A 57,671-nucleotide genomic window follows, 5' to 3' on the forward strand; every position below is an offset into this window, starting at 1 on the left:
ACCGCAGCCTGTGGGAGAAGTCCGGGCACTGGGCCAACTACGCCGACAACATGTTCACCACTCAGTCGGAAAACCGCGACTATGCCATCAAGCCGATGAACTGCCCTTGCCACGTGCAAGTGTTCAATCAGGGCCTGAAAAGCTACCGCGAGTTGCCGATGCGCCTGGCCGAATTCGGTGCCTGCCACCGTAACGAGCCATCGGGTGCGCTGCACGGCATCATGCGCGTGCGTGCGTTCACTCAGGACGACGCCCACATCTTCTGCACCGAAGAGCAAATGCAGGCTGAATCCGCCGCGTTCATCAAGCTGACCATGGACGTCTACGCCGACTTCGGCTTCAAAGACGTCGAGATGAAGCTGTCCACTCGTCCGGAAAAACGCGTCGGTTCCGACGAATTGTGGGACCGCGCCGAAGCTGCATTGGCTGCAGCCCTTGATAGCGCTGGCTTGCCGTACGATCTGCAGCCGGGCGAGGGTGCGTTCTACGGTCCGAAAATCGAGTTCTCGCTGAAAGATTGCCTCGGCCGCGTCTGGCAGTGTGGTACTCTGCAGCTCGATTTTAACCTGCCTGTCCGTCTGGGAGCCGAATACGTCTCCGAAGACAACAGTCGCAAGCACCCGGTGATGTTGCACCGGGCGATCCTGGGTTCCTTCGAACGCTTCGTCGGAATTCTGATCGAGCACTACGAGGGTGCATTCCCTGCGTGGCTTGCACCGACTCAGGCAGTGATCATGAATATCACTGACAAACAGGCCGATTTTGCCGCCGAGGTTGAAAAAACCCTCAACGAAAGCGGATTTCGTGCCAAGTCTGACTTGAGAAATGAAAAGATCGGCTTTAAAATCCGCGAGCATACTTTGCTCAAGGTTCCCTATCTCTTGGTTATCGGAGATCGGGAAGTCGAGATGCAGACTGTCGCTGTGCGTACTCGTGAAGGTGCTGACCTGGGCTCGATGCCCGTCGCCCAGTTCGCTGAGTTTCTCGCGCAAGCGGTTTCCCGGCGTGGTCGCCCAGATTCGGAGTAATTATTATTAAGCGTGAAATGAGACAAGATAAACGAGCTGCACCGAAAGCCCCGATCAACGAGAATATCTCGGCACGCGAGGTTCGGTTAATTGGGGCTGAAGGTGAACAGCTTGGGATTGTGTCAATTGAAGACGCGCTTCTTAAGGCTGAAGAGGCCAAACTGGATCTGGTGGAAATTTCCGCCGATGCAGTACCCCCTGTTTGCAAACTGATGGACTACGGCAAATCGATCTTCGAGAAGAAGAAACAGGTTGCCGCGGCCAAGAAAAACCAGAAGCAGATTCAGGTTAAAGAAATCAAGTTTCGTCCAGGGACGGAGGAAGGGGATTACCAGGTAAAACTGCGCAACCTGGTACGTTTCCTGAGTGATGGGGACAGGGCCAAGGTATCCTTGCGATTCCGCGGCCGTGAGATGGCCCACCAGGAGCTGGGGATGGAACTCCTCAAGCGAGTTGAAGGTGACTTGCTCGAGTACGGTTCGGTCGAACAGCATCCTAAGATGGAAGGACGCCAGCTGATCATGGTCATCGCCCCGAAAAAGAAGAAGTAATCAACAGGGCACGGCAGGCCTTCTGATTATGTTTATCAACTGAATGCGGAGTATCCGAACATGCCAAAAATGAAAACGAAAAGTGGTGCTGCTAAGCGGTTTCTGAAAACTGCTAACGGTATCAAGCACAAGCACGCTTTCAAGAGCCACATCCTGACTAAAATGTCGACCAAGCGTAAGCGTCAACTGCGCGGTAGCAGCTTGCTGCATCCGTCTGACGTGGCAAAAGTCGAGCGCATGCTGCGCCTTCGTTAATTTTAGTCAAGAATAGAGGAAGTAACTCATGGCTCGTGTAAAGCGTGGCGTCATTGCCCGTAAACGTCACAAAAAAATTCTGAAACTTGCTAAAGGCTACTACGGCGCTCGCTCGCGCGTATTCCGTGTTGCCAAGCAAGCGGTAATCAAGGCAGGCCAATACGCCTACCGTGACCGTCGTCAGAAAAAACGTCAGTTCCGCGCTCTGTGGATCGCTCGTATCAACGCTGGTGCACGTATCAACGGTCTGTCCTACAGCCGTTTCATCGCCGGCCTGAAAAAAGCGTCCATCGAGATCGACCGTAAGGTTCTGGCTGATCTGGCAGTGAACGAAAAAGCGGCGTTTGCTGCGATTGTCGAGAAAGCTAAAGCCACCTTGGCTTAAGTACCCCCGACAGTCACCCGGCCTCACCTCTGTGGGGCCAGGTGTTAAACGTCATAAATAGGGGAAGAGCCTTCAAGCTCTTCCCCTATTTTGTATCTGGAGTCTGTACATGGAAAACCTGGATGCGCTCGTCTCTCAAGCACTAGAGGCTGTGCAAAGCGCTGAAGATATCAATGCCCTGGAGCAAATCCGGGTTCACTACCTTGGCAAAAAAGGTGAATTGACTCAGGTGATGAAGACCCTGGGGAATTTGCCGGCAGAAGAGCGTCCGCAAGTCGGCGCCCTGATCAACGTTGCCAAGGAGCGTGTCACAGAGGTTCTCAATGCCCGCAAGGCACTGTTTGAAGAGGCCGACCTGGCCGCCAAACTGTCTGCCGAGTCCATTGACGTGACCCTGCCTGGCCGCGGCCAGACCTCGGGTGGTTTGCATCCGGTTACTCGCACTCTGGAACGTATCGAACAGTTCTTCACCCACATCGGCTACGGCATTGCCGAAGGCCCTGAGGTCGAAGACGATTATCACAACTTCGAAGCGCTCAACATCCCAGGCCATCACCCGGCCCGGTCGATGCATGACACCTTCTATTTCAATGCCAACATGTTGCTGCGCACCCATACCTCGCCGGTACAGGTCCGCACCATGGAATCGAAACAGCCGCCGATCCGCATCGTCTGCCCGGGCCGTGTGTACCGTAGCGACTCCGATATCACCCACTCGCCGATGTTCCATCAGGTCGAAGGCCTGCTGGTCGACCGTGATATCAACTTCGCCGACCTGAAAGGCACCATCGAAGAGTTCCTGCGCGTGTTCTTCGAAAAAGAACTGGCCGTGCGTTTCCGTCCTTCGTACTTCCCGTTCACCGAGCCATCCGCTGAAGTCGACATGGAATGCGTGATGTGCAGCGGTAAAGGCTGCCGTGTCTGCAAACAGACTGGCTGGCTGGAAGTCATGGGCTGCGGCATGGTTCACCCGAACGTGCTGCGCATGTCCGGGATCGACCCGGAAGAATTTTCGGGCTTTGCCTTCGGCATGGGCGTGGAGCGTCTGGCCATGCTGCGTTACGGCGTGAACGACTTGCGTCTGTTCTTCGACAACGACTTGCGGTTCCTCGCGCAATTTCGCTAGTCGTAACGAATTCTTAGGAGAGCAGGATGAAATTCAGTGAACAATGGCTGCGTGGCTGGGTAAGCCCGCAGGTAAGTCGCGATGAGCTGGTTGCTCGTCTGTCGATGGCCGGTCTTGAGGTCGATAGCGTTACGCCGGCCGCCGGTGAATTCAGTGGTGTGGTGGTGGGTGAGGTGCTGAGCACCGAGCAGCACCCGGACGCCGACAAGCTCCGCGTTTGCCAGGTCAGCAATGGCTCGGAGACTTTCCAGGTCGTGTGCGGTGCGCCGAACGTGCGCCCGGGCCTGAAGATCCCGTTCGCCATGATCGGTGCCGAACTGCCGGGCGACTTCAAAATCAAGAAAGCCAAGCTGCGTGGCGTTGAGTCCAACGGCATGCTGTGCTCGCAAACCGAGCTGCAAGTCGGCGAAGGCAACGATGGCCTGATGGAATTGCCGGCCGATGCGCCGGTCGGTCAAGACATCCGTGAATACCTGAGCCTGGACGACGCCAGCATCGAGGTCGACCTGACCCCGAACCGCGGCGACTGCCTGTCCCTGGCCGGTCTGGCTCGTGAAGTGGGCGCGCTGTACGCCGCCGAAGTCACCCGCCCGGTCATCGCCTCCGTTCCAGCCGTGCACGACGAAGTGCGTTCGGTTGAAGTGTTGGCGCCAGCCGCTTGCCCGCGTTACCTGGGTCGTGTGATCCGTAACGTTGACTTGTCCAAGCCTACGCCGCTGTGGATGGTCGAGCGCTTGCGTCGTGCCGACGTGCGCAGCATTGACGCTGTCGTCGACATCACCAACTACGTGATGCTGGAGCTGGGTCAACCGCTGCACGCATTCGATCTCGCCGAAATCAATGGCGGCATCCGCGTGCGCATGGCCGAAGAAGGCGAGAAGCTGGTGCTGCTCGACGGTCAGGAAGTCACCCTGCGTAGCGATACGCTGGTGATCGCCGACCACACCCGCGCCCTGGCAATCGCCGGCGTCATGGGTGGCGAGCACAGCGGCGTCAACACCGCGACCACTCGCGGCATTTTCCTGGAAAGTGCGTTCTTCGATCAGATTGCCGTTGCTGGCAAGGCTCGTTCCTACGGCCTGCACACCGACGCCTCGCACCGCTACGAGCGTGGCGTGGACTGGCAACTGGCCCGTGAAGCCATGGAGCGCGCCACTGGCCTGCTGCTGGAAATCACTGGCGGCGAAGCCGGCCCGATCATCGAAACCGTCAGCGAACAGCACCTGCCTTCGATTGCGCCGGTTACTCTGCGCGCGCAACGCATCACTCAGATGCTGGGTATGGAAATGGATTCGGCCGAAGTCGAGCGACTGCTCAGCGGCCTGGGTCTGAAGATTTCTGCCGATGGGGCAGGGCAGTGGCGCGTTGAAGTGCCAAGCCATCGTTTCGACATCAGCCTTGAAGTTGATCTGATCGAAGAGCTGGCCCGCCTGTACGGTTACAACCGTCTGCCGGTTCGCTACCCGCAAGCCCGTCTGGCGCCGCAAGCCAAGGCTGAAGCGCGTAGCGATCTGCCTGAACTGCGTCGCCTGCTGGTGGCTCGTGGTTATCAGGAAGCGATCACCTACAGTTTCATCGACCCAAAACAGTTCGAGTTGTTTAATCCGGGTGTCGAGCCGCTGCTGTTGGCCAACCCGATCTCGAACGACATGGCGGCCATGCGCTCGTCCCTGTGGCCAGGTCTGGTCAAGGCGCTTCAGCACAACCTGAATCGTCAACAGGATCGCGTCCGTCTGTTCGAAAGCGGTCTGCGTTTCGTTGGTCAACTGGATGGCTTGAAGCAAGAGCCGATGCTGGCCGGCGTTGTTTGCGGTAGCCGTCTGCCGGAAGGCTGGGCGCAAGGTCGCGATGTCGTGGATTTCTTCGACGTCAAAGCTGACGTGGAAGCGGTTCTGGGCTTCGCCGGTGCGCTGGATTCGTTCACGTTCGTGCCGGGTAAACACCCTGCGCTGCACCCGGGTCAAACCGCGCGTATTGAACGTGAAGGTCGTCTGGTAGGTTTCGTCGGCGCGATTCACCCTGAATTGTCGAAAAACCTCGGTCTCGATCGTCCGGTCTTCGTTTTCGAGCTGGTTCTGGCCGAAGTGGCGTTGGGCAAAATGCCTAAATTCCAGGAGTTATCGCGCTTTCCTGAAGTGCGTCGTGACTTGGCACTGATAGCCGAGACCGGCGTTGCAGCCAGTGCCGTGCTGGACGTAATCCGTGAAAATGCAGGCGAATGGCTCACAGACCTCAGGCTATTTGACGTGTATCAGGGTAAAGGCATTGATCCTGATAGAAAAAGCCTTGCAGTTGGCTTGACCTGGCAGCATCCATCGCGCACTCTTAATGACGATGAGGTGAATACCACGACGCAAAACATCCTCACCTCGCTCGAACAAAGGTTGAACGCCACGTTAAGGAAGTGACGTATGGGGGCTCTGACGAAAGCTGAAATGGCGGAACGTCTGTATGAAGAGCTGGGCCTGAATAAACGGGAAGCCAAGGAATTGGTCGAACTGTTTTTTGAAGAAATCAGGCACGCTCTTGAAGACAACGAACAAGTCAAATTGTCCGGTTTCGGCAATTTCGACCTTCGGGACAAACGCCAGCGGCCTGGCCGCAATCCGAAAACGGGTGAAGAAATCCCGATCACGGCTCGCCGTGTGGTCACCTTTCGTCCAGGGCAGAAGTTGAAGGCCCGAGTTGAGGCTTATGCTGGAACCAAGTCATAACGACGAGCTACCCGTCATCCCAGGCAAACGCTACTTCACCATTGGTGAAGTCAGCGAGCTGTGTGCCGTAAAACCGCACGTGCTGCGCTATTGGGAGCAGGAGTTTCCTCAACTCAACCCCGTCAAACGGCGCGGAAACCGCCGGTATTATCAGCGACAAGATGTGCTGATGATCCGGCAGATCCGCGCGCTTCTTTACGATCAAGGGTTCACCATCGGCGGCGCGCGCTTGCGTTTGTCCGGCGATGAAGCCAAAGACGACACCACGCAATACAAACAGATGATTCGGCAGATGATTGCCGAATTGGAAGATGTGCTGGTGGTGCTCAAGAAATAAATTCATGCGTTTGAATACTTCCAGTTTTCAAAAGCTTGCGATATATTCTTGAGCGTTCTTCGAGATGAAGAACGAGTTTCACGCCTAGTCGGGGCGTAGCGCAGTCCGGTAGCGCACTAGCATGGGGTGCTAGGGGTCGAGTGTTCGAATCACTCCGTCCCGACCATATTTTTCAATGACTTAGCCCAGTCCGAAAAGATTGGGCTTTTTCATATCTGCGATTTAGGGTTTCTGGTAGTTAAATGGTAGTGAATTGAGACTTGCTGGCGCATTGCGTTGCTATGTCAGGTTGGTGGTTGCAGGACAGTTATCAGTGCTAATGCAAACTGACCCATCCTGCCGGTTCAAAACGGACCCACCTGGGCGGGCCGTGACTTTTTGCGATCGGTGCATGCTGCCCGAGGAGTACGGCGCCTGCCAGGGAAGGTGTCGCATGACCTGGTTTTAATCAGGTTCGGACTTAACTGTCGAAGTGATGGGCTTCTTCTTGTTCGCGAAGGAGATTCCCAAGGCTTTGAAGCTTATACCGCCGCCGAGTGGGCTTTGTGTGGCAGCATGAGTGCTCGGGGATGGTCCTCCTGTCTTGAGGTGGGCTGAGGCGCTTTCATTGGCTTGCGCCTCCAGGTCCTCGCTAACAGGATGGTAGATCACTGGATTGGAGCTATTGCTCATGAGTGCATTGCTGGGCTCTAGCTTTGCTTCTGGAGTCTGCTGGTCCTGAGGTGCTGGGTCAGCGACTGGGTTCTCATCAATTGTCATCTGGGCCTGGGTTGGCTGCGTCGGTGTACTGTCTTCACCCTCTTCCGCTGCGCGGTATGCAGAAACGTTTTTTTGTATGATCCGTTCAAAGAGTTCTTCGGGTGAGAGTCTAGTCCGGGCTGTTATCACATCCGTGATGTCGTTCATTCGTTGCTTATATAGCTTCTTCACTTTCCTCGACTGATCCTTGGGGCTGGATTCAGCCGAAAAGCGGGCGTCTTGTAGTTGGATCTCAAATTGACACAGCGTTTTTATGCTGTTCTTCAGTAAGTCCGCTAGGATCGCGCTGGTATCTTTTTGTTTTTTAATTTCCCCTCTTGAATCCCTCAGTTGAGCTTTGAGCTCTCCGTGCCGAGCTGCATCATTGTTCGGACCACCTAAAATCAACCTGCCAAGCATGTCGGCTGCGGGGATCTGGTTCATCTTGGCGAGTCGTGTCAGTTCATTCTTTACGTCGATTCTGAGCTTGAAGGCGGAGGTCTTCCGTTTCTTGTCCTTGTCCGAGGCGTTGCATTTTACCTGTCGCCATGCGTCTCTCATCCGCCCAAGGGTCAATACGCCATTTCTAGAGTTCTCCAAGCCTTCGCCGATCTGAATGAGCTGATCGCTCGTTAAGTATGGCTGTTGCTGGTTTATTACCCCTTTCCCTTGCAGGTACTTGTGAGCCCATTTCAGCTGCTCGTGATTTCGGCTATCAAGCCATGTAAGTCCAGTTAACTTCTGGCCCATAACTCCCCCTCAATGTTCAGCGTAATTTTGTGAACGTATACCCTTTTCTTCATCACGTGACTTTATCATGTTTGTCGTCACGTGATGAAGTCACGGACTTCATCTAAAAACAGCCTGTAATTATTGCGATATAATGACCTCCTGTGCCCTGGCTTTGTGGAGGTTCTGCGTGTTTGTAGCTGCATTGTTTTGTGAGGTAAAAGGACTTGAGCCAGAGGGGAAATATTTCCTGGTGCGGTTCATTCAGAACTTTGGTATAGCGGAGCCCGTCAGCCTTGGAGTGAAGGCTTTTGCGAATCAGTTTGGGCTCTCTGATCGCCAGGTGACTAAGTCGCTGAAAGAGCTGGTTGAGTGCGGTGTAATGACCGTTTCGTCCACTCCCGAGGGCAGGGGGCAACCGAAGAGGTGCTACCGACTCCAGGAGGATTTTCACAGAGACCTTGATAAGGCAGCGCGGCTGCCAACAATGCAGCATGCGGCAACCGTCGCCAGTCTGCTGAAGCACGAAGTTAAGAGGCCTGTCCAAGCAAGCGAAAAACCTGAAAAGCAAAAGGTCGATCTGGCTCCGTTAGCTGATATACGGAGGAAAATACGGCCCGGTCAGTTGAGTGTCGTGAATCGCCTGTTGCTGACTGTGTTGTTATGCCACGCCGACCGTTTTGGCGTGGTTAGCGACCTGGGCTCTTCAGCGCTGCGCAAGGCCACGGGGCTCAGTCAGGAACGCTTGAGGTACAGAGTGCGGGGACTGATAGATCAGGGGCTGATACGGGCTTATGTGCCGGGTGCAACCGGCACACTTCTTTCTGCCAAAACGAAAAGCATCTATTTCCTCAACCTGAACCACCCTGAGCTATCAGGCGAAGGAAGTGTCACGTCAGTTCTGGTTTGCGTAACAGGGGACCCATTCCCCGACCGTGAACCAGATGTGCTGCACGCATACAGGTTTTATAGCGAAACCGTCTTCTCCAAGGGGAGTTCCAAGGTTTATGGAAGGCGACCGTGCACGCCGCTTCTTGGTGCCTTTGAAGGGCAGTTCCGATCATTTTTTCGTGTATTACAGACGATGCTGGAAAAATATGCCGCTGGTTTTCTATCCAAGCATTGGTCTGATCTAGGTGTCCAGCCGTTTAACAGGTGGATCGACGCTCAAGAGTGGCGAGTGCTCATTGGCAAGGACTTTCTGCGACAGAAACCGCTGCCAGTTGCAGATACTGAGCAGATGAAAGAAATTGATGATCAGCACGTTTTGTTGGTGGAAGAGTTATGTCACTGGGCACACGATTTGGCGATCTGGATCAAAGATCTGCTTTGCCAAGCATCCGATGTTTCATTTGGTACGATGGATTTCGCCATCATTCCTCAGCCCATGGCCCTTGGTTATTATCGATTCGCGTTGCTTGCGCTTCCCCGTGAGTTAGATGATGGCTGGAGCTGTTTAGTCATCGAACCATCAGCAGAGCAGCAGTATTTTGGACGGGAGTCTGAGATCCCCCTTGTGGATCGATACCGCTATGGGCTGTTGACCCGGCCAGGCAGCGAGGGGGCGGCCACTTAGGTATTTACTTACAGGATCTCCCAATCCTCTGAACGGAATACAGAGGAGCCTGTTCATGAGGTTAATTCGCCTGAAGGATGTCAAACACGTCACTGGGCTAGGTCGGTCCACCATCTACAAGTACATCGAAGACGGAGTCTTCCCTAAGTCAGTGTCGCTGGGTGAAAGAGCGGTGGCCTGGGTTGAAAGTGAGGTCATGACCTGGGTCATGGCCAGGATCGAGGCTCGTGATCGACATGAGTCCCTCTCTACGGTGTCGCAGCTGAAGGCTGCATGATCCCCGTCGATGTGTTGAGCTGGCGCCCAGTCATTCGGTCGGCGTTCGTGCTGATCGGATGATTCCCAAAAGTGGTTTAGTTCCAGAGTATCTGAATCAGTGAAATCGTCCCATTCTTCCCGTGTTCCCTGGCATAGCCGCTCCCCACGCCCTTGCAGGCGTGGGGAGCTGGATCTCGGTATTAGTATTATTTATAGAGTTATATTTATAGAGTCATTCATAGAGTCGATATCCATAGCCAATATCTATACGAGATATCCATTGCTCATAGCGTCAGCCATCACAGTCAATTGCATCTGCCAAGCTTCAGAATTCAGAAACCTATCAGGCTTACCCCATGAAGGGTAAGCGCATTAGCTCAGTCATCCATCCCCGCGATGTCACTAGCAACAGGATCAGCGCCAAGCGCTGAGACGAGGTCAGTCCCCCAGTTGATCGTAAGTAAATACCCAGTCCGCTGAGTTTATGAATTCACTCAGCGGAACACCTTCCATGGCTCGTCAATCCAAGCGTCACGCCGGCAACAGCAATCTTCACCTGCATTACGATGACACCTTTTGCGGTCTACCCGTGATGGCGTCCCACGCCCCCTTCATCGCCGAATACCTGCAAAGTCTTCTTGAAACGACTCAGTCGGCACTGAGTGCCCACCGTCGGGTGTTTGCGGTACGTTTCGATCTGCGCTTCCCAGATGATTATTTGCCACCTACATCAAGCAACGCTGTGATCTCCAGGTTTGTCGCTTCGTTGTCCACAAAGATTGAAATTGCACGTGAGCGTGCCAAGCGTCTGAATGGCTCTGCCCATCAGACAAGCGTTCGCTGGTGCTGGGTTAGAGAGGTAGGGCGAGAGGGGCGCCCGCACTTTCACTTTGTCCTGCTGCTCAACAGGGATGCGTTCCACACGGTGGGATGCTTTCAATCTGAAAGAGAGAATCTCTACAGCCGCATTCAGTCCGCATGGGCCAGCGCGCTGAAAATATGCGTCGACGATACTGAGGGCTTGGTGCATATCCCGGCAAACGCCACATTCAACCTCTCTCAGGACGATCCAGCGCAGATGGATCGGTACTTCCACCGAGTGAGCTACCTCGCCAAGGCCGCGACCAAGGAGTTCGGCAGTCGATGCCGGGCGTTTGGTTGCAGCAGGCGCTGAGTGATGGCGTCACCGCCACAGCCTGAACTCCTTTTCCCGCAGCGACGTCATCTTTGATTCCAATCCAGATCGGCTTGTCATCGGGCGAGGATTCCCCCTGACTACCGAACGCCAACCTCACGCCTCCAGCCTCGCCCTGTGCTTGCATACGACTGCACGTTCCGTGTGGGGGCTGGCCATGCGTGAGCAATGGCGTTGTATAGCTAGGGACATGCTCTTGGGCATGAGCTATTTCGCTAATTCCATTCTCAGTCCATCAATTATTTAGCAGGAGCACTCAAGAGTTTTCCCATCAGTGATTCACGCATCGATCTATCCTGTTCTGGTACTTCAATCTTAATCAACCTGTGCTCGAGGCTGTCACTGGCACGGACGAGCCTGCCTGCCATGTCACCTTGAATGCTGTGGGGGATGAGCAGATCACGTCGAAATCGCTGACCAAGCTATTCCGCTGTGTGCCACAGATATGTGGGACATACGCGGAACGATGCGACGATGAGATTCAAGAGGTGTTCTGGATGGCGTACCGAGAGATAGGGTTTGAGCTCAGTCCGGTGGGGCAGGTCTGCCTGAATGAGATGAGACCGGCTGTTTGAGCAGTGTTCAATCGATGAACGCACTGGTAGAAACAATCCGCCTACAGTTCAGCTCTCGGGAGATGGACGCAATCGCATATTAAGGCGAGATGATTGACAGTCGGACTCAATGTCGGTCTATGCGCCAATAGATCTGCCCCCGGGAAACCTCGAAGATTGGAGAGATCAACAAGGCAAGCATGGCTTTCCAACTAATCCATGTCTACGGCGCAATCAAACAGGTTTACGATTTGCACGCCGCAAGTTTCGCAGAGCAATGGCTGGTGAGGCGGATAGGGTTTCCCGTCCAAAGTTTGGAAGTTTTCATGACTGATTGGGTTGCCACCATAGGAGGGCTCGAACAGTAGAGCTTTACCATGGCAATGCTGATCACCAGCAGAGTGCATCACGGTGATGCTAAAAGGTTTTGGAATAACCCAGGCCTTTCCGAGCTGTGGATGAAGTTGGAGTTGGTAATAACCGAAAGCTTCAAGAGCCTCACCCTCTAGCGCTGAAGGATGGGCTTCGGGTGGCGCTCCTGGGGACCTGTAACACGGTTGTCCGTGCAGAATAGTGATGCTCGTACCGTCAAACGGTCCCCCCACACATAGGTAAAACGTAACGTCATCCATTTGAATTTCCTGTACATGCCCGGAAGTGAGATTGTGACCGCCAGTTGCCAGTTGCCAGTTGCCAGTTGCCAGTTGCCAGTTGCCAGTTGCCAGTTGCCAGTTGCCGGGTGCAATGAGGGGCAAGGTAATCAGGTCACACGCCGTGACCTGGAACCAGAACGCCAAAAGACGCTCACCCTCGCTATATCGAGGCGTCGCTCCCTATTTCCAACCCATCAGAGAGATTTCGGAACGCTAATCTGCCTTCTGAGTAAGGCAACTTAATTAGTCACCTTCAGAGATTCGTCGATTCCTTGACCCTCAGAATCCAATGAGCAGGGAGTGCTCCAAGCGTCTGAATGGCTCTGCACATCAGACAGCGGTGAGCTGGTGCTAGGTCAGGGAGGTGGGGCAAGAACCAAATCAGCTGATCAGGTGGGAGCTGCTTAGCTCCCCGTTACTCAATCTGTTCTCCAGCAGGCACGATCATGCTTCTTCCTTACATCAACCCACGACTTCCGTTATCTGAATCACATGCTGCAATCGTCATCAGTCGCCTAGTCCAGGAGGGTGGTCGACCGGATTTCAACCTTCGAGCCCCGCAAATCCAGGTAGAAACGGCGGAGGCACTGCAGCACGCCCTGGTCAGCGAGCAGCAAGTCCACTGTCAGTACTAACCGTGCCTCATTTATTTAGCGCTACTGTTGCAACAGCTTGGCCTTGAAGATCTCCAGCCCCGACGCAGGCCGGACATCCAGATCAACGTGCTGGCATGAAGGGCAGGCTGAAAACCAGTCTTTGCCCTCACGCAGCGCATCGCTGGGCGGCACCGTCGTTTTATGCCAGTGGCATTGAGGGCAGGTGAATGTGAAGGGATGCGGTGGCCAAGGCATAGAGATAACCTGCTAGTCGTAGAAAAAATGGAGTAACCGACACCGCGCCGAGTCAGGCCGAATCACTGGTGCGCTTGTCCAGTTCCTGCTTCATCTCGTGGTATTCGCGGAAGAACTCGTAGCCCTTTTTTACGACGATGATGACGCCAATGACTGCGAACAGATTTTTCATGCGACGGCCCCTTGTGGTTGGCTGATTCCAAATGAGGCGAGCATGAGGGAGCAGCGCGACAAGACGCGTCGTGACTGGATGATCCGTCGGCGTGTTATTGACTGCTGCGCCCAGCGCGCACTACCCCTGCAAGAGCCCGTTCACCAATCGATAGGCCTCAGGCAACGGCAACTTCCCGCCTTCCACTGCCTCAATCAGCCGCAGGGCCTTATCGGCACTGATGACATCTTTCTCGATCACCTCGCGAAGTGACGAGATAAAGCCGGACTTGTCCAACAGCGTGACAGCACCCATGCGTTCCTTGGTCTCCATCTCCGCCAACCGCTCCTGATAGACCATCAACAACTCCTGCTTGCGCCCCTCTGCCATCGCACCGCCGCGAATCCAGCGCGAGACGCCGTAGGCCAGAACGCCACCGGCTGCCGCAGCGCCTAGTGCCCAGCCAAGTGGCGTCGCCGCCACGGCAGTAACACCGACCCAACCGGCGGCCGTCGTGAGGACTGGAATACTGGTCGCACCGGCGATACCTGCCACAGTACCGGCTGCGGCGGCGCCGAGGCCGATACCAAGCGTGCTGATGCCCACTTCCCCCAGGATGCCTACACGGTCCTGGGGTGTGCGTTCTAGCTCGTCGATAACCTTGAGGAGCTGCTTTTTGCTGACCTTTGGCTGCCGACTCATGAGGCCTTCACCGAAGTCAGTTCAGCCATGACGGCCTGGAGCGTTTCAATGAATAGATCGAAGTACGTCCGGGCGATTTCCATCAAATTCTGCGGAAGTGCCAGCAAGCTCACACCGTCCCCGCTCTCGGTTGGTTGCTTATCGCTTTGATGACCGGAAACCGCGATCGTCAGGCCCAGCAACGCACCCAGGGGCGCCAATATCGAACCGAGCAACGGTATCGCAGCAACCAGCGAAGCAATGGCCGCGCCCATTAGGGTGCCAATGGCCAGACCCTTGTGCGCCGTGATGAATTCGCGCAACTTCATCACGATCAGCTTGCCGATGGAGACAACCTTGTTACTGATACGTTGGGTCACGTTCACCAGCTCTTTGAGCCGTACGGCGATTTCCGGCGACAAACCGCATTCGCGCAACCAGATATAAAGATCGCTGCTGGCCATGGAATCACTTTCGGCTTGCATCAGTGCAAGCTCGAACTCGGCTTGAGCCTTTGAAATGAGTGCTGTCATCGCATGTCCTTTTTGAGCGTTCTGTCTAAGTTCCGGTTTAAGGCACAGGGCGCCGATCAAGACCGGTTTTACATCCCGGGTGACCGCCCATCCTGCAACACGAGAGGATATGTGGCCCTACAGATACGCACTGTATCGGCGCCAATCACGGGGACCTTGAATCAAGGCCCCGGACCTCACGCCTAGGGCAACAAAGCCTGCAGCATCTCAACCTTGCGCTGCAACTGCTCCACATGAGCCTTCTCTGCTCGCAGCGCCGATTTCAACTCGTGATTCTCCTCGGCATGCCAGCTCAGCCGCGTCTGCCGCTCTTTCTTCGTCGCATGCCAATGCTCAAGCAATCTCCAGGCTTTATTAGTCTGCAGAAACTGCACCAAAAGCATCAGTAGGATCATCAACAGCATCAGCATCGCTACCAACGCTATCCAATCCAAACCATCCATAAACATGTCCCTCATGTCGTCAACTCCAAAGTCACGATATGTAGTGTTAAACGACACGTCCAGAATGTAGACTTATACAGGTAAAGTATTCATTCACAAGGAGGCGATATGAAACGCGAGCAGTCCATCGAACAGGTCCGCTGGGATCTGGCACTTCGCTATCGTTTGATTGAGACCGTTTCCTGGTGGGAGGGCCGGTTGACCACGGGACACTTGATGCAGAGCTTCGGTATCAGCCGTCAGCAGGCGTCTAAGGACATCAATACCTACATCACCGAGCATGCGCCCAAAAAGCTTACATGTGATCGACAGATCAAGGGTTATGTGGAAGGCAAACAGTTCAAGCCCCTGTTCATCGACGACAGTTTCAGCGCCTAGAACGGCACCGCTAGAGCTCGATATGCAGTGTCTGGGCGGCATCTCTAAAATGCCGACTCGTCGCGATCAGGCGCGACTTGCATTTTCTAATGCATGGAAGATTAGGTAATCAAAATGAGTACCACCATGTTTGTAAAATACAAATATGGACATGCGCCTAAGGCGTACAATAATATCCGTTAAATAGTCAGATCACGTGCCGCTAATTCATATGACGCCCATAAACGCTCTTGCAGAACTCGCTCAGCCACAGCGTGACCGCCTAGCCTTTATCGAGCTGCGTGTGCGTTTCGTCGGGGAGATTCGGAGACAGGATCTGGTGGAGCGCTTTGCCATCCAGTCCGCTGCGGCGACCCGGGATCTTGCGCTGTATAGGGAGCTAGCCTCCGGTAATATCGACTATGACTCCAAGGCCAAGACCTATGTCCTTGGTGCTGACTTCCGTTCGCTGTTCGATTACCCGGCCGAAAGAGTTATGTCGTGGCTGACTCAGGCCTTCGGTGATGGCGAGCCGCTTAAGTTAAAAGCTTGGGTGCCTAGTGAAACTCCTTCTAGGCTGACGAACCCTGACTTGGACGTACTGGCGAGTGTGACGCGTGCCATCCATCAGTGCTGCCCCTTGGCCGTTGAGTACCACTCGATTTCCAGTGGCAAATCGAAACGCGAGATCGTGCCTTTTGCTTTGATCGATACGGGCTTGCGCTGGCATGTTCGCGCGTTCGATCGGAAGTCAAAGGAATTCCGCGACTTCGTCATTACTCGGATAAAGCGCCCCGTGGTGCTTAATGGCCAGTCCGTGGCTCCTCACGAGATGAGCGATCAAGACATTCAGTGGACTCGAATCGTCGAGTTAGAGTTGGTGCCGCATCCGAGCCAGCCGCGTCCAGAAATAACCGAAATGGATTATGGGATGGATGGAGGGGCACTGCACATGAAGCTGCGAGCCGCCACTGCCGGATACATCCTAAGGCAATGGAGCGTGGACTGCTCGCCAGGCCATAGTCTGCGTGGACATGAGTACCGACTTTGGCTGAAGGACCAGTTGGCGCTGTACGGTGTCAAAAATGCTGTTTTGGCTCCAGGCTACAAAGAACCCCGCCTGGACGAGGCGAAGACAAATTATTAACTGTGCTGCCAAACTGCTCGGCTGCCCAGCTGGAAAAAACGATTTAGGACTTTTGATGAATACCATCGCAAAAACAATCGCAGAGCTCCGGATACTGGTTGGTTACCTGGGGGAAAAGGGCCAGGCTAATTGGTGGGGCAGCGAGTTCTTTGGCGCTACAGCGGCTGCTTTTTTGGCTCCAATATTCAACCGATCTCTGTTTCTTGCCCAATACCAGGGGGCAACTGCGGCGGCAGCTAAAGTTCACGACGAGGTCATTGGTGTTGGCCGTATCTATCACCTATTTCGTTTGCCGATCGGGCTCGAGCAATCATCTGCTGATGCGCTCAATGACACCGCTTTCGTGCAAATCTTGCAAGGCAGATTGGCAAGTCGTGAGCTGGCGATGGTGCGCCTGGCTGAGTTGGCGGATAAACCAGAGTCCGCATCGCCAGGCCCTGTTTCGCTGGGCCAGATGAGTCAAGATATACAAGCCGAGCTACAACGTGCTGCGGGCTTTTATTGTGCAGCCCTGACCTCCGGAATTCAGACGTTCCCCTTCGTTCGGGAGGTTGAGTGAGTCAACAGCGCTACTACACCACTCAGCTACAAGCCGGACTGGGGCTCCTAGAAGAAACAAGGCAACTGCTCCAGGTTTATCAACCTGGCATGAGTGCGTCGCAGCTTTATGAAGCCGCGCTGGCATCGGGTCGTTTCCCATTGGTAACGGCAAGGCGCCTACGCAATATTGTTGTCGAGTGCTTTGCCCCACGCTACATGCGCGACCCATACGTTGCCGCGCGCCTCAAGTCCCTGGTTGATCATTTCACGACCGCCGAGCTCAATCAGCTGCTTTTCATCTATACCGCGCGAGCCAATCTTGTATTGGCAGACTTCGTTCGAGAGGTTTATTGGGCGCGCTATTCAGCAGGGCGAAATGATCTCCAGCTGGAAGACGCACGCACCTTTGTTACCAACAGCGTGCGCGAAGGAAAAACGCAAAAGCCATGGTCTGAGACCACGATCAAGCGCATCTCATCGTATTTGATGGGCTGCTGCGCCGACTATGGATTGCTGACAACCACAGGCCGCAACCAGCGCTCGATTGCTGCTTATCGCATCTTGCCAAAGGTCGCCGCCTACTTGGCCTACGACTTGAAGTTCAGTGGTCTTGGTGACAACCAAATTGTTTCAAGCTCCGACTGGGATCTCTTTGGACTGGAACGAACTGACGTCCGAGACCAACTGAAACGTTTGTCATTACAAGGCCTGCTCATATTTCAGGCCGCTTCCGATGTCGTGCATATCGGGTGGACCTATAAAAGCATGGAGGAACTGATCGATGTCATCGCTCAAAGCTGATTTCAATGAGTTGATGGAGCGAATTAAGCAGGGGCGCGAGTTTGGCCATGCCAGCTTCGAGCCCATTTTCTATTTGGTTTTTCCGCCGAATCAGATCCTCAATGTGAAGCGCGAAACACCAGCGTGGATGCACCGACTGCGCAACGAAGGCTGGGAAGTCGAAACCTTTTCGATCGCCGAGCATGTTGCAGACATTATCGAGAAGGCACCGCTTCGCAAGATCTGGCTCGCTGCCGATCAGAAAGCGCCCTTGGCATGGGACAAGACCAATGCGTCGCTCGCCAATGCCATCAGTAATGGCGCGTTGCAGGCACGCATCGAAGCCAAGCTGGCCGAACTTGAAGGCAAGCCTAAGGCCATTTTGCTGGTCACCGATCTTGAGGCGTTGCATCCCTACACACGCATCGGTGTCATCGAAGGCAAACTGCAAGGCAAATTCCATGTGCCCACGGTGTTCTTCTACCCTGGCGTGCGCACCGGCAAGACACGACTCAAATTCCTGGGGTTCTACCCCGACGATGGCAACTACCGCTCTGTCCACGTCGGCGGCTAATCATTGAGGTAAAACATGACGATCAAAAAACTCTTCGACCCCAGCAAGAGCATCAATCGCAGCATTGAAAAGGTCATCACCTATGGCGTGTCACAAGAGGCGCGCCTGAAATCGGAAATCTCGGAATACGTGGTTACCGACAGCATCGACCAGCAGTTTGAGAATCTCCTGCTCAAGATGGAAGCCGCCATGGACATTGGTGGCGAAAACGAAGTCGGCGTCTGGGTGTCGGGCTTCTATGGTTCGGGTAAGAGCTCGTTCACCAAGTATCTGGGCTTGGCATTTGACGATCGCATCACCATTGATGGCGTTCCATTCATCCAGCACCTCCAAGATCGCCTCAAACGTCAGCAAACCAAGTCCTTGCTTTCGAACGTAGCCAAGCGCTTTCCTGCCGCAGTGCTGATGTTGGACTTGGCCAGCGAACAGGTCGCAGGTGCGACCATGGAAGAGGTGTCGACGGTCCTGTTCTACAAGGTCCTGCAGTGGGCAGGTTATTCGCGCAATCTCAAAGTTGCAGCGCTGGAACGCAGGCTCAAGAAGGAAGGTCGTTACAACGAATTCCTGGATGCATTCAAAGAAGCTGCGGGCGGTGAAGACTGGAACAATTACCGTAACGACGAGTTGGTGGTCGACAGCCTCATTCCTGAGATTGCGCACAAGCTTTATCCCACACTTTTCAAGACGCCCAGTTCGTTCACGACCGAATCAAGTGAAATCGTCGTTTTCGAAAACGACCGTGTGCGTGAAATGCTGGAGATTGCCCGCGAGGCATCGGGCAAGGAATACATCATCTTCATCATCGATGAAGTCGGTCAGTACGTTGGCCCACGGCCCAATCTGATCCTGAACCTCGATGGATTGGCGAAGAACCTGAAAAACATCGGCGACGGCAAGGTTTGGATCGTCGGAACGGCACAGCAAACGCTCACGGCGGACGACGCGAAGGCAGCCCTCAACTCGCCAGAACTGTTCAAGCTTAATGACCGCTTCCCGATTCAAATCGCCCTTGAATCCAACGACATCAAGGAAATTTGCTACACACGTCTGTTGGGCAAGTCGTTACCAGCGGAAGCCGAATTAGGCGGATTGTTTGATCAATATGGCCAGCAGCTGCGCCAGAACACCAAGCTTGTCGATGCGCGCGTCTATGGCGTCGATTTCGATCGTAAGACCTTTGTCGATCTCTACCCGTTCCTTCCCGCGCATTTCGATATCCTGCTGCATTTGCTAGGCGCACTGGCCAAGTCCACGGGTGGCATCGGCCTGCGCTCGGCGATCAAGGTGGTGCAAGACATTCTGATTGACGGCTCTGAAGGCAAACCTGCCGTTGCAGAACAAGCCGTTGGCTGGCTCGCCACCACCGTCACGCTGTTTGATGCTCTGGATAAAGACATCAAGCGCGCCTTCGCCTCTTTGCACGCATCGGTCGAGAAAGCCACCAAGATCCGCTTCTCGCATTCCGAGTTGCATCAAAACATCGCCAAGACGGTCGCCGTTCTGCAAATCCTTGGCAACCTGCCGATCACCCGTCAAAACGTCACGAGCCTGATGCACGCCAGCATCGCCGGGGCGTCTCAAGCAGACGCTGTGGCCAAGGCGGTCGAAGACCTGATCAACGACTCCATCGTTCCATTTGGCGAACAAGACGGCAACCTTTGCTTCTTCAGTGAAAAGCTGAACGACATTGAACAGGAACGCAGCCAAGTTGCACTGCGCGGCGTTGAGCTGCGTCGCATCGTTAACGAAGCGTTGACCAGTGTCTATGCGCCGTTGCCCTCCACCCAATTGCACGGCTCCTATACCGTATCCACCGGACTTAAGGCGCAATCGGCAGGCAATGTGCCCGCATCGTTGGCGGGTGAGCGTAACCAGATCCAAACCATTGTGGAACTGGTCGACCCCAAAGAAATCGACAGCGCACGCACTCGAGTCACTGACGAGTCGCGTCACACCTCATCCAAGTTCAACATCTACCTGGTGGGCCGCACGACGCCGGAAATGGACGAACTGACGGCTGACATCCACCGTTGCCGTGAGATCGCCAACCGCTACCGCAGCGATCCAGATCAGGAAATTCGCGAATATTGCAACGGCCAGGCCGACCGGGCTGAACACCTCAGCACCAAACTGCGGGCACAGATTCAGCGCAGCCTGTTGCAAGGCTCGTTCATCTTCCGTGGCCAGGTTGTCGCAGTAGATACGCTGGCGGTGGAGCTGCTGGATGCTGCTCGCAAACACCTGAGCGAAGTGGCCGAGCAAGTGTTCGATCGTTACGCAGAGGCGCCGGTGCGCGCCGTGACAGAACTCGCCGAGAAATTTCTCCGGGTAGGCAATTTGTCGGGTATCACAAGTGCTCTTGATCCGCTGAATCTTGTGCAGACCCAAAGTAGAGGGCACAGCATTCGTATCGACCACTTGGCCATGGTGAGCATCCGTGACTACATTGATCGCAACGGCACAGTTGACGGCAAGCGTCTGACGGATGTCTTTGCTGATGCGCCCTTTGGTTGGTCGGCAGACACCCTGCGCTACTTGGTAGCGGCCATGTTGCTGGCCGGTGAGATCAAGCTCAAGGTGGCGGGGCGCGAAGTCACCGTCAATGGCCAGCAGGCCATCGACGCCATCAAAACCAACAACACGTTCAAAAGCATCGGAATTTCGCTTCGCGGCGGCGACCGTCCGTCCAACGACGTACTGGCACGCGCTGCAACCCGGTTGACCGAACTGACTGGCGACACCGTCGTGCCGCTAGAAGACGACATCAGCAAAGTCACCACCAAGCTCTTTCCGCAACTGCAGCACCAATACGGCCCTCTCACAGAAAAGCTTCGCGGCCTGAACCTGCCGGGCGTAGACCGCCTGCAAAACCTCACCCACGAGATCAACGACGTGCTGCTCACCGATGCTTCGGATGCGCCGCGTCGCTTGGGCAACGAGCAATCAGAGCTCTTCGAAAGTCTCAAATGGGCTGCCGAAGTCAAACTAAAGTTGGAGCAAGGCCTGGAGCAAACGCTGCGCGATCTGCGCCAGCACTGCACGGCCATTGCCAACCTGCCGAATGTGGCCTTGCTGGCCACGCTGAAAGAAGAATTGGCTGAGGCCCTTAGCCTTATTGAGGAGCGCCTGCAGCAGGCCGACTTCTATCGTTTTGCGGCGGATTTCAGCACCAGTCTCACCACCATTCGCGCTCGCATTCGCGATACGGTCATTGCGATGCAAGGCCTGCTCAAAACGCGCATCAAAGAAGCTGAGGTTGATCTTAAACGGGTTCCTGAATGGATCAGGCTAACGCAGCAAGAGCAAACCGAACTACTTGGTAATCTCGAGCGCCTGATTGTGGATGTGGCCCCCGACCTGGCGGGCCTCACCACCATGCTCAACAAGGACTACGAGCTGCAATCCTACGTACAGCAGCTCAAAAATCGTATTGAGCGTCTGGGGCAGGAGCGAATTAAGGAGCAGCTCGAAGCTGAAGCACCACTCGTTGATGAGGTGCAGGAGTCCAAGCCCACGGTGGCTCGCAGCATCAAAGCGCGCACCAAGATCACCACAATGGATGACCTTGATGCGCTGATCATGCAACTACAGCAGTTACGTGGCGAGCTGAAATATGCTCACGCTTTTGCCGTCAACCTCGAACTGCAGGACGACCTATGAGTTTTGAAAGAAATGGGGCTTTCGATCAATCCACGCGGGGCCGCTTGCAAAAGCTGGTTAACAGTTGCCGAAGCCTGCTGTCAGACGAATTCAGCATCCAGCTTCAACAAACCTACGGCCTAGACCCCAAAACGGGTGAAGTCACGCCCATGGCACGACTCACCCATTTGGATGACCGGCAACGCCACACGGCCGAAGTGCTACGCCAAACCTTAGCCCACTATCTGGGCGCAGATGCCGACGACACCGATCACCGCATTGCTGTGATCGACCGTATGGTGCGTGAACAAGCTTTTACGGTACTCAACCGCTTGGCAGCGCTGCTGATGATGGAAGCGCGCGGTCAGTTGATTGAGTCGGTCAGCAAAGGCTATCAATCGCGTGGCTATCAGCTCTACAGCAAGATCGCCGGTACGGCGCTGGGTGAAACTGGTCAGGCCTACCAAATTTACCTCTTCAGTATGTTCGATGAGCTGACGCAAGAGTTGCCCATGCTGTTCGATCGCTACGCGGCCAACGGCTTGCTGTTTCCACGCGAAACCGCGCTGCGCGCGTTGTTAGAGGAGTTGAACCACTTCGAAATCGAACCGCTTTGGGCAGAAGACGAAACTGTCGGTTGGATATACCAGTATTTCAACTCCAAAGAAGAGCGCAAAAAGCTTCGCGACGCTCGAGCTCCCCGTAATAGTCGAGAGTTAGCAGTACGGAATCAGTTCTTCACGCCGCGTTACGTCGTGGAGCTACTAGTCGACAACACGCTCGGACGCTTTTGGTATAACAGTACAGGTGGCAAAACAGAATTAACAAATCGTTGCACATATCTAGCGATTCAACCTCACGCGAAGCCGATAGCTAAAGATAGCGTACGAGATCCGCGTACGATAAAGTTGCTGGATCCAGCTTGTGGGTCCATGCATTTTGGCCTATATGCTTTTGACCTATTCCTTGAGATTTATCGTGAATCTTGGGATTGGGAACTGCAGTATGGCCCTGGGTCGCTCGACGTTTCAACGTCGTCAAGTTTAGCATTGAAACCTTTGACTCACGAATACTTAGATCAAAGTGCATTTCTTTTAGATGTGCCTCGTCTAATCATTAAATATAACATTTTTGGCGTTGATATAGATCCTCGCGCGGCACAAATTGCGTCATTAGCATTGTGGCTTCGAGCTCAGCGTGCATGGCATGAGGGCAAGATTAAAGCTAAAGACCGCCCCCTAATTGATAAAGGAAACGTAATTTCAGCTATTGCTCCTCCTGCTGAGCGAAAATTGCTGACTAACTTTCAAGCTTCATTAGATGGTCTCGATAGTCAGCTGTTTGAACGAGTACTGCAGTTACTTAAAGGCCTTCCAGAATTAGGTGTATTGCTTAAAACTGAGCGTGAATTGCCGCATTTGATCCGACAAGTATTCGTCGGCGGAAGGATGGTCGACTTATTTGCAGCGGAAGAGAAAGATACATGGGAAAAAGCAGAAACGCGCCTTCGTAAATCGCTGAATGAGTTTGCACAAGTTGCAGGTTCAACCTATCAAGGGCATTTATATGTGCAGGATGCATTGGAGGTTTTACGATTAATCGATTTAACTAGTAATAAGTTCGACGTGATTGTTATGAACCCGCCATTCGGTGAGGCTGCTCAAGGTACAAAGGCGTACATTGATAGCACTTATTCCGCGTCCAAAGGGAATTTGTTGACGAATTTTATCGAGAGGGCTGCTGATTTATTAAGGAAAGGTGGTCAATTAGGCGCAATCGTTAGTCGCTCAGGATTTTATCTAAAGAGTTTCTCTAATTTTAGACGGGACGTTTTAGCAACAAAATACTGCCTCGAAACTTTTTCCGATTTTGGTCAGGGAGTTTTGGATGCTTTAGTCGAAACCGCTGCTGTGACCTGGTCTAATTCACCTGACCCTACAAAGGAAGCGGTATTTTTTAGGCATTTGATGTCGCAGAATAAATCTGCTGACCTATTTAATTCAATACAGAATTTTAGAGCCGGGCGCAACGATTCATCCACATTCATTGTCGCTCCTGAAAAATTCTCACTTCTTGACGATTTGCCTTATGTGTATTGGCTTCCAAAAGAAGTAATAGAAAATTTTTCGCGCCTGCCGCGTGTTGATCCAAAAGGATGCGATATTCGAGTCGGTTTGCAGACTAATGACGACTTCCGCTTTCTGCGGCTGTGGTTCGAAGTTATGTCTGATCAGATAGTTTCCATTGAGCCGAATAATAAAGAGAATTCTGTACAGCAGAACTGTATTCGACAAACTGCGAATGGTCGTCATTGGGCGTGGTATTCCAAGACTGACAAGTCGTCGGCATTCCAAGCCTCAATTCATATGCTAGTAAATTGGCGACACAACGGTTCAGAAGTGAAGGCCTTTATTGAGGGTAAGGGCCACGTCGCATCGAAGCACGTCATGAGCGAGGACCGATATTTTCAGCCGGGGTTTAGTTACATGCTTCGCGCGACGAGGTTAGTACCCTATGTAGTACCCATTGGGGTAATTCCGACTGCTGGTCGGTCCCAAGTTTATCCAAAGCCAGAGCTTGTTGATTGGATGCTTATTTTAATGGGTTCCAATATTGCCACATGTGTCGCTCGCTTTAGGGGTGAAAAATTTAGCCATCCAAAATTTCAAAATTCAATGGTCGGTGCGGTGCCATATTTGGAATTTGATCAAGATATATTAAAGGCGGGTCTAAGCGCCATTGAGAAAGAAAGAACACGAGTATCGTCAAAACTCTCTACCGATGATACTGAAATTCTGTTTTTTTCGCCTAGCAAAATCGATGTGCTAAAAGCAGAAGCTGACTCCGGAAGGCGCTCACTTCTAGGCGATGAGTTAGAACGACAGATTGCCGCTGCCTATGGCCTTAACATTGGCGACTTTGAGATGTTGCAGAGAGACCTCTTAGAAGCTCTTAATGCAAAAGATGAGCTGGATTTTGATGACATTGAATCGAGTGAAGAGGTCAGCGCAAATTTAGATGATGAGCCTACAACTCGGCTCTACAGTATTTTGTCTTATGCAGTGGGTTGTGCTTTTGGTCGATGGGATATAAGAAATGTCATAGATAATAAACAATCTGATGTGTCTGAGAACCCATTCGCTCCGCTACCAGCGATCCCTCCAGGGATGTTGCCACCGTCTGAAAGATTAGAAATCATTAAAAATAACTTTGACACATATCCGATTACGTTTGGCCCTTACGGGATTCTGGTGGAGGACACTGCAAATCCACAAGATATCACTAGTCTCGTCAGTAAGGTTTTGAGATTAATCCAGCCGCAAGAAGCTACAGATTTTGAAAGCTCTTTGTTTCAAGAGTTGGGCGCAAAAACATTGCGAGATTACTTAAGCCGGCCCGCACAGTTTTTTGCCAATCATTTAAAAAGCTATACGAAAAGCCGTCGGAAAGCGCCTATCTATTGGCCACTATCAACTGCGTCATGTACCTACACGATCTGGATCTATTACCCGAGTCTGAACAATCAAACATTATTTACGGCTGTTAACGATTTTATCGATGGTCCAAATGGGAAACTCACGCAAGTCAGCCGTGAGTGTGCCGAAATGCGCGTAAAAGGTAGTGGCCGGACGCACGATGAAGAAAAGCAATATGAGGTTCTGCAAACCTTTGAACAGGAGCTCATTGATTTTCGAGAAAACTTACTCAAAATTGCCCCTGTCTACCAGCCAAACCACGACGACGGCGTGCAAATTACTGCTGCCCCATTGTGGCCCCTGTTCCGCCACAAGCCGTGGCAAAAGGTATTGAAAGACACCTGGTCCAAGCTGGGAAAAGGAGACTACGACTGGGCACACCTGGCCATGGCATATTGGCCAGAACGCGTGCGTGAGAAGTGCAAGACCGACAAATCCCTCGCCATCGCGCATGGGCTTGAAGATCTGTACGTGGAGCCAGAGGTCGCTCCCAGGAAAACGCGCGGAAAAAAGAAAGCGGGAGCTGACGAATGAGCATTGCTGATTTCATCCAGAACAAGATTCTTCGTCCCCGTTTGCAAAAGGCGGGCAGTCTCGTGGTGTATGACCCTGCCGGGCATTACCAAGATGTCTGCAAAGGTTTGGCTGACGACAAGCTGCTGGTTGTGGATGCTTCAAAGAGCAGCATTGAGAGTCGGGTAGCTGCAATGCAGGGCTTGCGTGATGTGATTGATCGGCAGCTCGCTGGAATTCTGGTCTATGTGCCTGCAAAAGCGCCCGAGAGCGATGAAGAAAGGCAGGCTGATCCCTTCGCTCCCATTGCCGCAGCAGGGGCGATGTTCCCCGAAGGGGATGGTGATAGCTTTGAGAGCCTATGCCTGAAGGCGAAACCAGATCACACCACGGCCATTCGGGCCATCTTTGAGCAGGATGCTTCGCCTAGTTTTGCGGTGGTGGATGCTGTTGGCGGCGGCTTGGGCTGGCCCAACTTACGTGCGCTACTGGCAGTCGAGTCCGCCCGAGACATTCTGTTCACGCTGCTTGTGCCAAACGATGCGCAACAAGCGGCATTGAAAGGCAGTGATAGCTGGGTGACAGAGGCGCGTGATTTGCTTCGCAACAGCATGGGCCTGTCATTGAAAACCAGGGGCAAGACATGGGACTCGGTTGCCAGCGAACTATGGCGTTTTGTTTTGTTCAGCGAGTTTGTATTTGATCTGCCTGGTGCATTGCCTGCCAGTTTGAACGATGTACCGCGAGCCGAAACGCAGGCGAAGCCGTTGATTGAATACCTGTGCGATCTGCTGCGCAATGATCGCCGCACGCAGAGTGTCTATATCGACCGCGCAGAAGAAATTGAGCGGGATCTCAACCTGGTCAGCCAATTTGGTAGCTGGTCTGATTTGGGCGACCGGGACACCTTCCCGTTTGAGGAGCGCACGTTTTTGAGTCGGGCGATCGAAGGCATCCTACGTGATGACATCGACCGGGTGAGGAGCATCTCGGAGCGCCATCAGCAATCGGTGTGGACGGGCAAAGGCGAGAGCCGTGCCCAGTGGGATTTGATTCGATCGGCTACTGAGTTGCTTCAAACCTGCGACGACATGGAGCGGCAGCTTTCGGACAACGCACGCAATCTTGATGTGCTGTTGACCTTTTACGTGAGCAGTTTGCGTGAAGCTGATCGCTTGCATCGCGAGTTCGAACAGGCAGTTAGCGATTACGACTGGCAAGACGCGCAAGGTGTCATGACGCCAGTCAAGCAGCAGGTTCGTAAGCAGTACGGCAAACTGGTCGAGAAGGTGCAGTTGATCTTCACTCGTCATGTGCAGCAAAGTGGCTGGCCGTTGGCTGGGCAGCTATCGAATACTGATGTGTTTGACCGCATTGTTGCGCCCAAGCTGCAAAAAAACGGCCACAAGGTGGCGTACTTCATGATTGATGCGCTTCGCTACGAATTGGGCGTAGCGCTGGAACGGCAGTTGACGGAAGACGGACAAGTTGAAGTGCAGGCTGCCATGGCGCAGCTTCCAAGCATCACGCCAGTAGGCATGGCCAGCTTGTTGCCCGGGGCTGGCCAGCAGCTTCGGATCAAGAATGACGAACAGAGCCTGGTGCCAATGCTGGGTGACCAGGTGGTAAATACCGTTGCGCAGCGCATGGATGTGTTTCGGAAGAAATACGGCCAGCGCTTTGAAGAGGGGCGGCTGGAAGACTTTGTGCGCGGACGTTTCGATTTCTCGCCTGAAACCGATTTGTTGGTGTTGCGCGCTGTAGAGATAGATAGCCACTTTGAGAACCATCCTGACACCGCTCCTGCAGAGATTACCAATGCACTCAAACGCATTCGGGTCGCAATTCATAAGCTGAAAGAGCGTGGCTTTCATGAGGTGGTGATCGCGACCGATCATGGCTTCTTCATGAACACCCACGCTGGTGCGGGCGATGTCTGCAGCAAGCCCGCTGGCAACTGGATTGGCATTCATGACCGGTGCGCGCTGGGTGATGGTGCTGGCGACAGTAATCACCTGGTGGTCTCCGCCGAGAAAATGGGCATTCGCGGTGACTTTGCCAAGTTCGCTGCGCCACATTCGCTGGCAGCCTATCGCAGTGGTTTGCTCTATTATCACGGTGGCATTTCTTTGCAGGAATGCGTGGTGCCGGTGATAACGATGCAGTTGAAAACATCCAATCAACCGACACTGCATAAAGCATCTGTGGCGATGAGCTACAAGAACGGTGCCAAGGCCATCACCACACGTATGCCAGTGATTGACCTTGCAGTTGAAACGGCAGACATGTTCTCGACTGAAAACGAGTTCGAGATTTTGCTGGAGGCACACGACAGCAAGGGCGAAGTGGTGGGTGAAGCGAAGGCCGGGGGGGCAGTGAATCCGGCAACAGGAACATTGTCGTTGAAGCCAGGTGACAAGGTTCAAGTCACGATCAAGATGCAAATGGATTTCGAGGGGAAATTCAAGATCAAAGCTTTGCATCCAACGACTTATACGGTGTACTGCCAACTTGACCTGGCAACCGACTATGCGGTGTAAAAACGATGAATGAACTCGACCAAAAGCTGACCGCCACCTTTGATGGCAAGGTATTGCGCAAGGATTTACTCCACCGGATTAAGAAGGGAACCAACGTCCCAACCTTCGTGCTGGAGTTTTTGCTTGCGCGCTTTTGTGCGAGTGATGATCAGGCCGAGATGGACGCGGGCATGGAGGCGGTGCTGGCCAGCCTACAAGACAACTATGTAAAGCCTGACGAGGCCAATGCCGCTCAGTCAAAGGTGGCAACCAAAGGCAAGCATCGCTTTATCGACAAGGTCCATGTTCGGTATGTCGAGAAGGAAAAGCGCCACTGGGCCTCATTGGAGAACTTCAATTCACAGCGTATCGCTATTGGCGAGAAGTTCTACCGAGACAATGACCGCCTACTGGAGGGCGGAATTTGGGCTGAGGTGACGTTGGCACATAACGCGATCGAAGAAGACGACTACGCGTTTTATATTGAAGACCTGCGCCCCATCCAGATCAGCCGCTTTGATTTTGACCGCTATTGTGATGGTCGTACTCAGTTCACCCGTGACGAGTGGATTGCGGCGATTTTGCGCACCGTTGGTCTGGAGCCAACAAAGCTGTCAAAGCGGGTGTGCATGCACTTTATTGCGCGCCTGGCGGCCCTCGTTGAACCCAATTACAACTACATTGAGCTTGGGCCACGCGGCACCGGGAAGTCGTATTTCTTCAGTGAATTTTCGCCCTACGCCACATTGATTTCAGGTGGCCAGGCGACCAAGTCGGCGCTGTTCTACAACAACGCACGCCGTAAGGTTGGTCTGGTTGGATTTTGGGACACCGTGGCTTTCGACGAAGTAGGCGGCATCAAAGTCAAAGATCCGGACACCATTCAAATCATGAAGGATTTCATGGCGAATGGTCGCTTTTCGCGTGGCGCTGAAGTGATCGCTGATGCCAGCCTTAGCTTTGTTGGCAATTTCGATCTCTCCATCAGCCAAGTAGTTAACTCGGTTGAGCATGATCTTTTCCAACCATTGCCCGCTGAGTTTGACTTGGCGATCATGGATCGATTCGCAGCCTACATACCTGGCTGGGAAATGCCCAAGAACAGCAGTGAATTTCTAACCAGTAGCTACGGGTTCATTACGGACTACCTGGCGGAAGCATTCCACTACCAGTTCAAGCACACCAATCGGTACGAAGAAGTCAGCAAACGCATCCGACTTGGCAAGAGTGTTGAGGGCCGTGATGAAAAAGGCATCAAGAAAACCGTCTGTGCCTTCCTGAAGATTCTTCACCCTACCGGTTCTCCGACCGATGAGGAGTTCGAAGAATATGTAGCCTACGCAGTTGAGTGCCGTCGACGTGTGAAGGAACAGATGAATAAACGCAAACCCGATGATGAGTTTGCGCGCATCGATCTCTCATTCCTTAATGCGCAAGGGCAAGAAGTTGTTGTCTATTGTCCCGAGTCGAAGGATGCCGCAGCTACACAGCAACCGTTTAGACGGCAGCTCAACGACAAACTTGCACCTGAACGTGACGCTGCGACAGAGGCTATACAAGAGCCGAGGGTGCCCGAGCCTGCGATCAAAGTCGAAGTAACTCCCCCTGTCGTTACCCCTGTTGTTCCAGAAGAGTTGGTAGAGAAGCACTTCACGATTATGTACGGTGACGTCGGCCACAGCTACGAATCGATCATTGGTCCCTACCTGCGAGGAGCAAAGACGGTCATCATTGAAGACCCGTACATTCGCCTTCAGCACCAGATCCAGAATTTCGTTCGCTTTTGTGAGTGCGTCTTAAAGGCCGGAACGGTGAAGAAGATCAACCTCATCACCGGATACGACGACAACACGCAGCTGGCCGATATTGCAGAGAAGCTGGAAGAGTTGAAGCAAAGCTTGCTCGAGATGGATGTGGAGCTTGAGGTCAAACTCAACCCGAACATGCACGATCGGGAAATCCGCCTGGACAACGGTTGGGTCATCAAAATCGGGCGAGGCCTGGATTTTTACCAAAAGCCGGGTGGCTGGTTTGAGGTGGGCGCGAACGACTTGAGTCTGCGAAAGTGCCTTGAAACCAAGGTGGATATTTTTCGTGGGTAAATTGAGAACCACTGATTTTTGCTGTCATAACCAATGTTCAGGTACTTCTATTCCATAGTTCTTAGACACTGTTTTTAATGTAGAGATGATCTCGGCGTGTTGGGTTCTGTTGGTTTGATTCCAGGCAGCACGGCAGTCAAGTAGGTTTTTCAGTACGCTCAGGTTGTACATTCCTAGCCGATGGAAATTTCCCCAGCTGGGAATGCCGAACAGGTTGTAGATGACCACGGTGGCGTCGCGTTCGCTGGCTAAGCGCTTGTCGCCAGTCAGCTTCTCGGCGGCTTCCTCGGCTTCGTCGCGGTCGTCGTAGGTGTTGAGTAATTTCATCAGTGTCTGGTTGTGGTCCTATCGGGCTGCAGATTCTGCCTGACTGGCAAAAAAAGAACATCAATAGGTCTCATACTCAGGGAAAGACGCAGTCAAGCGTCTTTCCCTGAGTATGAGACCTATCCAATTAACCCCGCTGCATTCGACTGAAGATACAGCACGCAAGCAGAACCTAATGCCAGGGTATCCTGCTGATGACCGCCCTGGCATCGGCCAGGGCAGACTAACGGACGGAGTGTCTGGCCTTTCGATTACAGATACCCCCGTTCAGCCAACGACACGCAGCCGTCATGACCCACCACCACATGATCCAATATCCGGGTACCGACCATGTTGAGTGCGTTCTTGAGGGTGGTGGTCAATGTGCAATCGGCCTGGCTAGGCTCTGGGTCGCCGGAGGGATGATTATGAACCAGGATTACGGCCGCAGCGTTGTGCTCTAAAGCGATCTTCACCACTTCCCGTGGATACACGCTGGCACCATCCAACGTGCCTCTGAATAGTTCTCTGAAACCAATCACCCGGTGCTTGGCATCAAGCATTAGCAAGGCAAAGACTTCATACTCATGGTACTGCAGCAGTGTTTGCAGGTGACTGAAAACCTGCTTCGGCTCAGTCAGTGCTCGGCCTTTAGACAGACGACTCATCGCCAGTTGTTGAGCCATCTGCAGGATGTCAGCTTCGGTGACTGGAGTCTCCATGACATAGGTACCGGTCGTTTCACCGGCTACAAGCTTGTGATATTTCATGCGGGTATTCCTGTGCGTATGCGTGAGAACGGAGGGGGGGAGAAATCCGGTTACTGAGCGGTGGGCTTGCCGTTGTATCGCATGGCTTGCGACTCCAGCTTTTGCGCGAGTGTGGGTTTGGTAGGCGCTGCCAGTTGGTTTTGGGGCTCTATTAGGTTGGTCTGATCTTCAATGGCGGGGAAGAACTCCTCGACGATGCCACCGGTGTCCTCCTCGCTGTCTTCAAAGGCCCCATTGTTAAATCCCTGCCATGCCGCGTGATCCAAGGCGCTCTGGTCAAAGCCAGCGCCTTCCCGGGTTTCCTCTAGTTGCTTGGCGGCAAGCAAGGCGCCTTCTAGGCTCAGGCCGTTGCGCACTGTGATATCGACGTAGAAGATTGGTGTCCCGTGGCTCTGCCGAGTGGATTTACCACGCAGACGCAATTCCAGCGGCAAACAGGCCAGGCGATTGCCGGAGATGGCTTGGAAATACTGCAGGCGTGCCGCCAGGGTACGGATGCTGTTGAACCCAGTGGTGCGGAAGACGAAACTGCCCAGTGGATCATCGTCACCAATCACCACGTTCAGCCGGCCGTAAGGCTTGCAGACTCCGCCTTGCGCCAGTGAGCAACCATCCGGCGAAGGGCAGGGTAACGACTGGATGCCATCCTTAGTGAGACGCTTGCAGGTCTCGCCGTTGCCGACGCACAGCGGGCGGCCGGTGGTGCGGTCGAACAGGCTGTAATCGGCGCGAAAGTTCAGATGGGGCTCGTTGAAAAGCAATCGGATCGGAATACTGCGCAGCTTGCCGTCCTGGCCGTTCCGCAGTTCCTCATTGAGTGGGTGCAGTAGCCAACCGTCACGGCTTTGCACCTGCGAGGTGAGGGTGAATTGATCGTCTTTCTCCGGCAGACGCTTACCGTTTTTCTCGACGACCTTACCGATGGAAATGCGCCCGAGTACTGGCGGGGTGATGGCTAAACCTTTGAGCATGGCGGTTATCCTTGATCTGAAAAGAAAAAAGCCACCGGGATGTAAACGATCCGGGTGGCCTGGGTGAGGGGGAATGGTTCAGCCGATCAGGAAGCGGCGACTGCCTGTTTTGATCTTGGGATAGCGGGCCTGCAGGTAGGGTTTGTCCTTCAGCATCTGTTCGACATCCAGACCGGTGCTGTCTTTAGACTTCTTCCAGCTGATGTAGCCCTCCGCAAACTCCGCACGGGTGGCTGCACCCATAGCCTGCTGCAAGGCTTGTTTGAGCTGAGCCTCACGCGTCTCCTGCTGGACAATGCTCTGGCGAATAGCCTTGAGCTCCAGGTAGGTGCTGGCCAGCTCCGTGTGCTGGCTGAAGTCCAGGGTCTGACCATTGTCTTCGGGGTAAAGGCAACGCAACGCCGCTTCGGCCGAGGCTGTACCATCGGCCGGTGGCGGGGTATCACTGACCACGTAATCCCAGAACAGCAGCTCCAGATCGATCAGCCGAGTAATCATCGATTCGTCCCGTTCGATGCGATGGATCTCCAGGTGCTGACCACCGAGCAGCACCGCGACATCCGCTGCCTGTTTACCCGTCACGGCCAGCTGGTGCATCACTTGCAACTGCACATACTCCGGCACACCCTCTTTCCAGAGGCGTGCGCCGTTGATGCCGGCCGTTTTGCATTCCAAAATCTGCACATCGTCGGCGCCGATGACCTCGCGGTCGATGTTGGCCAGCATCCAGGGCAGTTTAGGATCAGGATGCTGTAACACTGCATTGATGCGTCGTACCCGGTGACCACTGCGCTTGGTGTAGTGGGTCGTGACAATCGGTTCCAGGATATTGCCCCAGTAAGCAGGGCTCTCTTCGTCATTGGGATCTATTTTGGGCAAAGAGGTGTCACGCCCGGTTTTCTCCAGCCATAGCTCCAGCTGGGATTTGTAAGGGTTAAGACCGACGGCCGCAGCAGCATCCGAGCTGCCGATACCTTGTTTACGTACAGCCAGCCAGTCTTCGCGTGGCAGTTGTTTGGTGCCCACTAGGCGCAGTGCTGGGCGGGGTTTGCTACTGGTTTGTTGCCGAGTTTGCGTGCCCATGATGTTTTCCTGTGCGGCATAAAAAACGCCCGGCCAGTAGAAGCTAACCAGGCGCTTTAACAGTTGAGTTGGTGAGTGGGGCTAGGCGGCGAGTTGCAGTGCGGCGTTCAGTGCGCGCTCTTTGAGGGCTGCGCCGGCCCCAAACCACGCAGAGTCCATTCGGTATTCGGTACTCCTGGCGCGTCGCTCGTGATCGACATACTCCGTCACGGCATTGAGCAAGCCCCACGCAGTTCCTTGAGCTGACTCAAGCGTCGCTCCACGACCTTGGCCTTCGTACAGCCCTTGGACTTTGCGCAGTGCTCGCTCATTCGGAAGCACTTCCGGCAGCTTGCTATTGGGGGCCACATCACACAGCACATTCATGAAGAAGCCCATCGCCTCATGCCACTGCACCTTGCGTTCTGCCAGTGCGCGCATGCGGTACATAAACTCGTCCCATTGCGAGACGGCGATCCCCAGTTGTTTCTTCACTGCCTGTGGATCAAAGCGGGTGTTGTGCGGCACTTTGATCGCATGCGTAGCGCCGCTCAGAGAAATGGTCAGGGTGTTATTGCAGACCACGCGCACTGTGGTCGGGGTGGCAGTAGTGGCCAGGGTGCCGTCGCAGGAGGTAGCTAGCAGCAGATAGCCATTCACCTGGTCGTTCCCCTTCAGCGCGGTTGTCTGCCCCGTCCTGGCCAGCGCCCAGAACTTGCGGCCACCTTTGAGTATCCCGGCTGTTTCGAGCTCATAACCAGAAACCTCAGTCAGATCTCGGTAGAACTCCAGCACCTCACGCGGCTGCACAACCTGGTAGCGGTTGGATACCACCGATAAGGGGGCCTTGGTGTCGGAGCGATACAGTACCTTCTGTTCAGGGAAAGAGTGGATCGAGCCCAGGGTGCCGATACTGTCTGATTTGAAATGCACTGGGCTGTGATGGATTTGCCAGTTCATGCCGGCTTCACGCTGCCAGATTTCCAGCGGTTGTTTTTGCGTCAGGCGGTTACCCAAACCATGCCAAGGTGTAGCGCCAACGTAAGCCATTTGTTCGATGAGATGAGCCATGGAAGTGATTCCTTTTCATAGGTGCACGGCGAAGCCGCTGGATATTCAGCAGGGATCAGTCGGTGTGCGGCGTGTTGATAGAGAGGGGAGGGAGCGATGAAGCAGGTGGGGAACAGCAATTACGTCAAGCGGGAGAGGAGCAGTTCAAACGGAATGACGGCCACTAAACTGCAGTTCGCAGTCGAGACAAGCGTAATTGTCCAAAACCCGTTCATCGATGACTTCGCCGAGTTTGGCGCCCGCGATACAGCCGGTCGCCGCGCCGGCTAGCCCCCCGAGAATGGCCCCAGCCATGCCACCAGCAGCAACACCGGCGGGGCCAGCGACTACGCCGATTACTGCGCCAACTTCGGCACCGGCCATGGCGCCGGTGACGCCTTGGGCTGCGCCACCAACGGTGCCAATTAGGGCGCCGATTTTCCTGCCCAAATCTTTGGTGATGACTGCGGTGGAGTGACAGCGTGGGCATTGAGTGGTCATGTGCAGGGTTCCTGTCGAGAAAGTCGGGATGAAGTCATTGCACGGGCATAGAGCCCATCAAGCAGGTCGCCTGCGCGATCTGCTTAAATGGAGAGACTGCGAAGTCTGGGGGATGCCTGATGCGGATAGGTGCAGGTTCGTGATGTATGACTGAGATCGTTTTGAATCGAATCGTAATCGGGCTCTTTGACGATTAGGTGCAGCAATCGGTCAGAAGGGATAGCCAAGCGCACCGGACTGTCGAGAAACACCATCCGAAAATGGGGCAGAGCGAGCCCAATTTCAAATGGCACCTTTTGCCGGCAAAACGATGCCTCTTCATCGAGTCGAGGTTGTCTGCGTCGGGCGGTTTCCACTGTGTGACCAGCCTCAACCGGCGGCTTAGCCAGGGTCCTACGCGACAGACGCGGTGGATTGTTCCGCCGCTTGCTCGTTAACCTGCGAGACCACTGTTCCCGCGACCTTATCAAGTGGTTGATAGGCAGCTGCTGCACGCTGCAGCATTTCGCCGATCTGGGCGCGAAGTTCGGCCGGCTGTTCGACCACCATGGCGTCGCCCTGGGACAGAATCCACCAGTGCAGTTGCCAGGTGTTGCTCAGCGTCGAGCGCACCCGATAGCCATCTTCGAGTTGTTCCAGGGTCATGTCCGGGCTCAGCGGTGTCTCGCGGATCAAGCGTGCCTGGCGCTCACTCACCCATGCCTGAAACTGAATTTTCTCCGGCGTTCCGAACTGCAACGCGTCGCTGGCCAGGTAGGCGCGCAAGTCGAATCCCTGCACGCCCTCGGCAGGTCTGTCGAGCTGCTCGACCGTGCGGAAACGGTGCACTGCAAACTGGCGTATATCGGTGTACGGATGCGCCGTGGCAATCAAATAGGTCACCAGCCCGCGCTGCACCATTGCCAGGGGATTGAGCGTCATCTCGCTCAACTTGTCGGTGTGTGCGGAGTAATACTGGCACTGCACCTGACTTTCATTGATCAATGCCTTCTGCAATGACTCCAGCCGGTGCGGATCGATGTCCGGTGCCTGGAGATTCAGGTCCGGTCGCACGGCGGCAACCTTTTCCAGCCAGCGAGCTGCCGGGTTATCGTCTTCCAGGCCTTTGAGCTTGCGCCGGGCATGCACGAAGCGCGGTTCCAGCACGCTCAACATGCTGGCGGGCAATAACGGGCGAATGGCATCTTCAACCAGCGCCAGGCTCAAGGCTTCGGTCAAGGTAATGCCTTGCAACTCGACATTCACCCCCGGCGTCCAGTGCCAGGCCTGCGGTGAACCGTCTTCGCTGCACTGCAATGGAAACACCAGGGACAAATCAACCAGGTCGCGTTCGACCGTACGCCGGCTGGTCTGGTAGCCAAACGTGTCAAGCCGCGCCAGCAGTTCCGTCACGGTGATGCCTGAATCGCGTTTGGGCAGGAGCTTGAGCAGTTCCCATTGACGACTGACCGTGGAATGAGATTTGGCTGACGGCACGGTATTTTCCTTGTGCGGGGGGAGGGTGAAAAAGCAACCGGGGGAGGAATTTACGGGAGTACATTGTGTCGCGGAATGGCGATAAGCTATCACTTTTTGAAGATCGGGATCCACAGGCGAATAGGCAAAGGGCTTGTTTCGAAGTGTACCCATGGCACTGAAAAATCCTGGTTAGAACGGAGCTTCACTTTTGGTAAAACACTTCAGGTTCTTGACCCTGCCGCACAGTGCCAGCACGGTGGCGAACGTGTTCGTTCACGGGTATTCCGCCGGGCACGATCTGAAGGATCGCCGATTGTTGTCCAGGCAGATTCCCTCCACGCTGCACAATGGCATCAACATTCTTGGCTTCTGGCGCTCGGGCCATTACTTGCAGGTGTCCAACACCACCAAGCAGCTCGTTGTCGCCGCCGGCCGCCTGTATCCCTATGCAACGGCCGCTGCATTTGTAGCGGACCGCGTGGCGCATTTTGCCCTCAGTCGTCGTCGGGCAACGGAAATGGGTGATGTCCTGCTCAGTGAGTTGCACGATTACTTGAAGGCGAATCATCCCGAGGTGGCCGAAATCAATCTGATCGGCCACTCATTGGGCGGCCGAGTGCTGGTCAGTGCCTTGAGGAAACTGGTTCGCCAACCCGACGGCTATAGCCTCACCATCGGCGATGTACTGCTGATGGCCGCTGCTGTCGAAGTGAAGGCTGACGAAGTGCCAGGACTCAAGGCCTGTATCAAAGGACGGTTGATCAATGCCTACTCCAGGTCCGACAGGATGCTGCTGATGAACGCAGACGAAACTTGCCTGGGGCGCCACGAAGTGACGAATTTCGAGAATGTTTCGATGACCGGTTTCGGCCATCAAGACTACTGGCCGAACCTGCACAAGGTTTTGACGGTCACTGTCTTTGCCGGTTTCCAGGGGCAGCATTATCCGGTTCTTCTGAACAAGGAAGGCGATCTGCAGGATGATCACGTGCGTACGGATTATCTGCTCTACGACCTGTTTGAACACCTTGAACCGTCGCACCCAACGTTATTGGAGGAAGCGATCAAGCACCTCAAGAACAGCAGCTGGACGTCCCTTGACGACAACCAGGACTCAAACGAAAAGCACTACGCCTTCACCCGGGAATTTCAACTGTTGGGCGGCCATTGCCTGGCCAACATGACGCGACGCCGAGGTTTGCCTTACGCCGAAGTGCTTGAAATGCTGGCATCGCATTTTGAATTGGATGAAGACGAGTTGCATAGGTGCACGACCATCCTGGAGCTTGAGGGCGCATTGGTCCGCAGGTTCTTCCATAACGCGTTTCCAGAAGGGCATGAACTCAGCAAATCAACGGAAACGGACCTGAAAACCCTGTCGGCAGAGCACTATTTCAGGCACGTCGATGCTTTGGCGGGACGGTTAACGTTGAGTGCCTGCTTCAAGTCATCAGCCTCGATGGGCGCGCAGGCATCTGGCTCAGTCAGTTCGCAGATTACAATGGCAACCATTGGCAGCTTCGTGTCGCCTAACCTGCTGGCGATGGTGCCAAAACTGTTGGCGGCGACGACGGTCGGACGAGTGATTACCAACGTCAAGACAGCATTGAAGCCCGGTTACTCGGCATTGATTCCGGCAGTCGCAATCATTTTTTATGCGCGGGTGAAGCTGGGCAATGACGGGTTGCATTGAGGAAAGGGTAGCCGCCAGCGTGCTGCTCCTGGCGGCGTTAAAGCCCTGGTTAAGCGGTCAACGCTCGCATTGAAGGCTCTGTGCTGCCTGGCAGCCCCAGCGCGTTCAGTTTTTCGCGTACTTGAATCAGCTTTTCCTGGTTGCTGCGAATGAATTTCGAGCGCTCATCAACGGCTGCGACGATCTTCTCAAACTCTTTGAGCTGCGGTGCAAAGAAGTCCAGCAGCTTTTCGTCATCGCCAATAAGGTCGTAGATGTCCTTGAACGAACTCTTGATGATCGTGGTGATGGATTCTTTGGCAGTCTTCAATTCCTGCTCGAGTTCGTGAGCCTTGTAGGCACCCAGAAGGTCCGAGGTCAGGGTGAAGGCAGCGCCTGCAGGGCCAGCCCACTTGGAAATGGCGCCAGCAATTTTGGTTGCCTGCCACGGTTTGAACTTGAAGACCACTCCGGTCACGGCCCCCAGTGCATCTCTCGCAGCAAACACTGCACTCTTGATGATGTCCGGGCTCAGGTTGGCAATACCTTTAGCGGCGCCACCCATGGACTTGAGTGCGCCCTCGCTCATGGCATTGAGGAAGCTTTCGCTTGAGTTGAGCTGACGGCCGATGTCCTGGGAAATGCGGTTGGTGACCTTGGAGGATTGATCGAACGAGCGGTCGATGGCGGCCTTGATTTTAAGGTTGAGTTTGTAGCCGACACCTTCTTCGGTGTAGCCGATTTCATCCTCGAGAAAGTCACGAATATTTTCCAGCGACAGCGGGCGAAGCTTGCCAAGCAAGTCTTTTTCAAGATTGTTCAGCTCATCGAAAAGCTCCCCAGCAAGGCGTTTCACCTCGCGACGGCCCTTGGAAATATCCTGGTTGATCCGCACGGACTCCTCGGCGTTCTGCTGCGCAAAGGCATCCAGTCTGCCCAATTGCTCTTCGGCCCGTGCCACATGCTGGCCGACGACATCGCGCACAACGTCCATGCCCGTCTTGGCCATCAGTGCCGCAGGTACGTTGTCTTGCAGGATGCGGCTGGTCATGGCCTTCAGGTCGTTGATCCGCGAGCGGCTTTCGTAGTGCTCGGGCTTGCCGAACCAGAACTCCAGACCCCGACCACCGGGGTTGGAGGCCAGGCAGACGATGTTCAGGCGTGCCTGTTCTTCCGAGGTCAAGTTGGCTACTCGCTGCAACTTGGCTTTCAGGTTGTCCTTTTTGATGGTGGCCTGATCATCGAACAGCACCTGTTCGGTCAGGTCGGTCACTTCGTCCATTTTATTGATGACGAACACCGTCGAAGACAGCTTGTTCAAGTCGCGCAGCACCCACTTGGCGATAGCGCTGTGGCTTTCCTTGAGCGGGTTGGTGGCATCCACGACGTACAGGATCAGATGCGCTTCGGAGATGTAGCGTTTGGTCAGGTCTTCATAAACCACCTGTTCGCCATCGACGGTCTTTTCCTTGTCACCGAAAAGGCCGGGGGTATCGACGATTTCACACTTGCCCGGCAGCCCCTCTGGCGTGTAGATCGCCAGGCGATCGGAGGATTCGTCCATGTCGATCTTCATGTCGGCCATGACTTTACCCAGCCATGCGGCGATCACGCTGGTCTTGCCGTCGGAGAAGGCGCCTAGCAGTGCAATGCGCAAAACGTCGGATTCGATTGCCTTGACGGCTGAATCGATCTTTTCCATTTCGGCACTGACGTCACTGCCTAGCTCGCCCAACTCTTTCAGGATGACTCGAAGCTGATCCAGGCCTTTGATCGCTGTTTGCTTATCAACATTAAATTGCGTGAATTGTTCCATGGGGCATTTTCTCCAGTTGATCTTTGGTGCGCTGCATCAATGCCATCTGCTGCTTGATGATGTGCAGCGGGCGAATCAGGGATGCATGGATGTCGTTGACTTGTCCGAGGACTTTTGCCTCGATTTGACTGCGAACAGGTGTGAGCAAAGCCTTCAGCTCATCACGCAGGGAGTCGGCGGCATTGGCGCGTGCTTCGGCGATCTTGTCCTGGACTTGAGCCTGGGCTTTGCGAATGCGTTTTTCCTTGCTGAGGAGGAAGTTCATGAGGTTGATCAAGAGCCCCACCGCAGCGCCGACAGCTGCGCCAATAAGGTTGCCGACGACAGGGAATGCGGTGCCGATCCCGGCGCCCGCGAGGGCATAGGACCCTACGTTGAACAGCATCCAGCCGTAATCTTTGAAATCCAGTCCAAGGCCCAGCTCCGGTGTCTTGTAGCTCGCGTTAAGGTCCGCGCCTGCGTAAGCGATTGCCTGCTCGAACTCAACCCTCGAAACGTCCTCCAGCAGCCGCTGCATGGCCTGCACCAGATCGTTTTGCAACTCCGCCAGATACTTTTCGAACTGAGTCTGCAATTCTTCTTTCAACTGTTCCTGGCGCTCGCGAAAGGCGCGCTGGATCTTGCTGGCGACCAATTCGTTTTCGCCGAAGTGTTCCTCGACGATGTCGTCGGCAGTCGCACTCATGTCAGTGAAGAGTCGGTCCCACAGGATTTTTCGGCCCTTCGTGACGGACTGTTCGAACTTGGCCAAGCCGTCTTTGACGGCAATGCGGCACTTGTCGAACTCTGGTTCTGTCCTGGCCACGAACGTTTCATGGCTGGTGTGGAGTTCTTGCAGGATGGCGAGGTTTTCCACCAGCAACTCATGAACTTTGGTCTTGTTGCTCTCGATCATGTCTTCTTTGAAGGTGCCCAGTTTTCCGTGAAGCACCTGGGCGACTGACTTGATCTGGCTGAACTCGTACATGGCCTTCGGCGAGGCGAAATACTTGCGGTAATTCCGTTGCTGAATGACCAGGTCGCGATCCCGGGAAGGGTGGATGGTCGTACGTTCCGTCCCTGGTGCAGCGGCCAGCGCCGAGAAAGCCAGCAACCCCTGCACGCAGTGGCCAGACTGCATGGCCTTGGCGCCCAGCACAGACTCGAGCACGCCCACGGTCTGCTGCAATGCACCGCTTTCGAGGGCTTGCCGGTCCTCCTCGAACTCGTAGGCATCGGCGTTGCCGCGCACGTTCACCAAGGGACACACTTGGGTGCCGAGACGCAAATAGGAGCGGATTTTCTCTGCGGTGGCTTTTTCAGGCTTCTTGTTGGTGCCGTTGACGTAGAACACCAGGTGCGCCTTGGCCACCGCTTCACGGACCATGTGCGAATACTTGCCCTCGTCACCTTCAATGCCGGGTACATCGATCAACTGGAAGCGTTTGCCCTTGTAGTTGAGCGTGTAGAACGTATTGCCTTTGGTGAAATCCGCTTCGCCGGTGCCGATGATCCGCCCGTCGATACGCAAGGCCAGGGCTTTTTTTCGGTCAAGTGCCAGAGCGCCGGAAAATACATCGGCCAGTCGCTGATTCAGCACGTCATCCATGGCGGCCGATTGGGTCTTGATGTGAGCAAAGGGGTTAGCGATCGGCGCGTCTTCAGGCACCGCGGTCGCTTGATCGAACAGTTCGTCGAGCTCAAAGTTGCTCATCTCAGACTCCTGCCAGTTTCAACAGCAGTGCCGATGCGGCTGCCCCCAGCACCATTCCGCCACAGGTAAAAGCAATCAGTTTTGTCCTGATTTTGGCGTTGGATTGGTCTTGGGCCAGTTGTAGGCGTTGCGCGGCTTCTTCCTGTTCCGCCTTCAAACGTTGCGCCGCTATGTCCTGCTCGGCCTTTAGCCGTTGTGCGGCGACTTCCTGTTCGGCCTTCAATCGGGCATTGGCCTCTTGCTCTGCCAGTGCCGTTCGGGCCTGCGCTTCGGCTTCAGCGATGCGGTTTCTGGCAGCGGTCTCTTCCTGCAGAATCTCGCAAAGACGGCGCGTGCCCTGGCGGATGTCAGAGATTTGCGCGGCATGTTCCTCGTAAACCGCATTCAGGCCTTCACGCAATCGTTCGATATGCTCGGCCAGCGCTTTTTCGTACTTCACCAAGTCGTGAGCATTTTGTTCCAGCAATGCTTGCCGGGACTCTTCCTTGAACAGAATGCGCAACGACTCGATGATCGTGCTCTTGCCCGCGTTGGTTTCACCGAAAAACGCCATGGTGAACATGTCCCACTCGGCATGCGTCTTCAGCTGATCAAGTTCGCCATCGAACTGAGCCTGGATGGCGCGAAGCTTCTCGGTCATGTTGCCGACTTCGCGCTTGCCGTCTTTGTGCTCGACATTCAAATCCAGAATGTCGGCCATGGCGCCGGCGATACTGTCGGAAACGTCGGAATACAGGCGGTTAAGGTCTTGGGGCGCGTTCATTACTGTTCCTTGTGTGATGGAGTCAGCCTGGTGGGGCTGAGTGTCAGGCGTACCCGCGACATTTTGTGTCGTGCCCGATGTTCCGATGGGGGGATAAATCGCAGTCGCAGGCGCCGTCAGTTCAGCGAAGCTGCATTGAAATTGCCCAATGGCTGTAGAAAGTGTTGGTCGAGAGGTCGGTCCGGGGAGAACCGTGAAGCGGGTTACAAGAGGCATACGCAACGTCCTTGTTGGTGTGGGGCTTTATGCCAGTGGAGCATGGTCCATTGCCGTTTATCGGCATCGCCGGGAAAAGCTTGAGTGGGGTGGGTGCATCAACGCCACTTTTGCTCGGTGCGACTCAATTTGTCGCGGCCCCTGATCATGATCAAACCTTCCAACAACTGAGGGTGTGACCATGTTGAAAAATTTTCTGGCCGCTGTAGGCGTCGTAATCATCGCCAAGAAAGGGTATGAGATGTACCGGCATTACAAGTCGATGGAAGCGGAGGTTGAAATCTTGCGCAGGACGCAGGGGGAGGGGTAGTGTCCGCCGGCAATCTTATTCTCGAATTCAGCAAGGAAGTAAGCATGACGCAAGTGGCAGCTCAAAAAGTCTCATCGTTGTGGCCAATGATGGGGGCATTGGGAACGCTTCAAACACCGTCGCGACGTTCTGAATTCGGTGTAGACAGTGTGACGCCCGAGCGGGTCAAGGTAGCGGTGGGCAAGACGACGCTTGCGATCCCGAAAGCCGCCTTCGAAGCCGTACTGGAATATCTGCACGTCAACGACCACCACGCCGGTAATCCGTGTGTGATCGAATCCGATAATGACCATAAAAAAGCCGGGCCGCTTTGCAAGGTCGCCCGAGAACTTTCCAGTGGAACCTACGGTCCGCGAAATATCACCTACGTGCTTCCGATTCTTGAGCAATTGGGAGTTGTGGGGATCCGCTCGAAACAGCCCACTGCGGTCTGGTTGACGACGCGGTCCGTGGCCGTAGCGGCGGTTGTCGAACCGAATCAACGGGTTGTTGAAGAGTTGAAGGCAGGATGTCTCAGCCCGGTTCAACAGGCGTTTGCCGATCATTTGGCAACACTATGGTCAGGCGGTCCGGGTTCATTCGAGCATCGTTATTCAATCACCAGGCATCACTCATGGACGCCATGGAAGGAGCTGACCCGGCCCCAAAACAAGGAGTGGTGGTGCCTGACCCTGGCCGAGGCCGCCAAGCATTATTCCTGGCCGGAAAAGAAAGCACCTGATGACTTTTCCAGCATTGCGGCGCGGCTTCGCACGGCACTTGCGGCGAACGATTGCATTGCCGCGCGAGAGGCCTGCCTGCAGATATTCAAATGGGGAGGTGTCGCCAGTAAGCCGGGCGACGCCTCTTTGCTGTGGGTCGAGACCCGGTTCGCCGACCAGACCCTGTGCCATTCGATCTTGCAGGCGGTGAAATTGCTTCGACCCGCAAGCAACGAATCGCTCACGGCTTTCGATGGCACTAACCTGCTGATGAACTCCGCAATGACCAAGATTTACGCCGCTGCCGCCCCGGACGGCATCATCATCTATGATGGACGGGTAGGGGCTGCGCTGGGGTTGTTGGTGCGTAAATGGCTTGAAGGCATCGGGGGGAGCGTTGTACCGCCAGACCTGGCGTTTCGCTGGGGGCCCAATCAAAAAACAACCAACAATAACGTCGAAACACGCGACCCTTCGCAAGAAGGTTTCGAATTTATCAATCTTTACAGAAGCAGCACCAAGGGGCCCAATCCTGCCGGAATCTGGGCCGGACTTGTGCGGGTGACCAGTCGCATCCTCCACGCGGTGATCCGGGTGCTCGCCGCGCAGGGGCGGGAAGTGAGACTGCTGGATCTGGAGCGGGCATTGTTCATGGTGGGCTTCGACGTGCGTTATCCGTTGGTGACGGCTTCCCGGTAGCTCACTGAATTGAGCAGTACTGAGGCCACGCTGACAACATGCAAGAGGTCGTGATGGAATTCCAGGTTGATCAGTTGCGTAGCGCACGCCACGTCGTGGTGTTTAGCGGCGCAGGCATTTCTGCAGAAAGTGGCATCCCGACATTTCGCGATGCCTTGACCGGCCTGTGGGAGAACTTCGACCCCGCTGCACTGGCCACAGCCCAAGCGTTCCGCAATGACCCCGCCCTCGTATGGGGTTGGTACGAGTGGCGACGTGCCAAGGTCCTTGGCGCACAACCGAACGCTGCGCACCGGGCCATCGCCGCATTGGCTCGTCGCGTGCCCATGCTCACCGTCGTCACCCAGAACGTTGATGATTTGCTAGAGCGCGCCGGCTGTTGTGATGTCTTGCATCTGCACGGAAGTCTGAGTTCACCGCGCTGCTTTGCCTGTGCGCGACCGTATACGTTCAGCGCGGACCCACTCGATGAGCCGCAAGGCGGGCGCCGCATCGAGCCGCCGCGCTGCAGACATTGCAATGGAAAAGTGCGACCAGGAGTGGTCTGGTTTGGCGAGTCGCTGCCCGATGATGTGTGGCGCAAGGCCGTGTCGGCAGCGAAGGACTGTGATGTGCTGCTTTCGATCGGCACGTCCGGTCTGGTGCAACCAGCGGCCGAGATCCCTCGGATTGCCTTGCAACATGGCGCGCAGGTGCTGCACATCAATTTGCAGCCTGAGCCTGTAAAAGGGGATCGCGAATTCAGCTTGGCGGGCAGAGCGGCAGAGGTTCTGCCTCGGTTGGTCGAGGAGGTCTTCGCAGAGTAGGTCCAATCGCCTACATTCCGCTCAATGAACGAAACCTATGGGGTGCTGCAGCCCCTTGGACTTCAGTCGACATTCCGCCTGATATTCCTGTGTCATTTCTTGCCATTCTTATGAATATTCTTCCAACTCATCCTTATCAATGTCATACGTATCCATCATCCACTGACGCATACGGTCATTTTCAAGCTCCATCATGTGATCCTTGGCACGTCCCAAACTTCGCTCCTGATTCAGTTAAGAGATGAAGCCAGACCTGGTAGGATCTGGTTAAATTCGTCCTACACTGTCCTTATCGCGTCATAGAAACGCGGATCGCCCGACAGAATCACCCCCATCTGTAGCGTCATCATGTTCAGACCATTGCAGTTCCTCAGCACGTACTGAACCAGCACTGCCGGATGGACAAGTGCCGTAAACGCTTTATAAAGCCTTCGAAAGTCAAAAAGGAGGGGCTGCATTCAGTCCCAGTAACCCCGCTCATAGGAATCATCGATATCGCTTTCGAGCTGACCCTTGATCACCCTCGTATCCTTCGTCTTGACCTTCACCTGCTCGATCTCGTGAACCATCAGTGACTCGGGTACAAACTCAATTGCGGAATCAGGTTGCTCACCTACCCACGGCAAATGGCCGTATTCATCAACAACAGGCAGAAGCGGATCAGGCGATATAGCCTGCGAAAACAGCACAATGTTTTTGCCTCCTTCATGCTTGTTCTGCGCAGACGCAAAAATAACGGCATCAATGGGCGGGGAATGTTGAGTGGCAAGGTACTCAGCGATCACCTGAGTTTGTAGGTACTCATGGTCCTGACCAGGTACCACAGGGCGACTGATGATGCTGTGGAAACTCTTCAAAAACTGCCGCCGTTCAATTTTTCGGCGATAGTCCGGTTCAAAGTAACTTATGACTTTCCTGTCGTAGGCATCCTCCAGCGCTGTGAAGTCGAATACTCGTATTTCTTTGGTGAGTTTGAACTCGCCACTGATGACTTTCCCACCGACGGGTGGCCTGAGCTCAGCGATGCACGTTTCACGTTCAAAGGCACCATAGAACACTGGAACACCCGCAGGACTCATCCGCCCGGCAGGCGCTAACTCTTTCGGAGGCGCTGCTAACTGCTTAGTGGGATCAGCAAAAATGGCCGAACTACGGTCCTTCGGTGGCGTACAGTCTCGCGCACGAAAAATCGGCTTGCTCTCGGTGGGATTTAGCGGACGAACGACACCAGGGCCAGAGCCCCATACCTGGTAATCGTCGATTCCCTCAAACAGCCACTCCAGAAATTCTCTGGCCTTGTGATTGAAGAAACGGCTCTTATGCATCAATCCGTTTCGAAAATCGAGCCAGTTTTCCTCTACGTCAACTGGTACCCATACTCTTCGTTCATAGGTACCCTCATCAAAGAACCCTTTGTTGCCTGGCGACTGGCTTACCAGCGTACCCAGCACGTAGTCGATGACCGAATTGCTCTCTTCATGGATTTGCAGGATCTCTCTTACGTAGTAACTGAGCGACTCACCCCGTCGTTCGGTATGGCTCATTCGATCCCTTTCAATGTCCCAGACATCGAATAAATCACCAGGCGTTACGTTTGTCAGAAGTATCTCGGCTATATCATCGGATAATGTCTCTAGCTCAATGGAAAACCGGTATTCCCCACAGTTCAAACATTTGCCCTTCACCCCTGAACCTACAATCCTCTGCTTCAAATAGTGATCCCCCACACACTCAAAGCAAATCGACTCTAGCAACTTGTCCATTTTCATCGTCCGACACCTTTAGATTTTGACGCTCGCGGGCATAGCTGGATGATCGCATCCATAGCCCACTGAACCAAGACGCCTTAATCCCCAGGGTGACTCTGAACACTCTTTAAACCCGATTAAAAGCCCAGGGTCACCCACTGGCCCGGGCTGTGCGCATTCGGTATTTATCTCAGTACTGAACAACATCAGCCGCGCTGTAATCATCAGCCTCGACCCACCTCCCAAGGCCCATCCCGAGCGCAAGATCATCATCGTTAAAGCCGTGCCGGCCGAGAAGATTTCGGTGTCCGCCAAGCTGCAGCAGCAGTTGGAGACACCACTTGCGCGAGAGCGGACAGGTGTCGGCTGCACGCTGGTCATCGGCGGTGAATGGAGTGAGAGTGGTACGCATAGGAAGTGTCCTGACACTGAAGAGAGGACAGGGTAGAGGCGAGAATGGTCAGAATGCGTCGTGAGCTGAAACTCCAATGACGCGCCTTTGTTTTCAGCAATCGAACGAGTCGATAGTGACCATGGCCCGGCTGGTTCAGACGGGCCATGGTGATCAAAGTAGGATCTTTGTGGTTTTTCCTAAGCAACCACTGGATAACAGGCATCACCCCATAGCGTTTCCGGGTTATCTAGCATCAGCAAAATAATCACCGGCACCAGCTTGCCGAGAAGGTTCGAGCAGTCGCGCAACTGATCTCGATTCACACTGCTGTTCCAGGTTGCGCCCCCATGCATTACCTGATTACGCAATGTATAAATTCGATTGAACAGAACACCGAGTACTGCTGGGGTATTGCGGTTGGCCAAGGCTTGCTGTGCTGCTCGCCGACCGCTGGCAAAGCGCTCGGTCCATTGTTGTTCGCTGATCTTGCCGTTCTGGTTATCCCAGAAACTCTGGAACACATAGGGGTTGTCCAGTAGCGCGCGAATGCTGCCAGAGAACTCCGACCAGACCAGGTTTTCGATCAGGTTGGCAGTGTCGAGCGCGCACAGTTTGTCCAGGAACGCCTTGAATGTGGACTGCTCGGAAAGGCGGTATTGCTCGTCAATATCGGTGGCGTAGGCGGAGTTGAAGGCGATCCACAGGAAGATAAAGCGCCCGTCGACATCGTCAGCTTGCTCGGCACGATTGAGCCAACTCAGCGCGCGATGAACACGCAAGGTGAGGTTGGGATGATGGCTTTCGCGTTCCTGGCGATGACGGGTCTTGAGTGCTTGATGGTCCATGGGGTGCCGATCCTTGAGGTCGTGGGCAGTACGCAAATAAATTGGAAGCGTCTGAAAACTTTACGTGTTTTTTGATTAAGCCCTGGCGTGGGTTGAGAAGTATCGATCTAGAGCCTGAGAACCTGCTCCATTTGTTTACCTGTACGGACAAACAACATGGACGGAGGCTGTGTTTTTACTTAGGGTATGGCCATTCGATATTACCCGCAAGGTGGTCTGCATCAAGCGCGAACAGTTCCTGGCTCAACCTGTAACTGAGTCCTTTATAGCTTGGTTTGTAGCAGTTTTTTCGCGGATGTTCGCTCGACGCCTGACTCACACACGACATTTAATCAGCGTGAAGCGTTCCTGGACGCTTCACCGGACTGGAAGCGACCATGCAAACCCGAAACGGAATTCAGCTGTATTCTGCCTCAGATATTTGCGGTTTTCTTGAGTGCCAGCACCTGACGGCGCTAGACCTTCAGAACCTTGTCATGCCTATGGAAAAAGCCGCGGCAAGCGATCAGAACCGACTGATACAGGACAAGGGCTTGGCCCACGAGGCGGCCTTTTTCGAGCGGCTCAAAAGCGAAAATGCCAACGTAGTCGACATTGCCGAGGGCAATCCGAGTTTCGCGCGCCGGGTGGAACTTACCATCCAGGCCATGAAGGCCGGCGCCGATATCATCTTTCAGGCGTCGCTTCAGGAAGGCGCCTTTATTGGCCATGCCGACTTCCTGCGCAAGGTGCCGCGAGAGTCGGCGCTGGGCGACCACAGCTATGAGGTGATCGACACCAAGCTGGCGAAAACGGCCAAGGCCAAGTTTCTTGTGCAGGTTGCGCTTTACTCGCGAATGCTGATCTCGATCCAGAGCGTACAGCCACAGTTCATGTACGTCGTACTCGGTGATGCTGCGCGTACCGAGCAGGCATTTCGGGTGGCCGACTACGCCGATTATCTGGAACATGTGCTGCAGCGTTTCGATGCGTTCGTGAACAGTGCCGAACCGCCAGTCACCTACCCCGAACCGTGCGGGCATTGTGGGTTCTGCGCCTGGCGTGATCGCTGCGACGAACAACGACAGCAGGACGATCACCTCTCGGCGGTAGCGGGAATCAGCCGTTCGCAAATCAAGAAGTTACAGAGTGCCGGCGTGACCACATTGCACCAGCTGGCGGACAGTCCCGACGAGCTGCGCATCCCGAAATTGCAGACAGAGTCGTTGAGCAAGTTGCGACATCAGGCGCGGTTGCAGTTCAAGGGGCGCTCCAGTGATGTCCCGTTGTTCGAGCTCCTGCCTGTCTTGGGTGAACGGCGTGGTTTCCATCGGATGCCCAAGGCGGTCGACGGTGATCTGTTCTTCGACATGGAGGGCAATCCGCTGGAAGAGGGTGGGCTGGAATACCTCTTCGGGCTTTACATCGACGAGGATGGGCAGCGAACCTTCAAACCGTTCTGGGCGCATACCCGGGAAGAAGAAAAGGTCGCCTTCGAGCAATTCATCGACTGGGTCATTGGCCATCTCAAGCGTTACCCCGACGCACATATTTACCACTACGCCAGCTATGAAGAGACGGCCATCAAGCGCCTGATGAGCCAGCACGGGACGCGTGAAGCACAAGTGGACTGGTTGCTGCGCAACGGCAAGCTGATCGATCTGTACAAGGTTGTGCGCGAAGCGATCCGGGTGTCCGAGCCCAGCTACTCAATCAAGAATATCGAGCACTTTTACATGGATCAGCGCGACGGCGACGTCACCAATGCCGGCGCGAGCATCGTGTTTTATGAGCGGTGGAAAGAGACCGGCGAATCGAAGTTGCTTGAGCAGATCGAGCGATACAACGAAGACGACGTGCTATCCACCTATCTTCTGCGTAAGTGGCTGTTGGAAATCAAGCCGTCGGATGCAGGCGCTTTTCTCGGGTCTGAAGCCGAAAGCGAGAAATCCATGGCGGAGCAAAAAGAGATTGAGATTCGCCTGGAAGATTATCGCGATCGTTTGCTGGGGGGGATGTGCACCGACGAAGAGGCCATGTGTGACGAGGATCAGGTCACGTTGCTCACCTTCCAGTTGCTCGACTTCCACCGCCGCGCAGATAAGCCGACGTGGTGGCAGCTGTTCAGCCGTCAGGACATGACAACCGAAGAACTGCTGGAAGATATCGAGAGTCTGGCCGGATTGCAGCGTACAAAAACACTGCCAAAACCGATCAATCGGTCTTATCTGTATGAGTACAGTTTCGAACCTCAAGAAACCAAAATGCGTACCGGTTCTCAGGGCGTCATCACCGAGTCCCTGGCCAGCGTACAGCTGGTTAATCTGGACCATGACAACGGTCTGGCGACATTCAAGGCTACCGAGAGAAATGCACCGCCTGATTACTTCGACATGATTCCCGGGAGGCCGATCCCGTATACTTCGCTGCGCAAGGCGTTGTTCCGTTATGCCGACAGCCTCTTGGCCGGCGAACAGCGCTTCCAGGCGGTTGCGGACTTTCTGCATCGACGCGCTCCGCGGGTGAAGGGCGTCAAGTCGGGTGCACCACTGCTTGATTCAAGCCTGCCTTCGATTGATGCCATCAAGCAGGTGGTGCGAAACCTCGAAAACAGCGTGCTTTTTATTCAGGGGCCGCCCGGTGCCGGCAAGACCTACACCGGCTCGCACGTCATCGTTGATTTGCTCAAGGCGGGCAAGCGCATCGGCGTAACTTCAAACTCGCACCACGCCATAAATAACCTGCTGGCTGCCGTTGAAACTCGTGCGCAGGAAGAGGGGTGCACTTTCACGGGATTGAAAAAATCTTCGGAGGGCGAAGGCACCGAGTTCACCGGCCGCTGCATCCGTTCCATCGAGGAAAAACAGCAGTTCCTCGATGCCTGGGGGCCGAACATTGACTTGACGGCCGGCACCGCCTGGCTATTCGCCGATGACACCTTTACCGAGCAACTGGATTATCTGTTCATCGACGAGGCTGGTCAGGTGAGTGTGGCGAACCTGGTCACGATGGGCCTGGCTGCGCGCAACATCGTCTTGATGGGCGACCAAATGCAATTGTCGCAGCCGGTGCAAGGCGTGCATCCGGGCCGCTCAGGGGATTCCATCCTCGACTATCTGCTGGACGGCACGCCTACTATCGCACCTGATCGCGGCGTGTTCCTGGCGCAAACCTGGCGGATGCACCCCAACGTGTGCTCGTTCATTTCGCAAGCCGTGTACGAAGGGCAACTTTCTTCGGCGCCAGGCACCGAGCGACGGGTGTTGTTACTGGATGGCCAGCGACCTGAGGTGCCGAAGAGCGGGCTAATGTTTTGCCCTGTGACGCACGATGGCAACAGCCAGAGTTCGGACGAAGAAGCGGCGCAAGTCAAAGCGCTTTTTGCGTACTTCTTGCGGCAGCGTTATGTGGATAACAAGGGTGTCGATCATGCGATGTGCATCGAAAACATCCTGGTAGTCGCTCCCTATAACCTGCAAGTGCAGTTGTTGAAACAGGTGCTGCCAGCGGGCGCTCGTGTCGGTACTGTGGATAAGTTTCAGGGGCAGGAAGCGGAGATTGTCATCGTATCGATGGCGACCTCGAATGAAGACTATTTGCCCAGAGACATTGGCTTCCTGTACTCGAAAAATCGCTTGAATGTGGCCGTCAGCCGGGCGAAATCGCTGGCGTGTATCGTCGCCAGCCCCGATCTAACTGCCATACGCTGCCTGACTCCGCACGACATGAGCCTGGTCAACGGTTTGTGCATGGCTGTCAGGTACGGGACGGCTGCCAATGCTCTCGCCCGGTGTGAGTAGTGCCATCAAGGTTTTTGTCATCTATCCGCAACAGGGAAGACAGTAATGCCATACACGCCCGCTTTGCTTCCTCTGCTGCAGAAGGCTTTGGCCTCGACGAGCTTTTGCGTTGATGACATGGAGGGGCTCGGCTTGGGGGACTGGCACGCTTCAGTGCTTCTCGACAATACGCAGTATCTGTCGTCGTTTGATCCGCTGGCGTTCAATGACCGGAATCTTGTGGGGGACACCCCACTGGACATCGCCTATCGGCTGAACCGAATCGCCCTGATCGAGAAGCTGGAGGCACTCGGTGCCTTGGGGGACAAGCAACTGCGGGGCTGGAAAGGCCTCGGCAGCTTCATGCCGCACGATAAATACATGCATCTTCCCGCCAGGCAGGGAAAAATAAAAACTCTTGAAACGCGTTTCCGGCTAGGCGGGAGTCTCAACCATCGGGATGTGGGCGGAAATACGCCTATTCATTGGCTCGCTATAAACGGCCACTTCAAGGCCGTCAAGTACTTCACTGATAACTACAATATGTTCGAACTTGATATGAATGCGAAGAACAATGAGGGCAATACCGCTCGAAATCTGGCCATCCTCCATGGCCATCACGACATAGCGCAGCAGCTGTTGATCCGGGAGATCGACAACTGGATCAGCGCTGCGCGTATCTGGCACGAGATGTCGGCCGGGTGGACATGGATGTCGCCGAATCGAAACGCATGACGGACCGTAATCGACTCGGAGCAACACACCATAAACCAGAGGTTTGTGGATCAGTCATGCATGAGCCAGGGGCGCAGCTCCTTGAGGTTGGTTGCCACGATTTGCTGTGCCTCAGGGTTAGTGGCCTGGTTTCTCGGGTCGATCTGATAGCGTTGCAATACATACTTCACCAGCGCCCTACGACTGGGCACCACTAGCTGGCCATCAATCATGCCGAAGTCGGTTTCGATGATTGACTTCTGCGCCGCGTTCAATCGCCCATCGGCTGCAAAGATGACGGGTATCTCGGTATTCCAGTCTTCATCCAGCTCACGAGTGTTCTGCGATTCGTCGAGCAAATCCGGCTGCCCCCGTAGGCGGCTGAGTACAAAGTCGCGGTACTGGCCATTCTTCTCGCAGTAAGCCCGTACATGCCATCGCATACCGGTGTAGACCAGCGTGTGAGGGGCTATGAGGCGAATCTCCACGTTCGGAGTATTGAGCGACACGTACTCGGTTTCCAGGCGCAGTCCATCGCGACAGGCCTTGAGCAATGGGCGCAGGACCTCAGGCCGAATCGGACGATCCGGGACTTCCAGCACTTTGGTGTGGGCGTAGGCCAGGGCGAGCCCGTCGATGTGCGGAGCGCGTTCGTTGTTCTGGTAAAGCAGGTGCAAATAGGCGCTGGCGCTATCGTCGATGAACAGCGGCGTGAACGTCTTGCTGGGCACGTAACCTTTTATTTTTTTGTCATATGTAAGATTTTTAGGCGCATGTTCTGTGATGTAGGTGTTGATGTCCTTGGACGCCTGCTGACGGCTGATGCCGAAGCTCTGCATCAAGTGTCCCGTGGTCAACCGGCCCTCCCACCAGGCAACTGTCTCAATCAAACGATAGCGAAGTGCCAGATCCCAGCGGACCTGCTCGATGGACTGCTTGCGTTTCATACCCTCTCCATGTGCGCGAATACTTTACCTGTATAAGTCTACATTCTAGACCTGTCGTATAACACTACATATCGTGTGTCTGTCTTCAAAATGAATAGAAGTCACGAAAGGAAGTGGACATGAGTATGTCAGAAGCGGTTTCGACGGGTGCATTGCTGATGATGGGAGCAATCTTGTTGGTGTTACTGCATCAGTGTCTGAGATTGCGTGAGCTTTGGCAGATGGCTATGAGCTGCCAAAAAAATGTGCGCTGGGCGCGGATCTGGGAAATGGAAAACCGCGAACTGCGTTCGGCGTTGCGAGCCGAGAAAGAGCACGTCCAGCAGTTACAAAGAAAGCTGGTGATTCTGCAGGAATTGATCCCGGCAGAGGGATGAGGGAAAGGACATGAACAGACTTGAACGGATCAAGGGTTGCCTGCTCGGCGGCGCCGTCGGTGATGCGCTAGGCGCCCCAGTGGAGTTTCTCGAATGGTCAGCTATTGAAGCTAAGTTCGGTCCACAAGGTATCGTTGATTTTGCCCCTGCTTTCGGTACCACCGGCGCCATCACCGACGACACTCAGATGATGCTTTTCACCGCAGAGGGCTTGCTGCGGGCGTATGTGCACGGCAGCTCACGAGGGGCTTGCCACGTCCCCAGCATTATTCATCATGCGTTGCTGCGCTGGCTGATAACCCAGGACTACCCTACGGCGATGCCAATCGACGTGGACGGCTGGCTGATCAATCAATCGGAACTCTGGTCTCGGCGAGCCCCTGGCACTACTTGCCTAGGTGCACTCAAGGTCAGTCCGCGGCTAGGCGCAGTTGCCGAGAACAACAGCAAAGGCTGTGGCGCCTTGATGCGCGTTGCGCCCTGCGCCTTTTTTGCAAACGCCTTTGACTACGCTGCCCAGTCAGGACGCCTGACTCACGGACATCCTACGGGCTACCTGGCGGCCGGGATGTTCGCCGATATTCTCCAGCGCATTGTCGATCGGCAAGACAGCTTGGAGCACGCGGTTACTCAGAGCTTGGCCAAATATGGACAAGCGCCGGGTATGGAAGAAACACGGAGCCTCATTGAGCGCGTACTTTTCTTCTTTTACGAGGGCTACCAGCCCACTCCGCAACGAATAGGCGAGCTCGGTGGCGGATGGATCTCCGAAGAAACGCTGGCTATCGGCTTATGGTGCGCCCTGGCAGCGCGTTCGTTCGAAGAGGGCGTGATCACGGCGGTGAATCACAGTGGCGATAGCGACAGTACCGGGCTCATCGCCGGGCATTTGTTAGGTGTTCAGTATGGTGCTGCGGCGATTCCTGCTCGGTGGTTCGAGCAATTGGAGCTGCGTGAAGTGATTGTGCAAATTGCCGAGGATGTCGAGCGCATTCCACGTGAGTACTGTGGGTATGGTGGAGAGTTTGATCAGCAGATTGAGCTAGAGTATCCCGCTGGCTGAAAGCGCTGATGGAGACGACTATGGATGAACTTTCAGGAGAGCTGCGATGCCAATTAAACCCAAACCTTTCACTTTTGTTTGTGATGAGTGTGGTTGGAAAAAAACTGTAGCACCACGTAGCGATGTATTGGGGCCCGGTGACTGGTTCGCTCGCTGCCCCAAATGCGGTAGCGAGGCGTTGAGTCATCGGCGAGCGGACGTTATCGATCGCACAGTGGCTGAATGGCTGGCGCAACTGCGACGCTTTTGAGTGCTCGTCGGTACGCGAAGTTATGTCAACTGCTGCAGTTGAGTCTGCATCGCCTGCAACCTTCTCAGGTCGCCGGCGAAGTGCTCATGTTGCTGCGTGCGGATTGGTGATCGCCAGGGTGATATGCTCATCATCCACAAGGCGAACTTCACCTTGCAGTAAACTGCCCTTGACCAGAACCTGCGGGTCGATGCGCAGACCTCCGCGGATCATGCTGAAGCTCAGACCTGTGGAGGCAATCCCGCTGCCGAACTCTACGATGATCTTTTTGATCTCCGGCTTGACCGCCAGCACCCGGATCTCGAAGTGCTCACCGATGGCAAGCGGGCGATTCAGCCATGTTCGTCGGAGTCTGTAGATCAATACGTGGCCGCGTAGCACTTCTTCGTCTTCGGCTACACCTCCGACGATGCGGGTGATCGTCTCGAGCATTTCCTGCTTGAGCTCACCGAAGGCGCCGACCATTTCGTTGAGTCGGCGCTGGTCATTGCGTAAGCGTTCGATTTGGTGCTTTACCGTTGCACGTCGTTTCTCAGCCAAATTCTCGGCGATGGGTAGCAGCTCGTTCATTGCGGCCAGCAGCTCACGGTTGCTGGCCGCGGCATTGCTGTTGTGGGCGATAATAGCGTCCAGCACTCGTGCGCAAGCCAAACGCTTCTCGGTGCGTTTGGGCTGGCTATTGAGCGTATCCAGCCAGGCGCGTGCGTCATCGCCGACAATGTGCTGACCATTGAGATCACCCAGTGGGGCAGCCCAAGCCATCAGTCCGGCCCGGATGATGCCCGCATCGTCGAGTGCCTGCGCTGTGCTGTTGAGGATCGCCTGGATGCGTGAACGACCGACCAGATCCGCCTGGGTGACGACGAAGAAGATCGGTTTGGGATGGTTGAGGGTACGCAGAAACTCGAGGTCATCGCGGCGGATCGAGCCGTTCTTGGCGCTGAGCAGCCAGATAACATGGTCGGCGTCGGCGAGCTGGCGCTGGGCGATCCGTGCATCGCTGTGCACCGCGTCGTTGCGGTCGGCCTTGCTGTAGCCGGGCGTGTCGAGGAATGCGAGGCGCTGCCACAGGCCGGGCAAATGGATCATCAGCAGGCGCAGGACATGAGCGAAACCAACCTCCACGCCGAGCGTTTCCTGGTAATGCTTCTGGAAGGCATGGGTGATTGCCTGCAGAGCGCTGCGATCCAGCGCGACCTCCTGGGTGAAGCTGTTCAGCGCAATGATTTCCTCACGCTCACCCTGCACGATGTAACTGGGAATCGCGGTGGTGGGCTCAAGCGATTCAGGTAGCACATCGACACAGAGCAGACTGTTGAGAAAGCGTGACTTGCCCGCACTGAAGCCGCCGCCGACACCAATTACTGTCTTGTTGGCCAGGTCGGGGAAAGCAACCAGGTCCTCCAGCGACTGCTCAAGCGCCACCAACTCGCGATAGGCTTGTGCCTCGGCCGGATAGTCGTCGCGTGCCGCGAGATTGACGAAGCTCTGGTGGATCAGTTGGTGCAAACGGTGTAACTGCCGACGATGTTCGCTGTGGATCACGCCCTGAGGCTGGGCGATCAGTCGGGTGATAAGTTGGAGGCCCAGTGCCGAATCTGCCAGATAAGGGTTGGCAGTTTCGGCTTCGGCGGCCTCCAGTTCTTCGAGGGAGAAGCTGAAATCAAGGGACATTTAGAATTCTTCTGTTTGCAGGCCACTGTCTCGTGTTGGCTGATATTTCATCGCGGTATCAGGCGCTCGGCACTTCACCATCACAGCGCCGCCAGTGCTTTTGCTACCGCCTGGCGGGCTGCAGTGATCTGCTGGATGCTCTGCTCCTTGTTGGCGATGTCTTCTCGCAAGTGGGTCAGGCTCTGCTGGATGTCGCGGCTCATGTTTTCGACAAAGGTCTGGCCGGTGCTGCCCAGGCTGTTTTCGATAGCCTCCACCTTGCTCTTCACTTCGCCTTCCAGGTCGCGAATGATCGCGGCCACAGCTTCGCGTTGGGCCTCCTTGAGGCCGTTGATCTGGCTCTCTGAAACCCGTTCGCTGCCAAACGATTTAATGATGCTGATGCTGTAGTCCTTGTCGCCGAAGCTAACATTCGGAATGGTGATGCGGCGCAGGCTCTTGTTGACCTCTGCCAGCATCAGTTCTGCATCGAAGTCGGCGCTGCCGGTGTCGAACAGTGACATCGCCGCGACACCCACTTTTCGGCGCAGCTCATCGAGATCGACGCAGCCGATGATTGCCTTCTGCAGAGCCTTGGTGGTCTGCAAGGCGAAAACCTGGACCTGTTCGATGGCATCCTGGGCGCTGGCGTAGGTGGTGACCACGTCGCGGTAGCGCGTTTCCCAGTCATGGCCGAAAAAACCGCCGAACCACGAAGTGTCG

Annotated in this window: 47 protein-coding genes, 1 tRNA gene and 1 pseudogene (2 of these 49 running past the window's edge); 28 read left to right on the plus strand and 21 right to left on the minus strand. The window is 54.8% G+C overall.

Annotation, left to right across the window (positions count from 1 at the left end; genetic code table 11):
* The 9 genes from thrS to ACA073_RS09910 all read left to right on the plus strand — a co-directional run.
* Positions 1 to 1,028: the 3' portion of a threonine--tRNA ligase gene (gene thrS / locus ACA073_RS09870; protein WP_008023971.1), read on the plus strand. The gene continues 895 nt to the left of window position 1, outside the view; 1,028 of the gene's 1,923 nt are visible here — the last part of the coding sequence; its start codon lies beyond the left edge, outside the window; the stop codon is at positions 1,026 to 1,028.
* Positions 1,028 to 1,579, plus strand: coding sequence for a translation initiation factor IF-3 (infC, locus tag ACA073_RS09875; protein WP_172668659.1), 552 nt, complete (start codon positions 1,028 to 1,030; stop codon positions 1,577 to 1,579). The genes thrS and infC overlap by 1 nt, the downstream gene beginning before the upstream one ends.
* Before the next feature lie 60 nt (positions 1,580 to 1,639).
* Entirely contained in the window at positions 1,640 to 1,834 is a 195-nt protein-coding gene (gene rpmI, locus ACA073_RS09880; RefSeq protein WP_002553160.1) for a 50S ribosomal protein L35, read from the plus strand.
* A 28-nt stretch (positions 1,835 to 1,862) separates the two neighbouring features.
* Positions 1,863 to 2,219 carry a 50S ribosomal protein L20 gene (rplT, locus tag ACA073_RS09885; RefSeq protein ID WP_007905879.1) on the plus strand — a complete coding sequence of 119 codons (357 nt, stop codon included), beginning with the start codon at positions 1,863 to 1,865 and terminating at the stop codon, positions 2,217 to 2,219.
* Positions 2,220 to 2,328: 109 nt separating this feature from the next.
* Positions 2,329 to 3,345, plus strand: a complete 1,017-nt coding sequence (gene pheS / locus ACA073_RS09890; protein ID WP_007905876.1) for a phenylalanine--tRNA ligase subunit alpha — start codon at positions 2,329 to 2,331, stop codon at positions 3,343 to 3,345.
* 26 nt (positions 3,346 to 3,371) lie between these two features.
* Positions 3,372 to 5,753 carry a phenylalanine--tRNA ligase subunit beta gene (gene pheT, locus ACA073_RS09895; protein WP_497403092.1) on the plus strand — a complete coding sequence of 794 codons (2,382 nt, stop codon included), beginning with the start codon at positions 3,372 to 3,374 and terminating at the stop codon, positions 5,751 to 5,753.
* 3 nt (positions 5,754 to 5,756) lie between these two features.
* On the plus strand, positions 5,757 to 6,059 hold the full coding sequence (gene ihfA, locus ACA073_RS09900; protein WP_002553164.1) for an integration host factor subunit alpha: 303 nt from the start codon (positions 5,757 to 5,759) through the stop codon (positions 6,057 to 6,059).
* On the plus strand, positions 6,040 to 6,396 hold the full coding sequence (locus ACA073_RS09905) for a MerR family transcriptional regulator (RefSeq protein ID WP_003179985.1): 357 nt from the start codon (positions 6,040 to 6,042) through the stop codon (positions 6,394 to 6,396). The genes ihfA and ACA073_RS09905 overlap by 20 nt, the downstream gene beginning before the upstream one ends.
* Positions 6,397 to 6,485: 89 nt before the next feature.
* A tRNA-Pro gene (locus tag ACA073_RS09910) sits at positions 6,486 to 6,562 on the plus strand.
* Between the two features lie 278 nt (positions 6,563 to 6,840).
* Here the strand turns inward: ACA073_RS09910 and ACA073_RS09915 are convergent.
* A complete protein-coding gene (locus ACA073_RS09915) occupies positions 6,841 to 7,884 on the minus strand; it encodes a hypothetical protein (RefSeq protein WP_497403093.1) in 1,044 nt (347 codons plus the stop codon).
* 169 nt (positions 7,885 to 8,053) lie between these two features.
* Between ACA073_RS09915 and ACA073_RS09920 the strand changes: the two genes are divergently transcribed.
* The 3 genes from ACA073_RS09920 to ACA073_RS09930 all read left to right on the plus strand — a co-directional run bounded on the left by ACA073_RS09920 (position 8,054) and on the right by ACA073_RS09930 (position 10,871).
* Positions 8,054 to 9,439, plus strand: coding sequence for a hypothetical protein (locus tag ACA073_RS09920; protein ID WP_497403094.1), 1,386 nt, complete (start codon positions 8,054 to 8,056; stop codon positions 9,437 to 9,439).
* Positions 9,440 to 9,494: 55 nt separating this feature from the next.
* Complete coding sequence (locus ACA073_RS09925) at positions 9,495 to 9,716, plus strand: AlpA family transcriptional regulator (RefSeq protein ID WP_497403095.1); 222 nt, start codon at positions 9,495 to 9,497, stop codon at positions 9,714 to 9,716.
* A 492-nt stretch (positions 9,717 to 10,208) separates the two neighbouring features.
* Positions 10,209 to 10,871: an inovirus Gp2 family protein gene (locus ACA073_RS09930; protein WP_497403096.1), complete on the plus strand. Its 663-nt coding sequence runs from the start codon at positions 10,209 to 10,211 to the stop codon at positions 10,869 to 10,871.
* A 787-nt stretch (positions 10,872 to 11,658) separates the two neighbouring features.
* On the opposite strand, the gene ACA073_RS09935 is transcribed toward ACA073_RS09930, so the two are convergent.
* From ACA073_RS09935 to ACA073_RS09950, 4 genes are all read right to left on the minus strand, one after another.
* Entirely contained in the window at positions 11,659 to 12,243 is a 585-nt protein-coding gene (locus ACA073_RS09935) for a hypothetical protein (protein WP_497403097.1), read from the minus strand.
* Between the two features lie 999 nt (positions 12,244 to 13,242).
* Positions 13,243 to 13,803 carry a hypothetical protein gene (locus tag ACA073_RS09940; protein ID WP_497403098.1) on the minus strand — a complete coding sequence of 187 codons (561 nt, stop codon included), beginning with the start codon at positions 13,801 to 13,803 and terminating at the stop codon, positions 13,243 to 13,245.
* Complete coding sequence (locus ACA073_RS09945; protein WP_497403099.1) at positions 13,800 to 14,375, minus strand: hypothetical protein; 576 nt, start codon at positions 14,373 to 14,375, stop codon at positions 13,800 to 13,802. The genes ACA073_RS09940 and ACA073_RS09945 overlap by 4 nt, the downstream gene beginning before the upstream one ends.
* A 122-nt stretch (positions 14,376 to 14,497) precedes the next feature.
* On the minus strand, positions 14,498 to 14,773 hold the full coding sequence (locus ACA073_RS09950; RefSeq protein ID WP_497403100.1) for a hypothetical protein: 276 nt from the start codon (positions 14,771 to 14,773) through the stop codon (positions 14,498 to 14,500).
* Between the two features lie 93 nt (positions 14,774 to 14,866).
* Here ACA073_RS09950 and ACA073_RS09955 point away from each other — a divergent pair.
* The 9 genes and pseudogenes from ACA073_RS09955 to brxL form a co-directional block, all read left to right on the plus strand.
* Positions 14,867 to 15,133: pseudogene (locus tag ACA073_RS09955) on the plus strand (BrxR family helix-turn-helix transcriptional regulator); the annotation flags it as partial.
* 214 nt (positions 15,134 to 15,347) lie between these two features.
* The gene (locus ACA073_RS09960; RefSeq protein ID WP_497403101.1) at positions 15,348 to 16,262 is read left to right on the plus strand and encodes a WYL domain-containing transcriptional regulator; all 915 of its coding nucleotides are present in this window, start codon (positions 15,348 to 15,350) and stop codon (positions 16,260 to 16,262) included.
* A gap of 55 nt (positions 16,263 to 16,317) precedes the next feature.
* Positions 16,318 to 16,821: a BrxE family protein gene (locus ACA073_RS09965; RefSeq protein ID WP_497403102.1), complete on the plus strand. Its 504-nt coding sequence runs from the start codon at positions 16,318 to 16,320 to the stop codon at positions 16,819 to 16,821.
* Positions 16,818 to 17,603: a DUF1819 family protein gene (locus ACA073_RS09970; protein ID WP_017337796.1), complete on the plus strand. Its 786-nt coding sequence runs from the start codon at positions 16,818 to 16,820 to the stop codon at positions 17,601 to 17,603. The genes ACA073_RS09965 and ACA073_RS09970 overlap by 4 nt, the downstream gene beginning before the upstream one ends.
* On the plus strand, positions 17,584 to 18,156 hold the full coding sequence (locus ACA073_RS09975) for a BREX protein BrxB domain-containing protein (protein WP_013692224.1): 573 nt from the start codon (positions 17,584 to 17,586) through the stop codon (positions 18,154 to 18,156). Before ACA073_RS09970 ends, ACA073_RS09975 begins: the two co-directional genes overlap by 20 nt.
* A 15-nt stretch (positions 18,157 to 18,171) precedes the next feature.
* Positions 18,172 to 21,816 (plus strand): BREX system P-loop protein BrxC, encoded by a 3,645-nt coding sequence (gene brxC, locus ACA073_RS09980; RefSeq protein WP_497403103.1) that lies wholly within the window; start codon positions 18,172 to 18,174, stop codon positions 21,814 to 21,816.
* Positions 21,813 to 25,805, plus strand: a complete 3,993-nt coding sequence (pglX, locus tag ACA073_RS09985; protein WP_497403104.1) for a BREX-1 system adenine-specific DNA-methyltransferase PglX — start codon at positions 21,813 to 21,815, stop codon at positions 25,803 to 25,805. Before brxC ends, pglX begins: the two co-directional genes overlap by 4 nt.
* On the plus strand, positions 25,802 to 28,324 hold the full coding sequence (locus ACA073_RS09990) for a PglZ domain-containing protein (protein ID WP_497403105.1): 2,523 nt from the start codon (positions 25,802 to 25,804) through the stop codon (positions 28,322 to 28,324). Before pglX ends, ACA073_RS09990 begins: the two co-directional genes overlap by 4 nt.
* 5 nt (positions 28,325 to 28,329) lie before the next feature.
* Positions 28,330 to 30,405 (plus strand): BREX system Lon protease-like protein BrxL, encoded by a 2,076-nt coding sequence (gene brxL / locus ACA073_RS09995; protein WP_497403106.1) that lies wholly within the window; start codon positions 28,330 to 28,332, stop codon positions 30,403 to 30,405.
* A 24-nt stretch (positions 30,406 to 30,429) separates the two neighbouring features.
* On the opposite strand, the gene ACA073_RS10000 is transcribed toward brxL, so the two are convergent.
* The 7 genes from ACA073_RS10000 to ACA073_RS10030 all read right to left on the minus strand — a co-directional run bounded on the left by ACA073_RS10000 (position 30,430) and on the right by ACA073_RS10030 (position 36,541).
* On the minus strand, positions 30,430 to 30,732 hold the full coding sequence (locus ACA073_RS10000) for a hypothetical protein (RefSeq protein ID WP_497403107.1): 303 nt from the start codon (positions 30,730 to 30,732) through the stop codon (positions 30,430 to 30,432).
* 251 nt (positions 30,733 to 30,983) lie between these two features.
* Positions 30,984 to 31,481, minus strand: a complete 498-nt coding sequence (radC, locus tag ACA073_RS10005) for a RadC family protein (protein ID WP_017337804.1) — start codon at positions 31,479 to 31,481, stop codon at positions 30,984 to 30,986.
* Positions 31,482 to 31,531: 50 nt separating this feature from the next.
* Positions 31,532 to 32,452 carry a recombination directionality factor gene (locus tag ACA073_RS10010; protein ID WP_497403108.1) on the minus strand — a complete coding sequence of 307 codons (921 nt, stop codon included), beginning with the start codon at positions 32,450 to 32,452 and terminating at the stop codon, positions 31,532 to 31,534.
* A 78-nt stretch (positions 32,453 to 32,530) separates the two neighbouring features.
* A complete protein-coding gene (locus ACA073_RS10015; RefSeq protein ID WP_497403109.1) occupies positions 32,531 to 33,535 on the minus strand; it encodes a YqaJ viral recombinase family nuclease in 1,005 nt (334 codons plus the stop codon).
* Positions 33,536 to 33,616: 81 nt separating this feature from the next.
* Positions 33,617 to 34,585 (minus strand): DUF932 domain-containing protein, encoded by a 969-nt coding sequence (locus ACA073_RS10020; protein ID WP_497403110.1) that lies wholly within the window; start codon positions 34,583 to 34,585, stop codon positions 33,617 to 33,619.
* 144 nt (positions 34,586 to 34,729) lie between these two features.
* Entirely contained in the window at positions 34,730 to 35,065 is a 336-nt protein-coding gene (locus ACA073_RS10025) for a hypothetical protein (protein ID WP_497403111.1), read from the minus strand.
* Positions 35,066 to 35,458: 393 nt separating this feature from the next.
* Positions 35,459 to 36,541 (minus strand): helix-turn-helix transcriptional regulator, encoded by a 1,083-nt coding sequence (locus tag ACA073_RS10030; protein WP_497403112.1) that lies wholly within the window; start codon positions 36,539 to 36,541, stop codon positions 35,459 to 35,461.
* A gap of 376 nt (positions 36,542 to 36,917) precedes the next feature.
* Here ACA073_RS10030 and ACA073_RS10035 point away from each other — a divergent pair, with 376 nt between their 5' ends.
* Positions 36,918 to 38,216 (plus strand): DUF726 domain-containing protein, encoded by a 1,299-nt coding sequence (locus ACA073_RS10035; protein WP_497403113.1) that lies wholly within the window; start codon positions 36,918 to 36,920, stop codon positions 38,214 to 38,216.
* Between the two features lie 49 nt (positions 38,217 to 38,265).
* Here the strand turns inward: ACA073_RS10035 and ACA073_RS10040 are convergent, their stop codons facing one another.
* Genes ACA073_RS10040 through ACA073_RS10050 form a run of 3 tightly spaced genes read right to left on the minus strand, consistent with a single transcriptional unit; the run spans position 38,266 to position 42,467 of the window.
* A complete protein-coding gene (locus ACA073_RS10040; protein ID WP_077750067.1) occupies positions 38,266 to 40,011 on the minus strand; it encodes a LeoA/HP0731 family dynamin-like GTPase in 1,746 nt (581 codons plus the stop codon).
* Positions 39,989 to 41,704, minus strand: a complete 1,716-nt coding sequence (locus ACA073_RS10045) for a hypothetical protein (RefSeq protein WP_017337811.1) — start codon at positions 41,702 to 41,704, stop codon at positions 39,989 to 39,991. Before ACA073_RS10045 ends, ACA073_RS10040 begins: the two co-directional genes overlap by 23 nt.
* 1 nt (position 41,705) lies before the next feature.
* Positions 41,706 to 42,467, minus strand: a complete 762-nt coding sequence (locus ACA073_RS10050; RefSeq protein WP_497403114.1) for a hypothetical protein — start codon at positions 42,465 to 42,467, stop codon at positions 41,706 to 41,708.
* A gap of 525 nt (positions 42,468 to 42,992) precedes the next feature.
* On the opposite strand from ACA073_RS10050, the gene ACA073_RS10055 reads away from it, so the two are divergent.
* Positions 42,993 to 44,393 (plus strand): hypothetical protein, encoded by a 1,401-nt coding sequence (locus ACA073_RS10055; RefSeq protein WP_497403115.1) that lies wholly within the window; start codon positions 42,993 to 42,995, stop codon positions 44,391 to 44,393.
* A 53-nt stretch (positions 44,394 to 44,446) separates the two neighbouring features.
* Positions 44,447 to 45,199 (plus strand): SIR2 family NAD-dependent protein deacylase, encoded by a 753-nt coding sequence (locus ACA073_RS10060; protein WP_497404038.1) that lies wholly within the window; start codon positions 44,447 to 44,449, stop codon positions 45,197 to 45,199.
* A 458-nt stretch (positions 45,200 to 45,657) separates the two neighbouring features.
* Here the strand turns inward: ACA073_RS10060 and ACA073_RS10065 are convergent, their stop codons facing one another.
* The 3 genes from ACA073_RS10065 to ACA073_RS10075 form a co-directional block, all read right to left on the minus strand.
* The gene (locus ACA073_RS10065) at positions 45,658 to 46,968 is read right to left on the minus strand and encodes an RES family NAD+ phosphorylase (RefSeq protein ID WP_497403116.1); all 1,311 of its coding nucleotides are present in this window, start codon (positions 46,966 to 46,968) and stop codon (positions 45,658 to 45,660) included.
* 169 nt (positions 46,969 to 47,137) lie between these two features.
* On the minus strand, positions 47,138 to 47,359 hold the full coding sequence (locus ACA073_RS10070; RefSeq protein WP_017337819.1) for a hypothetical protein: 222 nt from the start codon (positions 47,357 to 47,359) through the stop codon (positions 47,138 to 47,140).
* 179 nt (positions 47,360 to 47,538) lie between these two features.
* Positions 47,539 to 48,186: a HEPN domain-containing protein gene (locus ACA073_RS10075; protein WP_017337820.1), complete on the minus strand. Its 648-nt coding sequence runs from the start codon at positions 48,184 to 48,186 to the stop codon at positions 47,539 to 47,541.
* Positions 48,187 to 48,563: 377 nt separating this feature from the next.
* Between ACA073_RS10075 and ACA073_RS10080 the strand changes: the two genes are divergently transcribed.
* Both ACA073_RS10080 and ACA073_RS10085 read left to right on the plus strand, forming a co-directional pair.
* Positions 48,564 to 51,965, plus strand: coding sequence for a TM0106 family RecB-like putative nuclease (locus ACA073_RS10080; protein WP_497403117.1), 3,402 nt, complete (start codon positions 48,564 to 48,566; stop codon positions 51,963 to 51,965).
* A gap of 45 nt (positions 51,966 to 52,010) precedes the next feature.
* Positions 52,011 to 52,679: an ankyrin repeat domain-containing protein gene (locus ACA073_RS10085; RefSeq protein ID WP_497403118.1), complete on the plus strand. Its 669-nt coding sequence runs from the start codon at positions 52,011 to 52,013 to the stop codon at positions 52,677 to 52,679.
* A gap of 50 nt (positions 52,680 to 52,729) precedes the next feature.
* Here the strand turns inward: ACA073_RS10085 and ACA073_RS10090 are convergent, their stop codons facing one another.
* Positions 52,730 to 53,605 (minus strand): BrxR family helix-turn-helix transcriptional regulator, encoded by an 876-nt coding sequence (locus tag ACA073_RS10090; protein WP_094990898.1) that lies wholly within the window; start codon positions 53,603 to 53,605, stop codon positions 52,730 to 52,732.
* 119 nt (positions 53,606 to 53,724) lie between these two features.
* Here ACA073_RS10090 and ACA073_RS10095 point away from each other — a divergent pair, with 119 nt between their 5' ends.
* Positions 53,725 to 53,982: a hypothetical protein gene (locus ACA073_RS10095; protein WP_302099525.1), complete on the plus strand. Its 258-nt coding sequence runs from the start codon at positions 53,725 to 53,727 to the stop codon at positions 53,980 to 53,982.
* Between the two features lie 10 nt (positions 53,983 to 53,992).
* A complete protein-coding gene (locus tag ACA073_RS10100; RefSeq protein ID WP_497403119.1) occupies positions 53,993 to 55,045 on the plus strand; it encodes an ADP-ribosylglycohydrolase family protein in 1,053 nt (350 codons plus the stop codon).
* Between the two features lie 334 nt (positions 55,046 to 55,379).
* Here ACA073_RS10100 and ACA073_RS10105 read toward each other — a convergent pair whose 3' ends face one another.
* Entirely contained in the window at positions 55,380 to 56,969 is a 1,590-nt protein-coding gene (locus ACA073_RS10105) for a dynamin family protein (RefSeq protein WP_497403120.1), read from the minus strand.
* A gap of 80 nt (positions 56,970 to 57,049) precedes the next feature.
* Positions 57,050 to 57,671, minus strand: the 3' end of a protein-coding gene (locus ACA073_RS10110) for a dynamin family protein (RefSeq protein WP_497403121.1). It continues 1,619 nt past the right edge of the window; 622 of the gene's 2,241 nt are visible here — the last part of the coding sequence; the start codon falls outside the window, past its right edge; the stop codon is at positions 57,050 to 57,052.

It is taken from the genome of Pseudomonas sp. LBUM1670 (assembly GCF_059695695.1).

Excerpts from the sequence above, each read along its gene's own strand:
- rpmI (WP_002553160.1), top strand. The coding sequence starts at position 1,640 with ATGCCAAAAATGAAAACGAAAAGTGGTGCTGCTAAGCGGTTTCTGAAA.
- rplT (WP_007905879.1), top strand. The coding sequence starts at position 1,863 with ATGGCTCGTGTAAAGCGTGGCGTCATTGCCCGTAAACGTCACAAAAAA.
- pheS (WP_007905876.1), top strand. The coding sequence starts at position 2,329 with ATGGAAAACCTGGATGCGCTCGTCTCTCAAGCACTAGAGGCTGTGCAA.
- pheT (WP_497403092.1), top strand. The coding sequence starts at position 3,372 with ATGAAATTCAGTGAACAATGGCTGCGTGGCTGGGTAAGCCCGCAGGTA.
- ihfA (WP_002553164.1), top strand. The coding sequence starts at position 5,757 with ATGGGGGCTCTGACGAAAGCTGAAATGGCGGAACGTCTGTATGAAGAG.
- ACA073_RS09905 (WP_003179985.1), top strand. The coding sequence starts at position 6,040 with ATGCTGGAACCAAGTCATAACGACGAGCTACCCGTCATCCCAGGCAAA.
- ACA073_RS09915 (WP_497403093.1), bottom strand. The coding sequence starts at position 7,884 with ATGGGCCAGAAGTTAACTGGACTTACATGGCTTGATAGCCGAAATCAC.
- ACA073_RS09925 (WP_497403095.1), top strand. The coding sequence starts at position 9,495 with ATGAGGTTAATTCGCCTGAAGGATGTCAAACACGTCACTGGGCTAGGT.
- ACA073_RS09930 (WP_497403096.1), top strand. The coding sequence starts at position 10,209 with ATGGCTCGTCAATCCAAGCGTCACGCCGGCAACAGCAATCTTCACCTG.
- ACA073_RS09940 (WP_497403098.1), bottom strand. The coding sequence starts at position 13,803 with ATGAGTCGGCAGCCAAAGGTCAGCAAAAAGCAGCTCCTCAAGGTTATC.
- ACA073_RS09950 (WP_497403100.1), bottom strand. The coding sequence starts at position 14,773 with ATGAGGGACATGTTTATGGATGGTTTGGATTGGATAGCGTTGGTAGCG.
- ACA073_RS09960 (WP_497403101.1), top strand. The coding sequence starts at position 15,348 with ATGACGCCCATAAACGCTCTTGCAGAACTCGCTCAGCCACAGCGTGAC.
- ACA073_RS09965 (WP_497403102.1), top strand. The coding sequence starts at position 16,318 with ATGAATACCATCGCAAAAACAATCGCAGAGCTCCGGATACTGGTTGGT.
- ACA073_RS09975 (WP_013692224.1), top strand. The coding sequence starts at position 17,584 with ATGTCATCGCTCAAAGCTGATTTCAATGAGTTGATGGAGCGAATTAAG.
- brxC (WP_497403103.1), top strand. The coding sequence starts at position 18,172 with ATGACGATCAAAAAACTCTTCGACCCCAGCAAGAGCATCAATCGCAGC.
- pglX (WP_497403104.1), top strand. The coding sequence starts at position 21,813 with ATGAGTTTTGAAAGAAATGGGGCTTTCGATCAATCCACGCGGGGCCGC.
- ACA073_RS09990 (WP_497403105.1), top strand. The coding sequence starts at position 25,802 with ATGAGCATTGCTGATTTCATCCAGAACAAGATTCTTCGTCCCCGTTTG.
- brxL (WP_497403106.1), top strand. The coding sequence starts at position 28,330 with ATGAATGAACTCGACCAAAAGCTGACCGCCACCTTTGATGGCAAGGTA.
- ACA073_RS10000 (WP_497403107.1), bottom strand. The coding sequence starts at position 30,732 with ATGAAATTACTCAACACCTACGACGACCGCGACGAAGCCGAGGAAGCC.
- radC (WP_017337804.1), bottom strand. The coding sequence starts at position 31,481 with ATGAAATATCACAAGCTTGTAGCCGGTGAAACGACCGGTACCTATGTC.
- ACA073_RS10010 (WP_497403108.1), bottom strand. The coding sequence starts at position 32,452 with ATGCTCAAAGGTTTAGCCATCACCCCGCCAGTACTCGGGCGCATTTCC.
- ACA073_RS10015 (WP_497403109.1), bottom strand. The coding sequence starts at position 33,535 with ATGGGCACGCAAACTCGGCAACAAACCAGTAGCAAACCCCGCCCAGCA.
- ACA073_RS10020 (WP_497403110.1), bottom strand. The coding sequence starts at position 34,585 with ATGGCTCATCTCATCGAACAAATGGCTTACGTTGGCGCTACACCTTGG.
- ACA073_RS10025 (WP_497403111.1), bottom strand. The coding sequence starts at position 35,065 with ATGACCACTCAATGCCCACGCTGTCACTCCACCGCAGTCATCACCAAA.
- ACA073_RS10040 (WP_077750067.1), bottom strand. The coding sequence starts at position 40,011 with ATGGAACAATTCACGCAATTTAATGTTGATAAGCAAACAGCGATCAAA.
- ACA073_RS10045 (WP_017337811.1), bottom strand. The coding sequence starts at position 41,704 with ATGAGCAACTTTGAGCTCGACGAACTGTTCGATCAAGCGACCGCGGTG.
- ACA073_RS10050 (WP_497403114.1), bottom strand. The coding sequence starts at position 42,467 with ATGAACGCGCCCCAAGACCTTAACCGCCTGTATTCCGACGTTTCCGAC.
- ACA073_RS10060 (WP_497404038.1), top strand. The coding sequence starts at position 44,447 with ATGGAATTCCAGGTTGATCAGTTGCGTAGCGCACGCCACGTCGTGGTG.
- ACA073_RS10065 (WP_497403116.1), bottom strand. The coding sequence starts at position 46,968 with ATGAAAATGGACAAGTTGCTAGAGTCGATTTGCTTTGAGTGTGTGGGG.
- ACA073_RS10070 (WP_017337819.1), bottom strand. The coding sequence starts at position 47,359 with ATGCGTACCACTCTCACTCCATTCACCGCCGATGACCAGCGTGCAGCC.
- ACA073_RS10075 (WP_017337820.1), bottom strand. The coding sequence starts at position 48,186 with ATGGACCATCAAGCACTCAAGACCCGTCATCGCCAGGAACGCGAAAGC.
- ACA073_RS10080 (WP_497403117.1), top strand. The coding sequence starts at position 48,564 with ATGCAAACCCGAAACGGAATTCAGCTGTATTCTGCCTCAGATATTTGC.
- ACA073_RS10085 (WP_497403118.1), top strand. The coding sequence starts at position 52,011 with ATGCCATACACGCCCGCTTTGCTTCCTCTGCTGCAGAAGGCTTTGGCC.
- ACA073_RS10090 (WP_094990898.1), bottom strand. The coding sequence starts at position 53,605 with ATGAAACGCAAGCAGTCCATCGAGCAGGTCCGCTGGGATCTGGCACTT.
- ACA073_RS10095 (WP_302099525.1), top strand. The coding sequence starts at position 53,725 with ATGAGTATGTCAGAAGCGGTTTCGACGGGTGCATTGCTGATGATGGGA.
- ACA073_RS10100 (WP_497403119.1), top strand. The coding sequence starts at position 53,993 with ATGAACAGACTTGAACGGATCAAGGGTTGCCTGCTCGGCGGCGCCGTC.
- ACA073_RS10105 (WP_497403120.1), bottom strand. The coding sequence starts at position 56,969 with ATGTCCCTTGATTTCAGCTTCTCCCTCGAAGAACTGGAGGCCGCCGAA.